At 53.3% G+C, this 57,671-nt stretch carries 48 protein-coding genes, 1 tRNA gene, 1 pseudogene and 1 riboswitch (1 of these 51 running past the window's edge); of the genes and pseudogenes, 30 read left to right on the top strand and 20 right to left on the bottom strand.

All coding sequences use genetic code 11. The annotated features are described in order from the left end of the window. On the bottom strand, positions 1-229 hold the 5' end (the start) of the coding sequence (gene lepB / locus ACIQ2T_RS01175; RefSeq protein WP_397589238.1) for a signal peptidase I. Its footprint begins 620 nt before the window's first position; the window shows 229 of its 849 coding nt (coding positions 1-229); its start codon is at positions 227-229; its stop codon lies beyond the left edge, outside the window. Between the two features lie 163 nt (positions 230-392). Here lepB and pgi point away from each other — a divergent pair, with 163 nt between their 5' ends. Then, the gene (gene pgi, locus ACIQ2T_RS01170; RefSeq protein ID WP_397589216.1) at positions 393-1,895 is read left to right on the top strand and encodes a glucose-6-phosphate isomerase; all 1,503 of its coding nucleotides are present in this window, start codon (positions 393-395) and stop codon (positions 1,893-1,895) included. Positions 1,896-1,991: 96 nt separating this feature from the next. Further along, complete coding sequence (gorA, locus tag ACIQ2T_RS01165; protein ID WP_397589215.1) at positions 1,992-3,338, top strand: glutathione-disulfide reductase; 1,347 nt, start codon at positions 1,992-1,994, stop codon at positions 3,336-3,338. On the opposite strand, the gene ACIQ2T_RS01160 is transcribed toward gorA, so the two are convergent. Together ACIQ2T_RS01160 and ACIQ2T_RS01155 are read right to left on the bottom strand one after the other, a co-directional pair. Further along, positions 3,339-3,968 carry a glutathione S-transferase gene (locus ACIQ2T_RS01160; RefSeq protein ID WP_397589214.1) on the bottom strand — a complete coding sequence of 210 codons (630 nt, stop codon included), beginning with the start codon at positions 3,966-3,968 and terminating at the stop codon, positions 3,339-3,341. It lies immediately after the preceding gene. Beyond that, positions 3,961-4,902, bottom strand: coding sequence for a rhodanese-related sulfurtransferase (locus ACIQ2T_RS01155; protein WP_397589213.1), 942 nt, complete (start codon positions 4,900-4,902; stop codon positions 3,961-3,963). The genes ACIQ2T_RS01160 and ACIQ2T_RS01155 overlap by 8 nt, the downstream gene beginning before the upstream one ends. A 145-nt stretch (positions 4,903-5,047) precedes the next feature. On the opposite strand from ACIQ2T_RS01155, the gene ACIQ2T_RS01150 reads away from it, so the two are divergent. From ACIQ2T_RS01150 to ACIQ2T_RS01125, 6 genes are all read left to right on the top strand, one after another. Next, a complete protein-coding gene (locus ACIQ2T_RS01150; RefSeq protein WP_397589212.1) occupies positions 5,048-6,574 on the top strand; it encodes an acyl-CoA carboxylase subunit beta in 1,527 nt (508 codons plus the stop codon). Between the two features lie 9 nt (positions 6,575-6,583). Further along, positions 6,584-7,024, top strand: a complete 441-nt coding sequence (gene mce, locus ACIQ2T_RS01145) for a methylmalonyl-CoA epimerase (protein WP_397589211.1) — start codon at positions 6,584-6,586, stop codon at positions 7,022-7,024. A gap of 151 nt (positions 7,025-7,175) precedes the next feature. After that, positions 7,176-9,299, top strand: a complete 2,124-nt coding sequence (scpA, locus tag ACIQ2T_RS01140) for a methylmalonyl-CoA mutase (RefSeq protein ID WP_397589210.1) — start codon at positions 7,176-7,178, stop codon at positions 9,297-9,299. Then, positions 9,296-10,303 (top strand): biotin synthase BioB, encoded by a 1,008-nt coding sequence (gene bioB, locus ACIQ2T_RS01135; RefSeq protein ID WP_300035817.1) that lies wholly within the window; start codon positions 9,296-9,298, stop codon positions 10,301-10,303. Before scpA ends, bioB begins: the two co-directional genes overlap by 4 nt. Further along, complete coding sequence (locus ACIQ2T_RS01130; protein ID WP_397589209.1) at positions 10,300-10,650, top strand: DUF1330 domain-containing protein; 351 nt, start codon at positions 10,300-10,302, stop codon at positions 10,648-10,650. Before bioB ends, ACIQ2T_RS01130 begins: the two co-directional genes overlap by 4 nt. Then, a complete protein-coding gene (locus ACIQ2T_RS01125; RefSeq protein ID WP_397589208.1) occupies positions 10,650-12,671 on the top strand; it encodes a biotin carboxylase N-terminal domain-containing protein in 2,022 nt (673 codons plus the stop codon). The genes ACIQ2T_RS01130 and ACIQ2T_RS01125 overlap by 1 nt, the downstream gene beginning before the upstream one ends. An 11-nt stretch (positions 12,672-12,682) precedes the next feature. Here ACIQ2T_RS01125 and ACIQ2T_RS01120 read toward each other — a convergent pair. Then, a pseudogene (locus ACIQ2T_RS01120) lies at positions 12,683-13,440 on the bottom strand (cyclase family protein). Positions 13,441-13,553: 113 nt separating this feature from the next. On the opposite strand from ACIQ2T_RS01120, the gene ACIQ2T_RS01115 reads away from it, so the two are divergent. Then, entirely contained in the window at positions 13,554-15,140 is a 1,587-nt protein-coding gene (locus ACIQ2T_RS01115) for an MFS transporter (RefSeq protein ID WP_397589207.1), read from the top strand. A 31-nt stretch (positions 15,141-15,171) separates the two neighbouring features. Next, the gene (alr, locus tag ACIQ2T_RS01110) at positions 15,172-16,215 is read left to right on the top strand and encodes an alanine racemase (RefSeq protein ID WP_397589206.1); all 1,044 of its coding nucleotides are present in this window, start codon (positions 15,172-15,174) and stop codon (positions 16,213-16,215) included. A 110-nt stretch (positions 16,216-16,325) separates the two neighbouring features. Here alr and ACIQ2T_RS01105 read toward each other — a convergent pair whose 3' ends face one another. Beyond that, a complete protein-coding gene (locus ACIQ2T_RS01105) occupies positions 16,326-19,544 on the bottom strand; it encodes a TonB-dependent receptor domain-containing protein (RefSeq protein WP_397589205.1) in 3,219 nt (1,072 codons plus the stop codon). 447 nt (positions 19,545-19,991) lie between these two features. Here ACIQ2T_RS01105 and phaR point away from each other — a divergent pair, with 447 nt between their 5' ends. From phaR to rnr, 3 genes are read left to right on the top strand one after another with little or no spacing between them, the layout of a single operon-like run. Further along, a complete protein-coding gene (phaR, locus tag ACIQ2T_RS01100) occupies positions 19,992-20,558 on the top strand; it encodes a polyhydroxyalkanoate synthesis repressor PhaR (protein WP_397589204.1) in 567 nt (188 codons plus the stop codon). A gap of 26 nt (positions 20,559-20,584) precedes the next feature. Then, positions 20,585-22,114 (top strand): proline--tRNA ligase, encoded by a 1,530-nt coding sequence (proS, locus tag ACIQ2T_RS01095; protein ID WP_397589203.1) that lies wholly within the window; start codon positions 20,585-20,587, stop codon positions 22,112-22,114. A 3-nt stretch (positions 22,115-22,117) separates the two neighbouring features. Further along, complete coding sequence (gene rnr, locus ACIQ2T_RS01090; RefSeq protein ID WP_397589202.1) at positions 22,118-24,388, top strand: ribonuclease R; 2,271 nt, start codon at positions 22,118-22,120, stop codon at positions 24,386-24,388. Between the two features lie 31 nt (positions 24,389-24,419). Here rnr and ACIQ2T_RS01085 read toward each other — a convergent pair whose 3' ends face one another. Then, positions 24,420-24,875: a universal stress protein gene (locus ACIQ2T_RS01085; protein WP_300035849.1), complete on the bottom strand. Its 456-nt coding sequence runs from the start codon at positions 24,873-24,875 to the stop codon at positions 24,420-24,422. Between the two features lie 152 nt (positions 24,876-25,027). Here ACIQ2T_RS01085 and ACIQ2T_RS01080 point away from each other — a divergent pair, with 152 nt between their 5' ends. From ACIQ2T_RS01080 to ACIQ2T_RS01060, 5 genes are all read left to right on the top strand, one after another. Next, positions 25,028-26,317 (top strand): pyruvate dehydrogenase complex dihydrolipoamide acetyltransferase, encoded by a 1,290-nt coding sequence (locus ACIQ2T_RS01080; RefSeq protein WP_397589201.1) that lies wholly within the window; start codon positions 25,028-25,030, stop codon positions 26,315-26,317. 1 nt (position 26,318) lies between these two features. Then, positions 26,319-27,710, top strand: coding sequence for a dihydrolipoyl dehydrogenase (lpdA, locus tag ACIQ2T_RS01075; RefSeq protein WP_397589200.1), 1,392 nt, complete (start codon positions 26,319-26,321; stop codon positions 27,708-27,710). After that, entirely contained in the window at positions 27,707-28,357 is a 651-nt protein-coding gene (locus ACIQ2T_RS01070; protein ID WP_397589199.1) for a phosphatase PAP2 family protein, read from the top strand. The genes lpdA and ACIQ2T_RS01070 overlap by 4 nt, the downstream gene beginning before the upstream one ends. A 113-nt stretch (positions 28,358-28,470) precedes the next feature. Further along, on the top strand, positions 28,471-29,745 hold the full coding sequence (locus tag ACIQ2T_RS01065) for an amidohydrolase family protein (RefSeq protein ID WP_397589198.1): 1,275 nt from the start codon (positions 28,471-28,473) through the stop codon (positions 29,743-29,745). A 113-nt stretch (positions 29,746-29,858) separates the two neighbouring features. Beyond that, entirely contained in the window at positions 29,859-30,203 is a 345-nt protein-coding gene (locus tag ACIQ2T_RS01060; protein ID WP_397589197.1) for a hypothetical protein, read from the top strand. Positions 30,204-30,406: 203 nt separating this feature from the next. Here the strand turns inward: ACIQ2T_RS01060 and ACIQ2T_RS01055 are convergent, their stop codons facing one another. Next, on the bottom strand, positions 30,407-32,371 hold the full coding sequence (locus tag ACIQ2T_RS01055) for a DUF2075 domain-containing protein (protein WP_397589196.1): 1,965 nt from the start codon (positions 32,369-32,371) through the stop codon (positions 30,407-30,409). A gap of 239 nt (positions 32,372-32,610) precedes the next feature. On the opposite strand from ACIQ2T_RS01055, the gene ACIQ2T_RS01050 reads away from it, so the two are divergent. Together ACIQ2T_RS01050 and ACIQ2T_RS01045 are read left to right on the top strand one after the other, a co-directional pair. Continuing rightward, the gene (locus tag ACIQ2T_RS01050; RefSeq protein WP_397589195.1) at positions 32,611-33,072 is read left to right on the top strand and encodes a hypothetical protein; all 462 of its coding nucleotides are present in this window, start codon (positions 32,611-32,613) and stop codon (positions 33,070-33,072) included. Between the two features lie 82 nt (positions 33,073-33,154). Continuing rightward, entirely contained in the window at positions 33,155-34,477 is a 1,323-nt protein-coding gene (locus tag ACIQ2T_RS01045; protein WP_397589194.1) for a DUF4041 domain-containing protein, read from the top strand. A 149-nt stretch (positions 34,478-34,626) separates the two neighbouring features. Here ACIQ2T_RS01045 and ACIQ2T_RS01040 read toward each other — a convergent pair whose 3' ends face one another. The 3 genes from ACIQ2T_RS01040 to ACIQ2T_RS01030 are packed head-to-tail and all read right to left on the bottom strand — an operon-like array spanning position 34,627 to position 35,510. Beyond that, positions 34,627-34,857 (bottom strand): hypothetical protein, encoded by a 231-nt coding sequence (locus tag ACIQ2T_RS01040; protein ID WP_397589193.1) that lies wholly within the window; start codon positions 34,855-34,857, stop codon positions 34,627-34,629. Further along, the gene (locus ACIQ2T_RS01035) at positions 34,858-35,085 is read right to left on the bottom strand and encodes a hypothetical protein (RefSeq protein ID WP_397589192.1); all 228 of its coding nucleotides are present in this window, start codon (positions 35,083-35,085) and stop codon (positions 34,858-34,860) included. It lies immediately after the preceding gene. A 20-nt stretch (positions 35,086-35,105) separates the two neighbouring features. Continuing rightward, positions 35,106-35,510 carry a hypothetical protein gene (locus tag ACIQ2T_RS01030; RefSeq protein WP_397589191.1) on the bottom strand — a complete coding sequence of 135 codons (405 nt, stop codon included), beginning with the start codon at positions 35,508-35,510 and terminating at the stop codon, positions 35,106-35,108. After that, a riboswitch (SAM-I-IV-variant riboswitch) is annotated at positions 35,511-35,608 on the bottom strand. Positions 35,609-35,872: 264 nt separating this feature from the next. Between ACIQ2T_RS01030 and ACIQ2T_RS01025 the strand changes: the two genes are divergently transcribed. The 3 genes from ACIQ2T_RS01025 (at position 35,873) to ACIQ2T_RS01015 (ending at position 39,320) form a co-directional block, all read left to right on the top strand. Then, entirely contained in the window at positions 35,873-36,355 is a 483-nt protein-coding gene (locus ACIQ2T_RS01025; RefSeq protein ID WP_397589190.1) for a hypothetical protein, read from the top strand. A gap of 6 nt (positions 36,356-36,361) precedes the next feature. Continuing rightward, a complete protein-coding gene (locus tag ACIQ2T_RS01020) occupies positions 36,362-37,102 on the top strand; it encodes a hypothetical protein (protein WP_397589189.1) in 741 nt (246 codons plus the stop codon). Between the two features lie 244 nt (positions 37,103-37,346). Then, positions 37,347-39,320 (top strand): hypothetical protein, encoded by a 1,974-nt coding sequence (locus ACIQ2T_RS01015; RefSeq protein WP_397589188.1) that lies wholly within the window; start codon positions 37,347-37,349, stop codon positions 39,318-39,320. A gap of 122 nt (positions 39,321-39,442) precedes the next feature. On the opposite strand, the gene ACIQ2T_RS01010 is transcribed toward ACIQ2T_RS01015, so the two are convergent. From ACIQ2T_RS01010 to ACIQ2T_RS00985, 6 genes are all read right to left on the bottom strand, one after another. Further along, on the bottom strand, positions 39,443-40,018 hold the full coding sequence (locus ACIQ2T_RS01010; protein ID WP_397589187.1) for a hypothetical protein: 576 nt from the start codon (positions 40,016-40,018) through the stop codon (positions 39,443-39,445). 263 nt (positions 40,019-40,281) lie between these two features. Continuing rightward, entirely contained in the window at positions 40,282-42,540 is a 2,259-nt protein-coding gene (locus tag ACIQ2T_RS01005; protein WP_397589186.1) for an AAA family ATPase, read from the bottom strand. Positions 42,541-42,591: 51 nt separating this feature from the next. Beyond that, entirely contained in the window at positions 42,592-42,804 is a 213-nt protein-coding gene (locus ACIQ2T_RS01000; RefSeq protein ID WP_397589185.1) for a helix-turn-helix transcriptional regulator, read from the bottom strand. Between the two features lie 69 nt (positions 42,805-42,873). Continuing rightward, entirely contained in the window at positions 42,874-43,653 is a 780-nt protein-coding gene (locus ACIQ2T_RS00995; RefSeq protein ID WP_397589184.1) for a hypothetical protein, read from the bottom strand. Continuing rightward, positions 43,650-44,831 carry a tyrosine-type recombinase/integrase gene (locus ACIQ2T_RS00990; protein WP_397589183.1) on the bottom strand — a complete coding sequence of 394 codons (1,182 nt, stop codon included), beginning with the start codon at positions 44,829-44,831 and terminating at the stop codon, positions 43,650-43,652. Before ACIQ2T_RS00990 ends, ACIQ2T_RS00995 begins: the two co-directional genes overlap by 4 nt. Before the next feature lie 155 nt (positions 44,832-44,986). Then, positions 44,987-45,076 (bottom strand) — tRNA-Ser (locus ACIQ2T_RS00985). A 217-nt stretch (positions 45,077-45,293) separates the two neighbouring features. Here ACIQ2T_RS00985 and ACIQ2T_RS00980 point away from each other — a divergent pair. From ACIQ2T_RS00980 to mazG, 7 genes are all read left to right on the top strand, one after another. Continuing rightward, positions 45,294-46,334, top strand: coding sequence for a lytic transglycosylase domain-containing protein (locus ACIQ2T_RS00980; protein ID WP_397589237.1), 1,041 nt, complete (start codon positions 45,294-45,296; stop codon positions 46,332-46,334). A 163-nt stretch (positions 46,335-46,497) separates the two neighbouring features. Then, entirely contained in the window at positions 46,498-47,133 is a 636-nt protein-coding gene (gene tmk, locus ACIQ2T_RS00975; protein ID WP_397589182.1) for a dTMP kinase, read from the top strand. Next, entirely contained in the window at positions 47,130-48,095 is a 966-nt protein-coding gene (locus tag ACIQ2T_RS00970; RefSeq protein ID WP_397589181.1) for a DNA polymerase III subunit delta', read from the top strand. The genes tmk and ACIQ2T_RS00970 overlap by 4 nt, the downstream gene beginning before the upstream one ends. Positions 48,096-48,113: 18 nt before the next feature. Next, a complete protein-coding gene (gene metG / locus ACIQ2T_RS00965) occupies positions 48,114-49,682 on the top strand; it encodes a methionine--tRNA ligase (protein WP_397589180.1) in 1,569 nt (522 codons plus the stop codon). Further along, positions 49,682-50,458, top strand: coding sequence for a TatD family hydrolase (locus tag ACIQ2T_RS00960; protein WP_397589179.1), 777 nt, complete (start codon positions 49,682-49,684; stop codon positions 50,456-50,458). Before metG ends, ACIQ2T_RS00960 begins: the two co-directional genes overlap by 1 nt. Beyond that, complete coding sequence (locus ACIQ2T_RS00955) at positions 50,455-51,057, top strand: TIGR02281 family clan AA aspartic protease (protein WP_397589178.1); 603 nt, start codon at positions 50,455-50,457, stop codon at positions 51,055-51,057. The genes ACIQ2T_RS00960 and ACIQ2T_RS00955 overlap by 4 nt, the downstream gene beginning before the upstream one ends. A 93-nt stretch (positions 51,058-51,150) precedes the next feature. After that, on the top strand, positions 51,151-51,915 hold the full coding sequence (mazG, locus tag ACIQ2T_RS00950) for a nucleoside triphosphate pyrophosphohydrolase (RefSeq protein WP_397589177.1): 765 nt from the start codon (positions 51,151-51,153) through the stop codon (positions 51,913-51,915). Between the two features lie 8 nt (positions 51,916-51,923). Here the strand turns inward: mazG and hflX are convergent, their stop codons facing one another. The 4 genes from hflX to ACIQ2T_RS00930 all read right to left on the bottom strand — a co-directional run bounded on the left by hflX (position 51,924) and on the right by ACIQ2T_RS00930 (position 57,523). After that, positions 51,924-53,249, bottom strand: a complete 1,326-nt coding sequence (gene hflX, locus ACIQ2T_RS00945; protein ID WP_397589176.1) for a GTPase HflX — start codon at positions 53,247-53,249, stop codon at positions 51,924-51,926. After that, complete coding sequence (hfq, locus tag ACIQ2T_RS00940) at positions 53,246-53,743, bottom strand: RNA chaperone Hfq (RefSeq protein ID WP_397589175.1); 498 nt, start codon at positions 53,741-53,743, stop codon at positions 53,246-53,248. The genes hflX and hfq overlap by 4 nt, the downstream gene beginning before the upstream one ends. A gap of 115 nt (positions 53,744-53,858) precedes the next feature. Then, positions 53,859-55,259, bottom strand: coding sequence for a sigma-54-dependent transcriptional regulator (locus ACIQ2T_RS00935; protein WP_397589174.1), 1,401 nt, complete (start codon positions 55,257-55,259; stop codon positions 53,859-53,861). Between the two features lie 2 nt (positions 55,260-55,261). Beyond that, positions 55,262-57,523, bottom strand: coding sequence for an ATP-binding protein (locus ACIQ2T_RS00930; RefSeq protein WP_397589173.1), 2,262 nt, complete (start codon positions 57,521-57,523; stop codon positions 55,262-55,264). Positions 57,524-57,671: the final 148 nt, after the last annotated feature.

The following is a 57,671-nucleotide window of genomic DNA, read 5'->3' as shown; positions in this document are numbered from 1 at the left end:
TGATTGGTAACGATAGCGGCAGGCTATATTTTGAATAGCCATAAGGCCATTTTGCTACCAGCAGATAATCCCCAATCAATAAGCGTGGTTGCATCGATTCAGACGGAATGTTGAATGGCGAAACGATGAAACTGCGCAACACGAACACGAACAAAGCGAGCTTTAAAAGGAAGCTTCCATATTCGCGCCATTCAGACGCTTGTGTTGGCGCAGCCTTTGTTTCGGACACTGCCGCAGCTACATCGTCCGGCTTTTCGGTGGTTGAAGTCACAAATTCTCGCAAAAAAAGGTCGGCTAGCGACAGATTGACTGGTCTTTTACAGCGTAGGCGCGTTATTTGCCAGTGCCGAGATTCACTGTCGGCCGCGATGCCATAATTTAAGGGACAAAAAATGACTGATACCCCCTGGACACAACTGGAAAAGCATCAGCCACAAGCGCTTATCGATCTCTTCAAGTCGGACAAGGATCGCGTCGAGAAAATGACTATCCAGTTGTCAGGCTTACGGTTCGATTTGTCGAAGACGCATGTCGACAGCATCGTGCTTGGTCAATTTAAAAAGCTTGCGGCGGACATGGAGCTTGACGGCTTAAAAGCAGCTTTGTTCTCTGGTTCCGCCATCAACGTTACAGAAGGCCGCGCAGCCGAGCATCCTGCAGAACGCGGTAATGGTGATGCGAATTCTGTTGCGCATGCACGTGCCCTTCAGGACAGAATGCGCGGGTTAGTAGAGGCAATTGATGCTGGCTTCATGGGAGATATTCAGCACATATTGCATATCGGCATTGGCGGATCAGCGCTTGGTCCAAAGTTACTCGTCGATGCGCTTGGGCGCGACGGCGCGCGGTATGATGTCAAGGTTGTGTCAAATGTTGATGGTGCAGCGCTCACCGAAGCGGTGAAAAACATGGATCCGCATAAGACCATTGTTGCTGTTGCATCCAAAACCTTCACTACGACCGAAACTTTGCTCAATGCCACAAGCGCCATGGAGTGGATGCGTGAGGGTGGTGTTGCGGACCCATATGCGCAGTTCGTGGCGCTTACCGCTTATCCAGATAAAGCCATACAGTGGGGCATCGACGAAAGCCGCATATTGCCTTTTAACGAAGCCGTTGGCGGACGGTATTCCTTATGGTGCTCGATCGGCTTTCCAGTTGCACTTGGCCTTGGCTGGTCGGTGTATGCCGAATTGCTAGAGGGCGCGGACGCGATGGATCGGCATTTCCGCGATGCCCCTATATTGGTAAACGCGCCAACAATGGCTGCATTTTCTGATCTTTATTATGCCCAGACTAAGTCGTGCCAGACGCGGGCAGTGTTTGCTTATGATGAGCGCTTGCGCTTGTTGCCCGACTATCTGCAGCAGCTTGAAATGGAATCGAACGGTAAATCAGTTACCGCCGATGGCGTTCCGCTGGGCCGGAACAGCGCGCCAGTCACTTGGGGTGGCGTGGGCACCGACGCGCAACACGCCGTGTTCCAACTCCTGCATCAGGGAACGCACCTTATCCCCGTTGAATTCATCGCCAGCAAAACGCCGGGGCATGATTTTGATACCGCCCATCATGAGACTTTGTTGGTCAACTGCTTTGCCCAAGGCGCGGCATTAATGGCAGGGCAGCAATCCGATGATTTGGCGCGCAATTATGTTGGCAATCGACCTTCAACAACGATCTTATTAGATGATGTCACACCGTCAACAGTCGGCGCATTGATTGCCTTTTACGAGCATCGTACGTTCGTCAACGCAGCTTTGTTGGGAATAAACCCCTTTGACCAATTCGGCGTTGAACTCGGTAAGCAAATTGCCAAAAGCATCACGGACAACGGACCAAGCGGCTTTGATCCATCCACTACAGCGCTAATAGAGGCGGCGCTTGGGGAGATCTAAGCAACGCGCATTTGTTCGATAAGACAGCGCGAGAATTCTCGTTGGTAAAAGCATGCATGAGTGACCATATCGCGGACACCTAAGAAAGAAATATATATGGCTCAGTTTGATTATGACCTTTTCGTCATTGGCGCGGGCTCCGGCGGCGTCCGCGCTTCTCGGATCGCCGCATCGCACGGCGCGCGTGTTGCTGTGGCCGAAGAGCATCGCGTTGGAGGCACTTGCGTAATCCGAGGCTGCGTACCCAAAAAGCTGTTGGTATATGGTTCCCACTTTGCTGAAGATTTGAAGGACGCGCAGCGTTTTGGCTGGACCACACAAGGCGCGACATTCGATTGGAACATATTGCGTGACAATGTGGCTGCTGAGGTAAACCGATTAGAAGGGCTTTATGGCCAGACGCTGGGTAGCAACAAGGTTGAGGTATTCCACAAGCGAGCTGTTTTGACGGGTGCAAACAGCGTTCAGCTCTCCAGCGGGCGCACAATTTCGGCAGCTAACATTCTGATTGCGACCGGTGCGTGGCCTTCTGTACCGGATATTCCTGGCGCCGGCCATGGTATCACCTCGAACGAAGTATTTAGCCTACCGGAATTACCCAAGCGCGCAGTGATTGCTGGCGGCGGGTATATTGCGAATGAATTTGCAGGTATTTTCAATGAACTGGGCGTCAAAGTTAATCTTGTAACGCATGGTGACCGCGTGTTGCGCAGCTATGATGATGAAATTGTCGACAGGCTTGTGCAGATTAGTCGGCATAAGGGTATAGATATCCGTTTCAACTTTCGTTTCAAATCCATCATCAAGCAGGACAACGGCAGCTTGTTGATTGAAAGCACCGATGGAAGCACGATTGAGACCGATCTGTTGTTATGGGCCATCGGGCGAACACCACACACCATCGGCCTTGGGCTTGCGGACATTGGCGTTGATCTGGGTAAGGACGGCGCCGTGATGGTCGGTGACGACAACCGGAGCAATGTGCCGAGCATTTATGCCGTTGGCGACGTTACCAACCGGGTGCAGCTAACGCCAATTGCCATTCGAGAAGGCCACGCCTTTGCCGATAGTGTATTTGGAAACAACCCGCGTACGGTGAATTATGAGTGCATTCCCACCGCCGTGTTCAGCAACCCGCCCATTGCTAGCGTTGGCCTGACTGAGGCAGAGGCGCGCGCGCGGTACGATGACGTCAAGGTGTATAAAAGCGATTTTCGGGCGATGAAAAATGTTCTCGCCGACCGGAACGAACGGGCATTGTACAAAATGGTGGTAGCTGGCCCCGACGAGCGCGTGGTTGGACTTCACCTCATTGGCCCTGACAGCGGCGAAATTCTTCAAGCCGCTGCGATTGCGGTTAAGGCAAAACTGACCAAGCAGGATTTCGACGACACGGTGGCATTGCACCCAAGCATGTCTGAAGAATTGGTGCTGATGAAATAGTCAGGGGAAGCAGATGGGCGCATCGCCCGCTTTCCATGGTTGATAGCGCGTCATGATGTGAGTGAACAGGTCGCTGCTCACAAGCGAAGAAAGCCAGTTTTGCACAGCGGGTAGGGGCTGTGCCAAAAACCAGCCTGCGTCGGTAGCAGCGAATTGACGGACGAACGGAAATATGGCGATGTCGGTAAATCCACATTTTGACCCTGCTAAGTAAGGCGCGGCTAACAACCTATTTTCAAGCATCTCCAGATGCGCACCTGCTGCATCGCGATGCACGATGCCATCGGCAAGCCCGAAACGGTGCGGATATTTATACCGGTCGAGAGCTTGCTTAAAAGGGCCGTCATTGACCGTAATCAAGTCTGATGCCTCATGACCTAGCCAGCACTCAGGATCGCTCTGTACGAGCGCCCAGCGCATGATGTCGATGCTTTCTTCAACTACTTGGCCGTCGGGAAGTACGAGCACGGGAACGGTTCCCTTTGGTGAAGCCTCCAGCATTTCGTTTGGCTTGTCGCGTAACACGATCTCGCGCAGCTCGACTGTTACGCCGCTGACATCGACAGCCATGCGGGCGCGCATGGCGTAAGGACACCGGCGGAAGGTGTAGAGGATTGGAAGGTCAGTCATCCGCTCGCGGGTTGACGCCGATATGTTGCTTGCCGCGCTTCTTGGCCAGAGCAATTTGTCTTTGCCGTTCCGCAAAGCGTGCGCGGTCCTCTTCAGTACGTTCGGCAAAGCACGCCGTGCACGACACGCCCTCCTCAAAATGTCCTGATAGCTTGTCGTTTTGCGATATTGGCCGGCGACATGCGTGGCATAGCTCCATTTCGCCGAGCTCTAGCCCATGCGTGACGGAGACACGCTCGTCGAATACGAAGCACTCGCCTTGCCATTTACTCTCCGCCTCGGGAATATTTTCGAGGTAGCGCAGTATGCCGCCTTCTAAATGATAGACTTCATCTATGCCCTCAGCCTTAAGGAAGGCTGTCGATTTTTCGCACCGGATGCCTCCTGTGCAGAACATCGCAAACTTTGTTTTGCCTGTTGCAAGCTCTTCGCGATGGGCGCGAAACCATTCGGGGAATTCACTAAATGATTTGGTGCGCGGGTCAATTGCGCCTTCAAACGTCCCAATCGCAACTTCATAATCGTTACGCGTATCGATCAACACGGTATCTGGATCAGAAATTAAGGCGTTCCAATCCTCAGCTTGCACATAAGTACCCACCTCGCGTTTGGGATCAATACCGTCGACGCCCAGCGTTACGATTTCTCTCTTGAGACGGACCTTCATGCGGTAGAAGGGTATTTCCTTGGCGTGCGAATATTTTACATCAAGTTCGGCACAGCCGGGAATTGACCGCAAAAATGCAATAAGGGCATCGATAGCATCGGGGTCGCCTGCGACTGTCCCGTTAATACCCTCCCGCGCGAGCAATATCGTGCCCGTGATGCCCCCCACGATGCATTTTTCGTGAATGCGTGGCTGCAATTCTTCCGGCGCTTCAAACGCGACAAAACGATACAAAGCCGCGACTTTAATGGGATGCAAGAATTCCATGATGTGGCCCTATAACGTGCTTTTTGAATTATTGCAGCTTTCAATCTCGGGCTTTGCTTGGCGATTTTTAATCGCACGATTAATTTGCAATTTATACGGCAGGATGCCAAAGCTTTGTGCAACTTAATTGCTTATGGGGAATGCCATGTCGGCCAATATTGCTGAACTGGAAGCACGTCGCGCGGCGTCGAAATTGGGTGGTGGGCAAAAGCGTATCGATGCGCAGCACGCCAAGGGACGCCTGACCGCTCGGGAACGGCTTGATATCCTGCTCGATGAAGGCAGCTTCGAAGAGCTTGACGCGTATGTCACGCATAATTGCGCGGATTTCGGCATGGCCGATCAAAAGATACCTGGCGACGGCGTTGTCACCGGTAGCGGCACGATCAATGGCCGTTTGGTTTATGTTTACAGTCAGGATTTTACTGTATTTGGTGGTTCGCTATCCGAAGCGCATGCAATGAAAATCTGCAAAGTCCTTGATAATGCCATGAAGGTCGGCGCCCCAGTCATCGGACTGAACGACAGCGGCGGTGCGCGTATTCAAGAGGGCGTTGCCTCGCTGGGCGGCTATGCCGAAGTGTTCCAACGCAACGTCTTGGCGAGCGGTGTTGTCCCGCAAATCAGCCTGATCATGGGTCCTTGCGCTGGTGGCGCGGTGTATAGCCCGGCAATAACCGACTTCATCTTCATGGTGAAGGACAGCTCCTATATGTTTGTCACTGGCCCTGATGTGGTCAAAACGGTGACCAACGAAGTGGTGACGCAGGAGGAACTTGGCGGCGCAATATCGCACACGACGAAGTCGGGCGTTGCCGACAATGCGTTCGAAAATGACATTGAGGCGCTTCTTTCGGTTCGCGACTTCTTTGATTATTTGCCCGAGAATAACCGTGCTGGTGTGCCAGAGCGCCCAACGGAAGACGTGTGGGACCGCATTGAGCCCAGCCTTGATACGCTTATCCCGCCAAGCGCCAACCAGCCTTATGATATGCACGAGCTGATCCGCAAAACGGTCGATGAGGCCGATTTCTTCGAGGTGCAGCCAACACACGCGGCAAATATTATCATTGGCTTTGGCCGTATTGAAGGCCGCACAGTTGGTATCGTGGCCAATCAGCCGATGGTGTTGGCGGGTGTACTTGATATCAACAGCTCAAAGAAAGCCGCACGTTTTGTGCGCTTCTGCGACGCGTTCGAAATTCCGATCATAAGCTTCGTCGACGTTCCCGGATTTTTGCCAGGCACCGCGCAGGAATATGGTGGCATCATCAAACATGGCGCCAAACTGCTGTTTGCTTATGCCGAAGCGACTGTGCCTAAAATCACCGTCATTACCCGTAAGGCCTATGGCGGCGCTTATGACGTCATGGCGTCAAAGCATCTGCGCGGTGACCTCAACTACGCATGGCCAACTGCTGAAATCGCAGTGATGGGCGCAAAGGGTGCGGTTGAAATTATCTTCCGTGGACTTGGACCCGAAGAAATCGCTGAGAAGACCAAGGAATATGAAGACCGCTTTGCCAACCCATTTGTCGCGGCGAGCAAGGGTTTCATCGACGAGGTGATCTCCCCGCACTCAACGCGCAAGCGGATTGCGCTGGGTTTACGGAAATTGCGAAACAAGGATTTGGAAAACCCTTGGAAGAAGCATGATAATATTCCGTTGTGAGGATGTAGTATGAAACTCGGTCGTCTCAACCATATCGGCGTTGCAACGCCTTCCATAGCTGACAGCATCGTCTTTTACCGCGACGTGATGGGCGCGGTGAAAATCCATGAACCGTTCGACTTGCCTGACCAAGGCGTTAAGGTGTGTTTTGTTGATACACCCAGCGCGGATGGCGCGATGAATGGAACACAGATAGAGCTTATCGAGCCTTTGCCGGGGAATGCCTCCATCGCGGCATTTCTTGAAAAGAACCCAGCAGGTGGGCAGCATCATATGTGTTACGAGGTGCCTGATATTCACGCCGCAAAGGCGGAGTTTGAAAAGATGGGCAAGCGGGTGCTAGGCGAACCACGAATTGGCGCGCATGGGACGCTCATATTCTTTGTGCATCCCAAGGATATGCAAGGTGTTTTGACCGAGATTATGGAGGTGGGTGTTAAAGCGCACTGACCGCGCATTAACCCCCATCGTCCTGCTGAACGTGTTTCACCTGTGGTCACTGATGTTTCAGCATCCATGATGCCACTCGGACCGATGAGGTGGGTGGTAAAATGGACCCTGAACCGAGTTCAGGGTGACGGAATAATGAATGGAAGTTTTTATGACCAATATCGACCAGTGGAAAAAAGCGGCTGAAAAAGAGGTCAAGGGCAAGGACCTGACGTGGCACACGCCAGAGGGCATTGCCGTAAAACCGCTATACACGGCTGAGGATTCAGCGGACCCTGGTCTTCCAGGCTTTGCGCCGTTCACACGCGGCGTGCGCGCATCCATGTATGCTGGCCGGCCATGGACGATCCGGCAATATGCGGGTTTTTCGACGGCTGAGGAATCGAACGCTTTCTATCGCCGTAATCTCGCCGCTGGGCAAAAGGGTCTGTCGGTAGCGTTCGATCTTGCAACGCACCGTGGCTATGACAGTGACCATCCCCGCGTTGTTGGCGATGTTGGCAAGGCCGGCGTCGCGATTGACTCGGTGGAGGATATGAAAATCCTCTTCGACGGCATTCCGCTCGACCAAATGTCGGTCTCGATGACGATGAACGGCGCGGTCATTCCGATTCTCGCTTTCTTCATTGTTGCCGGTGAAGAGCAGGGCGTTGCTCAAGAGCAACTCGACGGTACGATCCAGAACGATATCCTTAAAGAGTTCATGGTCCGCAATACCTATATTTATCCGCCTGAGCATTCGATGCGTATTGTGTCGGACATCATCGCCTACACCAGCGCGCATATGCCCAAGTTCAACAGCATCTCGATCTCGGGCTATCATATGCATGAGGCTGGCGCGACAGCAGTGCAGGAGCTTGCGTTCACCATCGCTGACGGCAAGGAATATGTGCAGCGCGCCATGGCCTCAGGGCTTGATATTGATGCCTTTGCGGGACGGCTGTCGTTCTTCTTTGGCATCGGCATGAATTTCTTCATGGAAGTGTCGAAACTGCGTGCCGCGCGAACATTGTGGCACCGTGTGATGGATGAGCTTGGCGCACAAGACGAGCGATCCAAAATGCTGCGCACGCATTGCCAGACTTCGGGGGTGTCGTTGCAGGAGCAAGATCCCTATAACAACGTGATCCGCACAACAATCGAGGCGCTGGCGGCTACCTTGGGCGGGACGCAGTCATTGCACACCAATGCCTTGGATGAGGCTATAGCCCTTCCAACGGAGTTCTCGGCGCGTATTGCACGCAACACGCAAATTGTGCTGACCGAAGAAACCGGCATTACAAAGGTCGTCGATCCTTTGGGCGGAAGCTATTATGTCGAAGCCCTAACTGCCGAGCTTGTGGATCAGGCGTGGAAGATTATCGGCGAGGTAGATGAACTGGGCGGCATGACCAAAGCTGTCGCCTCCGGCATGCCCAAGCGCCTCATTGAAGAAGCGGCTGCTGCGCGTCAGGCGCGGGTGGACAAGGGCGAGGATGTCATCGTTGGCGTCAATAAATATAAGCTGGCAACCGAAGAGCAACTCGACACGCTGGAAGTCGATAATGATTTCGTTCGTCAGGGGCAGATTGTGCGCCTTGCCGCGACCCGCGCCGCGCGTAATGAGGCCGCGTGTCAGGCGACGCTGAAAGCACTGACCGAAGGCGCAAAAGGTGGCGCAAACCTCTTGGCGCTTGCTGTCGATGCGGCCCGCGCACGCGCCACGCTTGGTGAAATTTCCGACGCGATGGAACTCGTGTTTGGGCGCTATGCGACCACCCCAGTGCCCGTTCAGGGCATCTACGGAAGTGCCCATGAGTTTGATAAACGCTGGGCGCAAGTCATTGATGGCGTTGCTTCGGTTGAACGCCGCTTGGGCCGTAAGCCGAAATTGCTTGTCGCAAAAATGGGGCAGGATGGCCACGACCGTGGGGCCAACGTTATCGCCTCGGCTTTCTCGGACATGGGTTTTGACGTTATAAGCGGTCCCTTGTTCCAAACCCCCGAAGAAACCGTTGTGCTTGCCCTGCAACATGACGTTGATGCTGTTGGCGCATCCAGCCTTGCCGCTGGGCACAAGACATTGATCCCCGAACTCGTCAAGGGCCTGCGCGAAGCAGGAAGGGGTGATATCAAGGTGATAGCTGGCGGCGTAATCCCGCCGCAAGATTATGATTTTCTGCGCGAAGCGGGCGTTCAGGGTATTTATGGCCCCGGAAGCAATGTGGTTGAATGCGCAGCTGATGTTTTGACGCTATTGGGTCATAATATGCCGCCTTTGGGAGATATCGCGTGACCGTTCGTACCGACTGGACCCGTCCAGAAATAGCCGCGTTATTTGACCTATCTTTCGACGAATTGGTTTACCAGGCCGCAACCGTTCACCGTGCAAACCATGCGGCGGGACAAATCCAGCTTTGCACATTGCTGTCTATCAAAACCGGCGGCTGCCCTGAAGATTGCGGCTATTGCAGCCAATCCGTAAAGGCCGATAGCGGCGTCGAAGCGACCAAGTTGATGGATGTTCAAGCGGTGTTGCAAAAGGCTGCTGAGGCGGCAGATGCTGGCTCACGCCGTTTCTGCATGGGCGCTGCGTGGCGGAACCCGAAAGACCGCGATATGCCAGCGATTGTTCAGATTGTTCAGGGCGTGCGTGCCATGGGCATGGAAACCTGCATGACTTTGGGGATGCTCACGCCGAGCCAAGCCGATATGTTGGCGGATGCAGGCTTGGATTATTACAACCATAACATCGACACCTCGCCAGAGCGCTATAACGAGATCATTACCACGCGGACGATGGAAGACAGACTCGACACGTTGGCCGAGGTCCGCCGTGCGGGCATAAACGTTTGCAGCGGCGGGATTGTCGGCATGGGCGAAACCCGCGCTGACCGGGTGGGCTTTATTCACACGCTGGCGACCCTGCCGCACCATCCCGAAAGCGTGCCGGTTAACGCTTTGGTGCCCGTGAAGGGCACTGTGCTGGGCGACATGCTTGCCGATACGCCGTTGGCGAAAATCGACGATATTGAATTCGTCCGCACAATTGCCGTGGCACGTATTACGATGCCAATGAGCATGGTGCGGTTAAGTGCTGGGCGCGAAAGCATGTCCGAAGCAACACAAGCCTTGTGCTTCATGGCAGGCGCGAACAGCATCTTCACGGGTGACAAGCTGCTGACTGCAGCCAATGCTGGCGACGATAAGGACGCGGCGATGCTGGCGAAACTGGGGCTGGTGCCAATGGAGGCCGAGGAGCCTCTTAGGGCGTGCAAGGCGTTGGAGCCGGCAGAGTGAGTATTGCTTCCGCATTGTTGCCGGAGATTTCGAGCGCCGATACGCAGCAACTTCCCAAAGCGTATGTGATGGCCGAAATTGAAGTTGTCGATGCTGGCACATATGAAGGCTATAAGTCAGCGGCGGCGCCTATCGCAGCGCAGTATGGCGGTCGATACATCGTCAGAGGTGGAGAGATACATCTTGCTGAGGGCGATGCCCCAAGCGGCAGGGTGGTGGTGCTAGAGTTCGCAAATTTGACAGCGACCCAATCATTTTTGAATTCCGATGAATATCGCTCGGTTGCCGAAATACGGCATAAGGCAGCAAAATCTAGAATTATGATTGTCGAAGGGATCATTCCTTAATGTTCAAAAAAATCCTAATCGCAAACCGTGGTGAAATTGCTTGCCGCATTATCAAGACTGCGCGCCGCATGGGTATTGCGACGGTCGCGGTCTATTCCGATGCGGATGCGCGCGCACCGTTTGTGCAAATGGCCGACGAGGCAGTGCATATTGGGCCGTCACCTGCTGCACAGTCCTATCTGATTGCTGATAAGATCATCGCTGCGTGCAAACAGACCGGCGCTGAGGCTGTCCATCCTGGCTATGGCTTCCTGTCGGAACGCACCAGCTTTGCCGAGGCACTTGCCAAGGAAAATATCGCTTTCATCGGACCACCTATAAACGCCATTGCCGCGATGGGTGATAAGATCGAGTCCAAGAAACTGGCCTTAAAAGCAGGCGTTAACGTTGTTCCCGGCTTTGTCGGCGAGATTGACGACACCGAACATGCGGTTAGGATTTCTGCTGAGATCGGCTATCCCGTCATGATGAAAGCTTCCGCCGGCGGCGGCGGCAAGGGAATGCGGCTTGCATATAATGAGCAAGATGTGCGCGAAGGTTTTGAGGCCACTAAACGGGAAGGGCTGAATTCATTCGGTGACGACCGCGTGTTTATAGAGAAGTTCATCCTCAACCCGCGCCATATTGAAATCCAGATTTTGGGTGATCAACACGGCAACATCTTGTATTTAAACGAGCGCGAATGTTCCATTCAGCGCCGGCATCAAAAGGTTGTGGAGGAGGCGCCTTCGCCTTTCGTCACGCCCAAGATGCGTAAAGCGATGGGTGAGCAATGCGTGGCGCTGTCACGCGCTGTGGGCTATTATTCCGCCGGCACGGTTGAGTTGATCGTCTCAGGTGCAGACCCAAGCGGTGAAAGCTTCTACTTTCTCGAAATGAACACGCGTTTGCAGGTTGAGCATCCTGTGACAGAATGCATCACTGGCATCGATCTTGTGGAACAAATGATCCGCGTCGCTGCTGGTGAGAAGCTTGCGATGACGCAGGAAGACATCAAAATCGACGGATGGGCCATCGAAAATCGTGTTTATGCGGAAGACCCCTATCGCGGGTTTTTACCAAGCACGGGCAGGCTCACCCGGTATAGGCCACCCGTTGAAGGTTGGACAGACGATGGAGCCGAGAATGGCCGCCGCGGCTTTGATGGCATCCGTGTAGACGACGGTGTCTATGACGGCGGCGAAGTTAGCATGTTCTACGACCCCATGATTGCCAAGCTCATCACCTGGGGACAAACCCGTGACGAAGCCGCCGACCTGCAAATAGCAGCGCTTGATCGTTTCGAGATTGAAGGGCTGGGCCACAATATTGATTTCGTTAGCGCCATTATGCAGCATCCGCGCTTCCGATCGGGGGAACTCACCACCGGTTTCATTGCGGAAGAATATCCCGATGGCTTCCAAGGTGCGGCATCCTCGGCTGAACTGGTTAAGTCATTGGCCGCTATTGCTGGGTTTGTGGCCACAGCAGAAGCAGATCGCGCGCGTTATGTTGATGGGCAATTGGGCGACACTTTGCCGCCGCCATCACGTTGGCAAGTTAAGATTGCCGATGCCGTGCATGATATCGAAATGATTGATGGCGAAATGCACGTTGACGGCGCGTTGTTTGAACTTTCGATGGAATATGACCCCGGCGACCGGATCATTGAAGCGGAAGTTGACGGCGATGAACTCGCTGTCAAAATTACCAAAACCCGCAATGGTTTTAATCTGAGCACCCGCGGCGCAAAGCATGTCGCCCGCGTGTTGCCAGGTCATATTGCGCATCTCGCTGCCCACATGATCGAAAAGATCCCTCCGGATTTGTCCAAGTTCCTCATTTGCCCGATGCCAGGCTTGCTTACGACGTTGCATGTCGGCGAAGGGGACATTGTCGAAGCCGGCCAACCGCTCGCCGTGGTCGAAGCAATGAAAATGGAAAACATTTTGCGTGCCGAGAAAACGGGAACGGTGAAGCTGGTGAATGCTAAGGCCGGAGATAGCCTGGCGGTAGACGCAGTAATTCTGGAGATGGAGTAAGGCGGAACTTCCTAACCCAAAATGGCAACCGCCCTTATCCATCCGGCACTTGCGCGCTCAATTTTTACGGGAAAGCATGAGAGCGTAAATCCAAATGGTGGCAGGGCCTCCAAATTTGTCAGTTTCTCAATCTGGTAATAAGGCTGGCCTTATGTCCTTCCCAGATGATCGATGGATCGCGCTTTTCGGCCCAACGCTTTGCGGTGTGACTAAAGGGTGCATCCCAACTCCATGCGTCTGCGCCTACAACCTGAACCCCGCGTTCCGTGAGGTACAATGTCGCTTCAGCGCCCATGCCGACGCCTTGGTCCGTGAAATAATCAGTCCCGTATAAAGCGCCGGACTGTACCAATACGATATCACGCGGTTGAAGGGTGTAGCTGATCCGCTTTAACTCTGCCTCAACCTCCGCCGCGCCTATGACGTGGCCAGCGGGCATTTTAGAAAAATCCAACTTCACAGCAGGCGCGAAAAATAGATCTAGCGGTGCTTCGTCAATCGACGGGGCAGGGGTCGCCTCCCTGTTAGTGGTTGAATGAAAATGCCACGGCGCATCCATGTGCGTCCCATTGTGCGTGGACAGGGTTAGGCTCTCCACCGCCAAGCCTTCGCCATCTGGAAGGTCCTCTTTGGTCAGCCCTGGGAAGAACATCGCGATTTGCTCCCACGTGTTTTCATGGGTCATGTAAGTGATTTGCGGCCGCATCACGGGCGGATCGGACACCACGTCGTTGGTAATAGGGATTGAGAGGTCTATAAATTGCGGCATGAAGGGTCTCCTCCCGACATAGGCTAATGCCGCTTGTGGATAAGCGCAACAAGCCGCTTGAACGCTTTAACATTGGCATTAAGACACACATAGAGCGTTTATAGGGGAATATCATGGCCATTGCCGCCGATACCGAAGTCACACTTGATCCGCAGCGCGATCGCCTTGTTATCACGGCATCATCGCTTGGTACTGTGTTCGAATGGTATGATTTCTTCGTATACGGTATATTGGCAGCGTTGATCGGGAAGCTGTTTTTTCCCGCCGATAACCCTACCGCTGCGACATTGGCGTCGCTTGCAATTTTTGGTGCAGGTTTCGGCGTGCGGCCGTTCGGCGCGATACTGTTTGGATATTTCGGCGACAAGATTGGCAGGAAATATACGTTTCTTGTCACAATCACCCTGATGGGCGTTGCCACCGCAGCAATCGGTTTGCTTCCAACCTTTGAAACTGCTGGTGTCTGGGCGGCAGGGTTGCTCTTGCTCATGCGCTGCCTTCAGGGACTGGCGCTTGGTGGGGAATATGGCGGTGCTGCAATCTATGTCGCCGAACATGCGCCTGATGGCAAACGGGGGCAGTATACTAGCTGGATTCAGGCATCGGTTGCGGGCGGTTTTCTACTCGCAGTTATTGTCGTGCTGATCACGCGGCAGTCTATGAGTACGGAGGCGTTTGAAGCTTGGGGTTGGCGTGTGCCGTTTCTGACATCGATTGGCCTGCTGGCGGTTTCTCTCTACATGCGGCTCAAGCTATCGGAGAGCCCGGTTTTCAAGGCCATGAAGGCCGCTGGAACCACTTCCAAAAACCCGTTTTTGGAAAGCTTCCAATATCCAGGCAATATTGGTCGCCTCTTCGTCGCTTTGTTTGGTGTAGCTGCTGGTTTGACCGTCATTTATTACACCTCACAATTCGGCACCTTATACTTCCTCACGGGGACCGCCCGGGTTCCGGAAACGGATGCGCTGCTGTATATGGCTGTGGGCGCTGCCTTGGCTGCGCCAACCTATGTGGCTTGTGGCTGGCTGTCAGATAAATGGGGCAGGAAACGTCTCCTTCTCCTCGGTTATGGCCTATCGATTGTGGGTGTATTTCCGATTTTCTGGATGATGGCGGATGCAGCCAACCCAGCGCTTGCGCGGGCCACAGCGAGCAACCCTGTTACCTTGTCGATGCCCGAATGTGATTTCAATGTCCTCAATCGTGTGCATGAAAGTGAATGCGGGCAGGCGCTAAACTTTCTAACGAAGCGCGGCATTGCTTACAGCAAGCAGGCCGGAGCGACTGTATCCCTGAATGTCGGAAACACTCAGTTGCAAGGTTTTGACGAAAAGGCGTATGTCGCGGCATTAGAAAAGGCGGGCTATCCCGATAAGCCCGACCCTGCGCAACGTCAGCCATGGAAAATCATACTGGCGGTGTTCCTGATGGTAGCCTTGTCGGGGATGACCTATGGCCAGGTCGCCGCGATCCTTGTGGAAATGTTTCCGGCGAAAATCAGATACACCTCCATGTCGATACCCTATCATATTGGCGCAGGCTATTTTGGCGGGTTCTTGCCCTATATCTCTCAGTATATCGTGGCGCAGACGGGGCAACCATTCTCTGGGCTTTGGTATACCGTAGGGGTTACCGCTTTGGCGTTTGTTGTTGCGTTGATCTGGCTGCCGGAAACTTCGGGAAAGACCAAGCTGGATTGACAGGCAAAGGGGCAGGGGCGAGAGGCGGTTAATGACGGATTTTGATTCTCCCTTGCGCCTAACCCTTGACGGATCTGCGTTGGTTTCCAACTGGCGGGCGCTCGATCAACGCAGCGGCGCTGCTCGTGCCGGAGCTGCTGTTAAGGCGGACGCTTATGGCCTTGGTGCGCGTGAAGTCATTGCGCGGTTGCGTGATGCAGGGTGCCGCGACTTTTTCGTTGCCCATTGGGGCGAAGCAGAAGCGATTGCAGATCTCATTCCACCCGAATGGATAGCAGTCCTGAACGGCATATCATCACCGGATGTCCGAGGCGCGCGCGCTTTGGGCGCTATCCCAGTTTTGAACACAGTTGAACAAGTGGCGTTGTGGCGCACATCAGGCGGGGGGCGATGCCATGTCATGTGCGATAGCGGCATTAACCGCTTGGGACTGGAGCCAGAGCAACTCACGGCCGCAGTAGTTCAGGACGTTGAGGTTGATTTGCTGCTGTCGCATTTAGCTTCAGCCGATGCAGACGTGGCGCAGAACAGCGCACAGCTTTCGAGCTTTCAGTCTGTTATCACCACCGTCAACGCCAAACGGCGTAGCTTGGCTAACAGCGCTGGCATCATGCTGGGCGATGACTATCATTTTGACCTAACCCGCCCAGGGCTTAGCCTTTACGGCGGGATCGCACGCGCGGAAATGGCAGCCTTCATCAAACCGGTGGTCGCGCTTTCGGCAAGGCTGCTTCAGGTGCGTGATGTTCCAGCGGGAACACCGATTGGGTATAATGCGACACATATCTGCACGTCGAATACGCGTGTGGGCACGATTTCGATTGGCTATGCCGATGGCTATTTGCGGGATTTTTCCGGCAAGGGAAATGCCCGTGTCAGTGGACACAAAGTCCCTGTTATTGGCCGCGTGTCGATGGACTTGGTCACGTTGGACCTAACTGCGACTCCCGACATAGGCGAAGGCGATTGGGTAGAGTTAGATTATGATCTGATATCTACATCCGCCCTAACTGGGCTGTCGCAATATGAACTGCTGACCAATCTTGGTTCAAGGTTCGCGCGCGTATGGCTTTAAATAATCGGTTAGTTTTCAGTCAGCCTCCCACGATTGGTCAGCACGCATAAAGACTTAAAAAAAAAGGGCGCCACAATGGACGCCCTTTTCTATCTGTTGAACACTAATCCTTAGAAATCAGCATTGATCCCAACGAAGAAGTTACGGCCGAAGCTGTCGAATGGATCGCCACCGGCGGTGCCAAGCAGGCCGAGTGGTGGCTGGGTGTCGAGGAGGTTGTTTACGCCAGCATAGAAACGGAAATCAGTCCCTACGTCAAATCCAAAGCGGATGTCGTGATACAAGACATCTGGGTAGTAGATCTGTGGGAATGCGTCCACGTTGGCTGGAGCCAGCTTCACAATGTTACCAAGCACAGCGTCACAAGTTCCACCGCCGGGGCCAGTGAGGCCTTTGAACGTTCCCGTTAAAGGACACTGGCCAAAATAGCTGTTTTGTGTTTCATAAGAACCGATCGTCTGTTTGCCGATGTAACGCGCGGCGTACAGTAGGTCGAAATCGCCGAAATCATACCCAAGCGAGAAGCTCGCCGACAATGACGGGTCACCAAGTTCGCTTCTCTGACGGTTCGGCGCCACCGGATTGGTTGGGTCGGTGTAGTTGTCTAGTGTCAACACCCGAGTGGCAATCAAACGCGCTGTGATACGATCCCCATTGTCAAAAGTTTTGCGATAGGCGAGGTCGAAGTCGATACCCTTTGTTTTTTGAGCTGCAAAGTTAACCCCGCCAGAAATAACTGCAGGTTCAACAAAAAGACCAGTTGCCGGATCCCGCTGCACGGTGGCGCAGAACGGGTTGTTTATTCCAGATGCATTGCCGTAGCAAAGACTGATGATTGATTGCGCGCTGAGCGAGGCGATTAGGTCCTCAACTTTGATCTTGTAATAATCAACAGTCAAGCTGAGCCCAGGAATGAAGCTCGGCTCAATTACGAAACCAAGCGTCAGGCTCTTGCCCTTCTCTTCGATCAAAGTGGGGTTTCCACCCGATAAGAAGCCCGTAGAAGCCGTGCGCGCCGTGCAGTTAATGAATGAAGCTCCCAAAGCAACGGGAAATGCAGTCGAAGCGCAGGCAGCGACCAATGCCGCGTTTGCCGTGGTAGGCACGCCAGCTGCAAGGCAGTTCGCTGCTGTTGCGCTCCCCGGCGAGACCGAATCGCATGGATCACTAATGAACGCGAAGTTTTCAGATGCTGTCGAGAACAAATCGCCCTGCCCTGGCGCACGTACCGAAGTGGCGTACGCGGCGCGGAAGCGGATGTCCTCGATTGGCGCATAAACACCCTGAATATTGTACGCATAAACCGTACCAGTTGCTGTGTTGTAATCTGAAACGCGTCCGGCAAAGTTTACCGACAGTTCCTTAGCGAAGCGAACATCCTTCAACAACGGAACCTGAACTTCGCCATAAGCTTCTTTTACGGTGAATGCTGGTGGACGGAAGTCCTGAAGTGCGTTTAGGAAGGTCGCGCCGCTTGATGTCAATTCATCATAATCGATGCTTGCTTTTTCCTCACGGTATTCAGCACCGAAAGCAAAGGCAATTGGACCGCCTGGCATTTCAAACACCTGCGAAAGATCACCACCGACAAATGCCGATGCAACGAACTGACTTGCAAACTCGTCTGTACGGCCCTCAGTATTGATGAAGTCAAGCGCACGCGGATCGGCGCGCCCCTGACCAAATACGTTGATTGGAATACAGGCCGCGTTGACGTTGGTGACGGCATTGACGCGACAAATAACCCGCTGGCCAGCAGCGTTTGTTACAAAGTTTGTACCCGTGAAGCCGGCAGGAGCAACAACCGCGTCAACCGCAAGGTTGAACCCGTCATAATTTTCGCCATCCTGCGTAAAAATAACGAGGTTGTTTGTATTGAAGCCTACAGCCTTGAACCGGCCGTAGTTAGCGGCAAGTTCGTAGTTCCAGTCATCATTAAACGTGCCTTCAATACCTGCAACTGCACGGTAAGTTTCGCGCGTACCTTCAAAACGACGACCGCCGAGGTCGATGTTAAAGCGTGCCAGTGGGAATGTACCCGTCGCCAAAGTAGCACAGCGACCATTTGCCTGAAGAAGCGCGATGTTCTGTGCAGTCAAGAAACCGTTGCTGCAACTAAATGCAGGACCGCCAAGTGTGCCAGGTACGCTTGTAAAAAAGCTAGGCTGCCCTTCACCTGAAACTTCAGTGCGAACATATTTTGCTTCAATGAACGGCTTGAAAGCGTCAGACACGTCATAATGCGCCAAAAGGTTGACCGCATAACGGTCAACAGCAGCCAAAAGGCTTCCAGTGTTACGCAGGGTAGAGCCGAAACCACCTTGAGTGTTACCGGACCCAACGCCAGCAAAGTTTTGCGTTGGAGTATCAATAAATAGATCACCGAAGTCATTGAAACGGAGGAATTTTCCAGCGTTTACGCCTGTTGTAAAACCGGAGACCGTGCCTCCGTCCGAGAGCGAACCATTTTTGATGCCGCATAGGAAAGAGTTATCGGGAATACCGTCAGTAGCGCTGTAGCCAACTTCGCCACCAGCTGTGCCCTGAAGGTCAGTCTGCTGGAACTGGCAGCGGCCGGATGCCGCTCCAGTCAATCGATCGCGTTGATTGAAATAAAGCGGCTGCTGACGCGAATATTCCGCCGCTACCGCAACATTACCACGGCCATCTGCAAAATTCTGCCCAGCAACACCGCTGACAAAATATGATCCGCGGTCACCACGCGAAGAAATGCCGCCTTGTGAGCGCACCGTAATGCCGTCATAGTCACGCTTCATTATGAAGTTAACAACACCTGCAACAGCATCCGAGCCGTAAATAGCCGAATTACCGCCGGTGACGATATCAATGCGCTCAACCAGGTCGGTTGGTATCGTGTTGACGTCAAAACCATTATCACCTGGTGTCGATGTGACGTGACGGCGGCCGTTGACGAGAACCAGCGTCCGGTCTGTACCAAGCCCACGAAGGTCGAGAAGGCTGAGACCGGCGGTGCCGATAAAGCGGCTAGAGTTGCCGGAGCTAAAGGTCGAACGCAGCGACGGAAGATCGTTCAAAGCGTCACCAAGCGAAAGTTCACCGGTGCCGGTCAGATCTTCAATGGTTACCGAAGTCAATGGAACGGCGGACTGCAATGTTGGACGTGCAATACGTGAACCAGTTACCAGAATGGGTTGGGCAGTGCCTTCCTCTTCGGCTTCCACATCATCGGCTTCGTCTTCATTGGCTTTCGCCTCATCAGCCTGCGCGACCTGTGCATATGACGGCACGGCACTGAACAATGCGAGACTGATGGCAGACCCAGCAATCAAAAAACCTGACTTCTTCATGAAACGCTCCCGACCTATGAATGTTAATATTCTATTAATATTTGCTTAAAGCGTATAGCTTCGCAATGCGCAATAGTTTGAATTTAAAAATGTCCAATTCCTGTCACAATGTTGCAGTGAAGCAACACCGGTACATGGACTGTATGTTCTGAATGATATCAATATAATCCATATCCTTACGCAGAGGAATAATGATAATGTACCCAAAAACAGCCTTTGAAAATTGAGGCACAAAAAATATGGCCGAGGCAGCGCTTTGAACCTTTTGTCGCTTAGAAAGCTTGATGCAAGACCGCTGTGTCGTTCATTTTATAAGAAATGCGTTTCTTTAAATAGGATTACGAACAGCGCTTGAACCTTACCCTCATGCGCGCCTTCACGCGCCAATGTTGCAGTGCACTATAACTTGGTGCTAGTAGTGACAGAGTATTCGGGGAAGGATCAACTATGGCACGTGCAGCCAGCAGAAACGGTGATGGCCCAATCATCATTAAAAAGTACGCAAATCGGCGGCTTTATAATACCCATACGTCCAAATATATCACGCTCGATTTCCTCGCAGAACTGACGCGCAAGGATATTGATTTTAAGGTCGTTGATGCAAAATCCAACGAAGATATAACCCACGGCGTCCTTACGCAGATCATTATGGATGAGGAAAATAACGGACAGCAGATGCTTCCAGTAGGTTTTCTTAAGCAGCTTATCGCGATGTATGGGGATTCCATGCAGGGAATGGTGCCGCAATTTCTCGAAACCTCGATGGATAATTTCCGCAAAAACCAAAGACAGGTCCAGGACGTTATTGAAACCGCCATCACGTCAGGTCCTTTTGGCCATCTGGCAAAACAGAACATCGAATTCCTGCGGACAGCGCGCGAGGCGCTTATGCCTAATTTGGGCAATTTAACCGGCAAGAAAAGCGAGCACGAGGACAGCATTGCGGACCTTAAGCAACAAATCGCTGCACTGCAGGCCAAGATCGACAAAATGGCGACTGACAAAGCTTTATAACCTCACATATATTTACAGGTAAGATTTTGATAAAACATGCATTAAGTGTTACGCGCGCCCAAAACTTCGCGGGCTGGTATCAAGAAGTCATCTCTGAAGCCGATTTGGCCGAAGAGTCAGGCGTGCGCGGCTGTATGGTCATTCGGCCCTGGGGCTATGGCATGTGGGAACGCATCCAGAAGCTGATGGATGCGGAAATCAAAGCCGCTGGCGTTGAAAACTGCTACTTCCCATTGTTCATCCCATTGTCCTTCTTCGAAAAAGAAGCCGACCATGTAGAGGGCTTTGCCAAAGAAATGGCAGTGGTCACGCACCATCGCCTTATAAGCGACGGCAATGGCAAGCTTATCCCCGACCCAGGATCAAAACTGGAAGAGCCACTTGTTGTTCGTCCAACATCGGAAACGGTGATTGGCGCAGCGATGAGCCGATGGGTGCAAAGCTGGCGTGATTTGCCTTTGATGGTGAACCAATGGGCCAATGTTGTCCGCTGGGAAATGCGCACGCGTATGTTCCTGCGCACCAGCGAGTTTTTGTGGCAGGAAGGTCATACGGCGCATGCCGACCGCGCGGACGCCATGCAGGAAACCCTGCGCGCGCTCGAAATGTACCGTGCCTTTGCTGAAGGTCCGCTGGCGATGCCAGTCGTGGCCGGCGAGAAGCCTGAGAATGAGCGTTTTCCTGGTGCAGTAGCAACCTACAGCATCGAAGCGATGATGCAGGATGGCAAAGCGTTGCAGGCCGGAACCTCCCATTATCTCGGTACGGGCTTTGCCGAAGCTTCGGGGATCAAATATCAGGACAAAGAGGGCAATCAGCAGTTTGCCCATACAACCAGCTGGGGTGTTTCCACGCGCATGATCGGCGGCGTCATTATGACGCATGGCGATGATGATGGCTTGCGTTGCCCGCCGCAAATTGCACCGCACCAAATTGTGATCATTCCCATGCTGCGCGACAATGACGAAGACGATGCGGTTTTGGAATATTGCCGCAGTCTGCGGACCGAATTGTTGGCACACCATGCATTTGGCGAACCCCTGCGGGTGCTGCTCGATACCAAGGCTGCAAAGGCATCAAACAAACGCTGGGCTTGGGTAAAGAAAGGCCCCCCTATCATTGTCGAAGTCGGCCCACGGGACATGAGCGAGGGCAAAGCCGCCGTCATTCGCCGCGACCAACTTTACAAGCAAGATGGCAAGCTTGCGACGGCATTTACCCCCCGCGATGCATTTGTGGCCTCAGCAGCCGCGATGCTGGAAGACATCCAAGGCACCTTATATGCACAGGCGAAGGAACGTCTCGAAGCCAATATTCGTCGCGACGTAACTGACCTTGCACAGCATTTTGCCGGCGATGAAGCGAAATTTGCTGGCTGGATTGAAGTGCAATGGGCACGGCCAAGCGGCGTTGCGCTCGACGAGATTGTCGCGCAACTCAAAGCGCTAAAGCTGACCATGCGCAACAGTCCAGTAGACGCATTACCTTCGGACGGCGCTTGCTTCTTTACAGGCGCGCCCGCGGTGGAGCGGATGTTGATAGGGCGGACCTATTAGGTCATGACCAAATACGCGCAATTTGAGGGGCTCCCCACCCGCGATCAGATATTGGAATTTATCAAGACGTCGAAGGAGCCTGCGGGCAAGCGCGAGATTGCACGTGAGTTTGGTTTGCGCGGTAATGAAAAAATTACGCTTAAGGCGTTGTTGAAGGACATGACCGATGAAGGGCTAATCGATATGGCCCCGGGCCGCGCGTTTCACAAAATGGGCGGCGTGCCGAAGGTTACAGTGCTGAAAATTGTGGCGATTGACGGTGACCAAGCAGTTGCCGTTCCCGAACATTGGGAAGCCGAAGGCATTCCATTGCCTAAAATTCGGGTGATTGAGGCCAAAGGTAAGCGCGGGGCCCTGGGTATTGGCGAGCGGATATTGGCACGCACGGAAGAGCGCGGCAGTGGCTGGGTTGCCCATATCATGAAGAAGCTTGCGAAGGGCAGCGAGCAAATATTGGGCGTCGTCGAAGGCGGAGAAAATGGCCGCTACTGGTTAAAGTCGGTCGACAAAAAGGCGCGCTTTGATACCCAAATCGGGGATGTTGGCGACGCGAAGGCCGGCGAGCTTGTGTTGGCCGAACTGACGGGCAACGCACACAAAAAATCTGCGCGGGTCACGCAAGTACTTGGCGACCCATTTGCGCCCAAAAGTTTCAGCCTTATCGCCATTCACAAATATGGCATTCCGTTTGAAATGCCGGAGGCGACTGAACGCGAGGCAGAACGCGTGCGGGAATTGCCCGTTACCAATGACAATCGCGAAGACCTGCGCCATTTGCCCATAATCGCTATCGATCCACGCGATGCACGCGACTTTGACGATGCAATTTGGGCTACCGCCAATGCCGAAACCGGCGGTTTTGACGCGATCGTGGCGATTGCGGATGTTAGTTACTATGTTCGTCCTGGAAGCGCCTTGGACCACGAGGCGTCTAAGCGCGGGAATAGCGTATATTTCCCCGACTTGGTCGTGCCCATGCTTCCGCATGCTTTGTCATCAGACAAATGTTCTTTGCGGGCAGGGGAGGACCGAGCGGTACTTGCCTGTCACCTGTCCATTGGCAAGACAGGCCAAGTTACGTCATGGCGCTTCACCCGAGCGGTCGCGCGAATTGCTGCCAATATCCCATATCCCGACGCGCAGGCCGCAATTGATGGGCAGATGGAAAACCCGTTGCTCGAAACCGCTCTCAAGCCGCTTTGGGCCTGCTGGCGGCTTCTCGCAAAGGCGCGGCATAAACGCGGGCCATTGGAGCTTAACTTACCCGAGAAGCGAATTACGCTCGACGAACAGGGCCGTGTGATTGGAGTTGCTGTGCGCGAGCAGCTTGAAGCCCATCGCTTGGTAGAAGATTTCATGATCGCTGCAAATGTTGCGGCTGCCAAGGCATTGGAAGTCAAGAAATCATCCTTAATTTACCGCGCCCATGAGCCGCCAAGCCGCGAAAAGCTTGTTGCGCTGAAGGAATATCTCAAGACCTTTGAAATCGACTTCGCGTTGGGTCAAGTGGTGAAACCAGAGACATTAAACGCGATCCTTGAGAAAGTCATTGACGAGGAGGTCCGCCCGCAGATCATGGAGGCGGTGCTTCGCAGCCAGACGCAGGCTTATTATGGCCCCAATAATGTCGGCCATTTTGGCCTTTCACTGGGTAGCTACGCCCATTTCACGTCGCCAATCCGCCGTTATGCCGACCTGATCGTACACCGGGCGCTGGTGAGTTCTTACGGGCTTGAGATGCCCAAACCCAAGTTGAAGGATGTTGAGCCGACGACTGGCATCACCGAGGCAGCCATTACGAAGCTGGCGGCAACTGCCGAAGCCATTAGCCGCACCGAACGCCGCGCGATGGAAGCCGAGCGTGAGACGACTGACCGCTATATCGCGGCGTATCTTTCCGCGCAGGTCGGACAAATCATTCAAGCGCGCATCACGGGCGTACAGAATTTTGGATTTTTCGCGACAGTTGAGGGGGTTGGAGGGGATGGCTTGGTTCCAGTCTCAACCTTGGGCAAAGACTATTTCCATTATGACGAGGCAAGCCAAACACTAATCGGTGAAAAAACGCGGCAGGAATATCGCCCGGGAATGCGACTGGAACTGCGTCTGGCCGAGGCAAACCCCATTTCAGGGTCTCTGCGGTTCGAGTTACCAGAAGGCGGCAGCTTTTCGCCTGACCGGTTCAAGCATAAAGGCAAGCCCAGGTCTGGAAAATATGACGCCGGAAAGCGCGGGCGCCCCGGGAATATAAGGCATCAAGGGAAAAAGCGCTAATCTCGGACCCCGCGTTGCCCCATATTAGCAATTAACTCAAATCATCTAGCTGCGCATCGCTGAGTGATCCCGGAATCACCATGACCGGGCAGGGCAGTGTCCCGGCATTGACGCCGGTAAAGTGCGCTATCAGCGGTCCCGGTGCGCCTTGGGCAGCGGCGCCAAGCACAAGCGCCGCAATGCCCGGATGCTCCTCGAGCATGACCTTCACCACGTCGATTGCTTCGCCGGGTTTGACGGTGATGGCAGGGCGAACGCCCATTTCGTCGAAAATTGAACCCGCCGCAGCAGTCACAAGCTGCTCTGCCCGGTCGCGGGCATCTTCTTCCATGGTTGCCTGAACGCCGCCCCATGCGACAAAATCAGCCTGCTCAACGAGGGCTAAGATATGCACTTCACCTCCGGTTTTGGCAGCACGACGTGACGCAAAACGCAGAGCGAGGCGCGCTTCTTCGGTTTCGTCGATGACCACCAGATATGTCCGCATACATTCCCCCGGAACCGGCTTTGTCGCCAGCCGTTTGTGATTTAAGTTAGACTGCGCGAAAATTGCATGATTGGCAACCTAATCACGCTTGACGCTTGGGAAAGCTTGGCTATTCGGGTTTATCAACGAAGTCCAAAAAAGGCTATTACCCAATGCCCATCGAACTCAAAATGCCCGCGCTTTCCCCCACCATGGAAGAAGGCACATTGTCGCGGTGGCTTGTGAAGGAAGGCGACAGCGTTTCTTCAGGCGATTTATTGGCAGAGATTGAGACCGACAAGGCGACTATGGAGTTCGAGGCGATTGATGACGGGGTCGTCACAAAACTGCTCGTGGCCGCAGGAACCGACGGCGTGAAGGTTGGCACGGTAATCGCGATGATTCAGGGTCAGGATGAGGACGCGGCACCTGCGCCAAAATCAACCGCACCGGCAGCTGCGTTACCCGAAGCTTCAAAAACAGTGCAGGTCGTGTCAAAGTCGATTGAGACGCCGATAACAATATTAAAAGTTGATGCGCAGAAACAATCCTCCGATGACGAACGTATCATAGCCAGCCCATTGGCCAAGCGGATAGCGGCAGAAAAGGGCGTTGACCTAAGCCGCGTAACCGGCAGCGGCCCCAATGGCCGCATCGTCAAGGAAGATGTTGAGGCGGCAGCGAAAAACGCACCGAGGGTAACGGTTGGGCATTCGGCCCCTGCGGCGGCCGCAGCGCTGTCTCCGATCCCCACAGCAGGTATAAACACCGACATCCCGCACGAGGTCATCAAACTCAGCAATATGCGCAAAACTATTGCGCGCCGCCTGACCGAGTCCAAGCAACAGGTGCCGCATATCTATCTGACCGTCGATGTGCGCCTTGACGCACTGCTAAAACTGCGCGGAGAGCTCAATGCGTCTTTGGAGGCGCGCGGTATCAAGCTGTCGGTAAACGATATGCTGATCAAGGCACTGGCGTTGGCGCTGGTTCAGGTGCCGAAGTGCAATGTCAGCTTTGCGGGTGATAATATGCTGCAATATACGCGCGCCGACATCAGCGTTGCTGTCTCGGTGCCCACTGGCCTCATAACGCCAATCATTACGGACGCTGCGAACAAGTCGCTGTCCAAAATCTCGACCGAAGTCGGCGAACTTGCTGCCCGCGCCAAGGAAGGCAAATTGCAACTGCATGAATATCAGGGCGGCACCGCATCTATTTCCAATATGGGTATGATGGGTATCAAGCAATTCGACGCAGTGATCAACCCGCCACAAGGCATGATCCTAGCAGTCGGAGCAGGCGAAAAGCGGCCCTATATTGTCGATGACGCCCTCGCTATCGCGACAGTCATGTCGGCTACCGGCAGCTTCGACCACCGCGCCATCGACGGCGCAGACGGAGCGATGTTCATGAAGGTGTTCAAGGGACTTGTAGAGAAGCCCTTGGGCTTGGTGGCGTAAAATGGCTGATTATGATCTGGTCGTCCTCGGCTCGGGCCCCGGTGGCTATGTCGCAGCCATTCGTGCGGCGCAACTTGGGCTAAAAGTCGCGATTGTTGAGCGTGAAAATCTCGGCGGGATTTGCCTCAACTGGGGCTGCATTCCGACCAAGGCACTGCTGCGGTCTGCGGAGATATATCACTATATGCAGCATGCGGGCGATTATGGCCTGACGGCGGCCAATATAAGCGCGGATATCGACGCGGTGGTGAAGCGGTCGCGTGGCGTTGCCAAGCAGTTGAATCAAGGCGTCACGCATCTGATGAAAAAGAACAAGATCACCGTCCATATGGGCGATGGCAAGCTGACAGCGGCGAATACACTCTCGGTCACCAAGGATGGCAAGACCGAGGAACTAACCGCGAAGAACATCATCATCGCCACCGGCGCACGCGCCCGCGATTTGCCCTTTGCGCCCGCAGACGGAGAGCGCATCTGGACCTATCGCCACGCGATGGTGCCGCCCGAGATGCCAAAGAAATTGCTTGTTATTGGATCTGGCGCAATTGGTATAGAATTCGCGAGCTTTTACAATGACATGGGCGCAGATGTAACCGTGGTTGAAATACTCGATCGCATCGTTCCGGTCGAGGATGCTGATGTCTCGGCCTTCCTTGAAAAGGCGCTCACAAAGCAGGGCATGACCATCATGACCGGGGCGGGTGTCGAAAGCCTGAAGGCGACTGCCACTGCCGTGTCGGCATCCATTAAGGGCAAGGATGGCAAAGTCGTGGCATCTGAGTTCACGCATTGCATTGTCGCCATTGGCATTGTCCCCAATACCGAGAATATCGGGTTGGAAGCGCTTGGCGTTGAGATGGATCGCGGTTTTCTGAAAACCGAACCTAGCTGCCGCACCAACGTGCCGGGCCTTTGGGCGATTGGCGACATTACCGCCCCGCCTTGGTTGGCGCATAAGGCAAGCCATGAAGGCGTGATTGCTGCCGAAACCATTGCTGGCGGGCATCTGCATGTGATGGACCCGCTGAACATCCCCGGCTGCACCTATTGCCATCCACAGGTCGCAAGCGTCGGCCTCACCGAAGCCAAAGCCAAAGAGGCAGGCTATGACGTCAAGGTTGGCAATTTCCCGTTCATGGGTAATGGCAAGGCGATTGCACTGGGTGAGGCAGAAGGCTTCATCAAAACCGTGTTCGATGCCAAAACTGGTGAGTTGCTTGGCGCGCATATGGTTGGCGCGGAGGTGACTGAGCTTATTCAAGGCTACACAATCGGCAAAACTGCTGAACTGGTTGAAGCCGATTTCATGCACACAGTCTTCCCGCATCCGACCTTGAGCGAGATGATGCACGAAAGCGTCTTGGGCGCTTATGGCAAGATGTTGCACATGTGACTTTGTCCGCACGTCTGTTTGCATCTGGCTTGTTGCTCTTTGCGGCAACGATTGCTTTGGGCTTTGCCGTCACAGCACGGCGTTTTCATGATTTTGACATTGCCGTATCACACGCCCTAAACATGCAGCGCGGCGTTTCGCCTGATTGGCTCATCCTTGTCATGCAAGGCATTAGTTGGATTGGTGGCGGTATTCAGCGCTATGTCATCGTTGGCAGTCTTGCCCTTGCACTTTGGCGCTGGTCGGGTCGGGGGGCAGCATTGGCAATGGCGGTTGCGACCTTAGCCTCCGCAATGACGTCCGACATACTAAAAAACTTTTTCGCGCGTGTTCGTCCTGATCTGGTCCCGCAACTTGATCTGATCAGCAGCCCGGCATTTCCAAGCGGTCATGCAGCCAACGCAGCTGTGGTCTATTTGCTATTCATCATGCTCGTTCCGCAAGCGCGCCATCCTGCTTGGCAATTGGCTGCTGCGGCGATGATTTTGCTTACGGGTCTTTCCCGTATTTTGCTAAATGTCCATTGGCCAACAGATGTCATCGGCGGATGGATGCTTGGGACGTCTTTTGCGTTAATGGCTGCAGCGGTCATTTCCTTCCGCCGGGAGCAACGGCAGAACAAAGACCCAACTGTCCAAAAGTTTTAGAATACGGGGCGCTAATTTTTACTGTCCTACACGCCGGTAATTTGTCACCTTACGGTCCACTGATTATTTATGGGACGTGAAACATGCAGTTAATGGCTAATTTACGACGGAATATGCGAGTCGCGGTGTTAACGGGCGCAGCACTTTTGCCTGGCACAGCGCGGGCGCAAACAACGGTCATTACTGCTGACAAGATGATCGACGTTTTGACCGGTAAAACCATAGACTTTCCAGCAGTTTTTGTCGGGTCAGACGGCCGCATCACCAGCATGGCTGACGCGCGCACCGTCAAATGGGGCAGCGATGTCACGCATATCAACATGTCCGGAAAAACCCTTTTACCTGGCCTAATCGACATGCACGTCCATCTCGATGGTCCTGCTGACATAGGCGGTTACCGCGGGCTTGAATTCACCGACAGTTTCTGGGGCATGACGGCGGTTGGATCGGCGCAGGCGATGCTCAAGGCTGGGTTTACGACCGTCCGCAACGTCGGCTCAAGCAACCGCAACGATATTGGTTTAAAACAAGCCATACAAAACGGATATGCGACGGGCCCGCGCATTGTGCCCGCTGGCTATGCTTTAGGCGCAACAGGTGGTCATTGTGACTCGACCTTCCTACCACCAAGCCTCGAAAAATCCGGCAAGGAAGAAGGTATCGCCGACAGCGAAGACGAATTGCGGTACCAGGTGCGCCGTCAGCGTAAATATGGCGCTGAGGTCATTAAGGTGTGCGCAACAGGAGGGGTATTCTCTCGCAACACCGAGCCCGGCCAACAACAGCTTTCCGAGCGCGAGCTCCGCGTAATTGCGGATGAGGCGCATCAATGGGGCTTGCGCGTTGCGGCGCATGCGCATGGCGCAGAGGGAATCAAGGCGGCGATAAAGGGCGGTGTTGATACCATCGAACATGCCAGCCTTGTCGATGATGAGGGGATTAAACTTGCCGTGGCACGGCCGCGTCCGGTCTGGTTCTCCATGGATGTATACAACACGGATTATACGCAGGCCGAAGGCGCCAAAAATGGCGTGCTTGAGGATAATTTGCGTAAAGACCGCGAGGTCGCGCAAATACAGCGCGACAATTTCCGTAAGGCACACAAGGCCGGCGTTCGAATGGTCTTTGCTTCCGACGCCGGCGTGATGCCGCACGGCTTGGTTGGCGGTCAGTTCAAGATCATGGTGCAATATGGCATGACGGCTATGGAAGCCATTCAAGCAGCTACCCGCAATGCGGCGCAGGCGCTTGATCGTGAGAAAGATGTGGGCGCCATCGCGGTTGGCCGTTTTGCCGATATCATCGCCGTGGATGGAAATCCTTTGGCTGATGTGCGCGAACTGGAATCGGTCGATGCCGTGATTAAGGGCGGCAAGGTCGTGCAATAATTCAGTTTACATCAACCCGTCATGGCGCATTGATTGCACCATGACGATTGTGTAAACTGGATGCGCCAGCGGTTGTAGAACCGTCAGGTCAAGAACATCGGGGATTTTGGAACATGATAACTATCATCGCAACTGCACTGCTTAGCATGGCCGCTATGAAGGGTGACGCCATGGACAATGCGCGTAAATCGTTCAACAATTGTATGATCGAAGTGCACAACAACGCAGTTAGCGAAAAAGCGAGCCCGAGTGCTTTCATCCAAACCTCCGACGCGGCGTGCCCGACGGAGCGCGCGGCGTATAAGGAAATCCTTTTAAAGTCAGAGCGGTCTTATGGATCAAGCCAGACCGAAGCGGAGAAATTTGCATCGGAAGAAATCCAGATGATTGTGGATTCTATCGTCACCAGCTTTAACGAGAACATCGAAGGCGGCGCGAAATTGACGCCGGAGAAATAAGAGCGCGACAGGCAGCGATAATTGGCGGACAGGGTGTCCGCCAATTACAAGCTTTTTACTTAAATTTTTCTAAGTAATGGGATTTGTCCCACCACTTATCCCACCACTTCAGCTAAAGCAACAGGCCTGCTTGATGCAAGTAGAGCAGGGCGGGCAGCAATCACATAGCAAGCACCGGGCGACCGTTGCGTCCTGGGCTTACCTTATTTGAGTTCGGAAACGCCGCACGAAACCAAGAACGCATACGTCTCATCATAAAAGGCTGGCGGTCGAGTGGGGTCCTTTCCGTCGCCGTGAGGCACGAAAATGATCAGACCCTGCCTCGCGCGCGTGAGCAGGACACGATAAGCGTTCAGGAGGTACAGCTGGTTCGTCTCGTTGCGAACCTGCTGCCATTTGGTGCCCTTGAAGGCGTAATGCTGCCAAGCATCGTCAGCCCGACGCAAATCAGCATCCCAGCAGACGCCGGCCCAATCTAGTTCCAGACCCTGAATGTCAAACTGTGTAGCGACTTCTTCCAGATAGTAGGACGAGCGCACATCAAATCGGTCATTCAAAAAATACGATGTCGGATCGATCTTTGATTTTACGTGAACGCCTTCAGGACGCAGCCTGTAGCCTCCTGCCGATGCTACAAGGCCGTACCGTTCCGTTCCCCTTGCCTTGCCTCTGAGCCACTCACGGGCGCGTGAAAGGTCACGCGTCAACGTTATCGGGTAGCGGTCAGACAAGTCGTTGAAGACATCGCGCGCATTTGCGGCGTCTCCGTCCAACAAAAGACTGACGAATGATGACACTCGCTCCGCCCGAAATGATCGCATCGAGACCGACAAATGGAGGTCTGGATGTTTCTCAATATGGCCAGCATCGAGCAACTCGGTCGCCTTTGCATCGATCGTGTACTGATGATCATCGAGTAATGAAGATGCGTGCACGTCCCAGTCTGCAAAACGATGCTGCAAAGCGGCCAACCATTCGGACAGACCTGCTTCACCTGTGTTGATTTCCTGCCCACCACCAATCAAGCAGATGACGGTGCACCAGTCGTCATGACGGTCCATGACGCTGATCAAGAATTCTGGCTCGGACATGTTAAAGTCGTGATGACCGCGCTTCGTCTGCATGAATTTCGAAGCTTGATCGCTCGTCCACGCCCGCTGGGCTTCGTCAAACACGACAACCTTTTCAAAAGGCTGTTCGTTGTTCCCAACATAGTGGTCACGGAAATGATGTATGTTCTGAACAAACCCGCGGACCGACCGATACGCGTCGGTCTTTTTACTGCCTTCGCGAGCGACTTGGTCTCGGGCGAGTGCTTCGCGTAGCACGTCCACGAGAGGCCCATTGCCTGACAGGAAGACCGCATGTTCGTCTTCATGCTTCTCGGATCGCTTCGCCGCGATGTTCAATCCAGCCAGCGTTTTACCGGCACCGGGTACACCTGTAATAAAGCATATCGACTTTCGACCTTCCGACTTCGATCGGTCGATGATCGCCGCAATCATATCAGACGTCGTTTGCAGGTTTTTCGCGCCTGCGTCTGATCGCGATATTTCTTCAACCGCGTGGTTACGATACAGGGCTTCCGCCGCTTCGATGATTGTTGGCGTCGGACGGTAACCAGATGTTCTCCATGCAGCTACGTCGATATGCGGCGTTGCGGGCTTAACTTGAACGCACATGGCAAGTACGTCGGCCAAACCGGTCTGCCCAACGAGGATAGGCTTGGCGACACCGTCTACCGCCCATTCGGGCTGCCTAATTACGCCGCTTGAGGCTTTGGTCGCAATAAGGACCGGAACGATCGGATGTGCGTGACTGCCCAGATGGAAGTTCTTCACGTCCAATGCGTAGTCGTGCACCTGATCGATCGCATAGCTGTCAAAGCTCGCCGAATTAACTTTGAACTCGACAACGAATATTACACCTCCAAGCACGATCAATACGTCTGCCCGCTTCCCCATCCGCGGGATCGAAAACTCAAGAAAAACGTATGCATCGTCGATACTGGACAATGCCGAACGGAGATACCGAACTTCATCCCGCCATGCGTCCCGCTGCTGATGTTCAAGCGCATGGTTATGGGCTTGGGTCAGTTCACCCAAGATTGCCTCATCGGAGGTGGCGAGGAAGTCTTTAAGCGTTGCCGCGAAATACGCATCATTCATAAGCACTGCATAATCGTTGAGTTATGTTTTGCCAGCGTCGATTATTAGGCGGGGTTAACCTAAGTCTAAATGAGCCGGTCACAATGCAATTGTATTTGCCTCGTGCCAGCGCTCTGTGTTCACTTAGCATACTAGATTGCAATCCGTTTATCTGCTCGACTTGCATTATGATATCGAAGTAGAACGGTGGCATCAGACGATTGGAGGGGCAATCGCTTTGCTAGGGATGATGAACACAAATGGCAGATAACTCTGATAGCGGTGGCGGAATTGTACTCGCCATTTTGGCCGTGTTAGCAATTTACAATTGCTCAGGGTCCCCTTCAGAAGATGAACAGCAGGTCGCGTCCGAACTGGGGATAAGCGACGATGAAGCGGCAGATCTAATTGCTGAGTATGGCACTGCCGAAAGCGTCATTGAAGACCACGAAGATGACACACGCGAGCCATTTGATGAGGATGCAGCAAAAGAAGCGGCAGAAGATGATCTTGCGTCAGAAAATTATGATTACAGTTATGGGTGCACAAGCGACTGCTCAGGTCACGAAGCAGGATGGAGATGGCGGGCGGACAACGGGTATACAACTCCCGGTAACAGTAATTCCTTCTACGAAGGTGGACAGGCTTTTGATGACGCAGTTGACGACAAGGTCGACGAAATGAGGAATGCATACGAGGCTGGTGAAGACCCGGATCATTAGGAATTTGCATCTGGAAGATTTAATGGATCGCGCCAATTGTTATCATAACAAATTAGCGAGTTAGAAATAAAAAGGTTGAAAAATGAACGGTTTGATAATTGGCCTTGTGGTGTTGATTGGCATTGTCTCCATATTGCTAGTTTTTTGGCTGAAAGAAAAAAAGCAGCGCGAGTTGCTGACAATCAAATACGCGGGAATAACTTCTCTTGAAGAGGAAGCTGAGAAGCTCTCACAAAGTCTAGCATCCATATTACAAGATACTCAGGAAGCAAGATCAACATATGAAGAGAAAAGATCGATACTGACGCGTCTCGAAGAGCAAATTGCAATTTACGACGACACTCTCTCTTTCGCAGAATTTGGCGTGTATGAGCCACAATTCGCCTTTAATGATGGTGAGCTTTTCAAGGAAAGAATTGCTTTAATTCGCAATGAACAAAAAGCCCTGATTTCGATGGGCCTTGCTACTATTTGCGATGCTAATTGGACCATGAATGGTAGCCTGTCTCAGGGACGAACGGCAGTTAAACGGCAGGAAAAACTATCCCTACGCGCATTCAACAGTGAATGTGAGGCAGCAATAGCAAACACCAAATGGAACAATGCTAACGCAATGGAAAAGCGTATAATAAACGCCGCAGAACAAATTAACAAAGCCAATAAAAGCATGATGCTGTCAATAACAGAACGTTATGTACAGCTAAAAATCGATGAACTTCAGGTCACCCACGAACATCGAGAACATAAGAAACAGGAGCGGGATAGGCTTGCCGAGCTAAGAAGCAATGAACGCCAGGAAGCGAGGCTTCGGCAAGATATATATGATGCCGAGCTGGAAGAGAAACGATGGCAATCGAAACTAAACGAAGTTCGCGCATCAGCTGGTGCTGATACAGATACGAAGCTACGCCAACGCATCGAAGAATTAGAGCAATTACTTGCCGAGGCTCATGAAAGAACTGAACGAGCAAAGTCGATGGCCGAACTAACATCAACTGGTTTTGTCTACGTAATTTCAAACGTGGGTTCTTTTGGGGAAGGTATCGTCAAAATCGGCGTTACTCGTCGCCTTGACCCCGATGATCGCATTCGAGAGCTGGGTGATGCCAGTGTCCCATTTACCTTCGATACACATGCTATGATTTATTCAGGCGAAGCTCTCAAACTGGAGGCTAGTTTGCATTCCGAATTCCATGCCCACCGCGTAAACTTATCAAATATGAGGAAAGAGTTTTTTCGTGTCAGCCTCGATAGCGTTGAGGAGGCCGTTAAGCGCCTTGCCCCAGATGCGGCGTTCATAAAGGATCGTGAAGCACAGCAATGGCAAGAAACAATTTTTAAGAGAAATCAGATTTTAGATGCTGAACAAACGAAACGTGAAGCTGAGTTCCCACTCTCCATTTAATTGCTCTGAATGAGGAAGCATCTGAGAAGCTGAGGAAACGGCTTGCGGGCTTACTTTGATAGCTCCCAGTGGCGATTAGCGTTTCGTGCTCAATGGCCTGAGCGCTTACTAACGCAGATAGCTGAAGGGCGATCTTGCTTTCGCTGCGTTTAGTCGCCGTCCATCGGTGGATCTGGATCGTAATACCCGGTTCGTGCCGCGTGCATCGCGCACTCGAACCAGTAAACAAGGTCCATCTCCGACACAGGCTCGCGTTGGTTGTAGGCCCGTGCCCAAACGACTGGGTCCGTGCTATAAGGGTCGTCTTTCGGTCGAAAGCGCTCCCATTCCGAGGATGCATCGTCAACGCGGGCGGCTATGTGCTTTGTTCGTTCGACCATTTACCCCTCCTTCTCAAGGCTTCCAACGACAGCCTTAGCCGAAGGTGGAGACTGACCGTAAGGCTTGAAGCTCTTCTTCGACGATAGGTGTTTTGGGCGAGGAGGATGACGGTGCTGGTGGCTTTTATAAGCCACCGCGCCCGTCGTACGCCGCGCAATCTCCAACTGTTCTTCTTCCGTGTAAGGCGGCTTGTGAAAGCCACCCCATTTAGTCTTTACAAAAACCATCTTCAGTCCTTCCGTTCATTTCACTCACAGCCATGCCACACAAGTCCAACACGCACCCATTTCCGAAACGGTCCGTTGTGCGTGCACACCAGCCGAACCCTGTTTCCCGCGAACTGGTTGAGGAAGCCCCTCTTGCCTTGCGGTACGTCGTATTGAAACGATTGGCCAACGCGGGTCAGTTGGTAGTCCCGATAGTCGAGCAGGGCGCCTTCGTAGCCGTGCATGCATGTAAGACGCTCGAGGTGCTGCCGCATGCTCTCTTTCGTCGGCGACCAGCCGCCGGGCGTATTGAGAAGCTTCGCAGCAAGGCACCCAATGAGGTCGTCCCTAGTGTCGGCAATCATTGCATGGGGCAGGATTACACTTGAGCAGCGTCCACGACCGTAGGAGAGGCGGAACCCCTCAAGTGTAGCATCGTTAGCCATATTTACCTCCTTGTTTGCTCTTGCGAGCCTCGTTGTTTTGCCACCGGTGCCGGAGTTGGTCGGTTGGCAGGGCGCTAAAGCCCTTCTGAACGATGATGCTGTTATCAGCCGATCGGTTGGATAGTTCAAGCGGAATTTTCTGGATGAAGGTAAATGTAGATTGACCAAAAATCGATTGCGTACCAACTAGGACTATAAAAACTCCGACTGAAAATTAAAAAGGAAGCGGCAGTGCGCATCAAAGAAACTGGCTATTTAACAGGCAACGATCGGCGGTTGCTTGCTAGGATCGAGGAACTTGAGAACGAAGTTTCATCGCTAAAAAGAGATATAGCCTATATTGATTAAATGGGGTTTTTGACATGAAGCGAAGCATCTACGTGATTACATTAGCCATGGCGCTAGCGATTGTGCCATTTTTGTCTGTGCCCGCGTTCGCGCAAGCAAAAATTGACTTTGCGATCTATGAGGGGCCTCCAAAAGTTGCGACAGGCGAAGGCGGCACTAAGATCACAAAAAATGGGATTGATTATTGGACTACGGGCACACCGCCACGAAGATATCAGATAATCGGCTTTGTTCAGGACAGGCGCGATGAGCTAATGGATGGAGGCCATGCCATAGGCAGTCCCAGCATCGCCTCTAAGGTTAAGCGCGCCGGAGGTAATGCAGTCATAGTCGAAAGCCAAGATGAAGTCGGAAAGACGGGTGGCTTTGGGAGTGCAAGTCCGTTCTTCGGATTTCTTGCTATGGGGGGCAGCAAAACTGTTACGCGAATGATAGTAGTTAAATACCTACCGGATGAGGTGCAGCCGGTGTCGCCTGCTGAAGCTGCAAAGGAATAGCAGTAAGTGGCTCTAAACTGGTTCGAAGGCGGTCGCCGCATAACAAAGCTTTTCATGGCGATTGCGGCACTTATTGGCGCCTATAACGCATACTTTGAGTTCTCGCCCCCAGCGTTAGAATTTTCGACCGGATCTCCACGCGATGAGTGGCGGGCTAACCTTCCGCCTGAAAATCCAGACGACCGGTACCCGGGCACTTTGATATGCTCTCAAACCGAGATGATCTATGATTTCGAAATAAGGCCAGGCTTATTGAGAAGTATATCACTATGTTTCCAGCCAGATGAACAGGGGAACATTGTCTACTATTCTGCTGCTGAAGAGGGAAAATACCTTAACAAAGTCGAAGGAGCAGTCGCCAAAGCGACCGCGGCAGGTGACGTCAAAGCTGCTCGCCTTTTAGCGTTAGAGGCCGCTCGAACTCGCCGTAGTATCCAAGAGGCGCAGCTGAGGGACAATCAAGACTTAACTGGTGAAGAAGTTGAGGCAGATGTATCAAGCTATGTCGCACGCCGCGTTGCAGAGTTCGAGATTGACGCAGACACGGCAGAAAAAATTGAAAAAGAACTTCCCCGCATCGAGAGGGAGGCGTTCTTCAAACATTCAAAAGAAGTTCTATTGATAGCTGCTTATTTCATCGGGGGCTTCTGGATCTTCAGCTTTATCATGGGATGGATCGTTCGTGGGTTTGCGGGCATACCAAGAGGGCAGGATTTTAGACCAAAGCCTTTAAAACAAGCAGACTAAAATCATTCGTTCAAAACACCATCTTTACCAGTTTGTCGATCCGTCGGTCCACTACCCGCGCCCGCGTTCGCGTACGTGTGTCCTTAGACTGCGTCTAACTTGGACGTTTTCTTAAGATGGACTTCAAGGGGGGTTCTCAACAAATCGATCGTTGGTATATCACCGTCTTTGCTACCCGTCAGAAGCGAGCGCGACAAGACCTGGCGGCACAGCAGGATTGCTTTTCATTTCGGAGGCGGAAACAGTGAAGAAATTAAGGTTGCTTGCTACTGCATCGCTTTTGCTGGTTGCGTTTCCCCAAACAGCCTTGTCGAAGCCCTCGGTGCTCAAAATTCAACCCGAAGGCTCGCAATTGGCAACAATGGAGAGTGGCGCGCAGGTCGTGACTAGCCAAATGGCCGGATCAACTGTCGTTATGCGGACGCCGGAACCTTTTGACGGTAAGCGAACAAGGATATTCTTTACGTTCGTCAACAACAGTCAATTCCCGGTCAACGTGGGACCGGAAAACATAACGTCCACGCAAGTAGCTGTTATCAGCTACGACCAGTTGATGGCCGAGCAAAAAAGAAGCGAGGGGGCAGACAAATTCTTTGCCGCTATGGGCGCAGTGGGCAAAGCACTTTCGGCTACTGATGCCGGTAATCAAAGCACCTCGACCTCATATAGCGGTTACGTTGACTGCGGAATTGGGTGCGGTGGCACTTACAGAGGATCAGCAGTAAGTAGTACCTATAGTCCGTATGCTGCCCAGCAAGCGCGGGCGCAGGTAGCGGCTGAAAATGCTGCGGCTGCATCAGAAATGCATTCAAGCCATGCTTCCGAGCGGAACGCCATCGCAAGAAACCTTCGGACCACGACTGTTAATTCTGGACATTATATAACCGGAATGCTGACGTTTGAGCTGCCTTCGGCAGTTAGGCGTAGCAAGAAGGCCACGCCAATTACGCTTGCCATTAGAATAGGTTCTGACGTTCACATGCTTAGGGGCTTTGCAGGTCCCTTAGGAGTACCGCCGCCTGCGATAAGTTCCGTAGCCAATAGCCAGACTGCTCAGCCTTTGGTAGCCAATGCTTTACCGCAGCCTATGCCGGCAAAGAACGAAGTACGCATTCTGAATGCTGCCGACCTTGTTGGGTCGAAGCCTGCCCCGGCAAAAAACACAGATCAAAGCTATGCTCAGGCTCAGTACACCCTCGGCGTATCCTACGCAACTGGCCGAGGTGTCGCGCAGGATCACGCCACAGCGGTTAACTATTTCCGCAAAGCCGCAGACCTAGGAATAGCTCAAGCGCAGTATAATCTAGGTTTGATGTACGAAAAAGGCCAAGGGATTGCGCAAGATGAGCCTGCAGCGGTAGGCTGGTACCGCAAAGCCGCAGATCAGGGTGTTGCCCAAGCGCAATTAAATCTAGGTATCATGTACGCAACCGGCAAAGGCGTCACGAAGGATAACGCCACAGCAGTTGGCTATTTCCGCAAAGCCGCGGATCAAGGTATAGCTCAAGCGCAGTACTATCTGGCGAGAGTGTACCATTACGGTCTAGGGGTCGCGAAGGATGAACTTACGGCTGTAGACTGGTACCGCAAAGCAGCGGATCAGGGCTTCAGTCAAGCGCAGTCCAGTCTAGAAGTCATGAACGCAAACCGTGTGGTGGCGCAAAGGCAAACTAAATCAAACCTGGCCCGTAGCGCAGCAGTTGCCGCAGTCGAACGTCCTGTAACTGGCAACGCCTTTGAAGATGGCTACAACTATGGGTTTCGCTTGTGGGACGCCAAACTCTATAAGGAAGCACAATCAACGCTTGAAGAAACCTTAGCCAGATTTCCCAAGCATGAAAGGTCTGGCTATGCACGCAATTTGCTTGGTCGGGCATTTTTGGATGACAAAAAACCAGCAACTGCGGTGAAGGTTTTGTACGAGAGTTATAAAGCAGACCCGCATGGCGCACGCGCACCCGATAGTTTGTTATTCTTGGGATTGGCTTTGACTGACCTGGGAAAGGCAGCTGAGGCATGCGAAACTTTTGATGAATTGGCCAGAGCCTATCCTGATGTGGCGACAGGCCGCTTGGCCGAACGCCTCACATCCGGCAAAAAAAACGCGAAGTGTAAGCCAAAACCGCAACCAGCCCCCGCAACAGCTTATGTCCCCGCCACGCCTGCGCCGTTTTCTGCAACAGAGTTTCTCAAGAATTTACCAAAGCCAAAAAATTGAAAGAAGTTCTAGGTATTAAAGGGTATAGAGGCCACTGTTGCTGCAGGTTGCATTTGTCGACCGTTTTTCAAAAATGTTCCTGAACCAGGAAACAGTTTATCAAAAATTCGCAAGCAACCGATCTAAAACACCATCTGCGCCAGCTTGTCGATCTCCTCCTCAACAAACACCTGACGCTCGATCAGCCGATCCACCAACCGTTCCCGCGTCGGCGTGCGGGTGTACTTGGAGAGCGCCTTGAGGCGCTCCTGAGCCTTGTATATGGCGCGGTGACCTCGGTGTATCGGACACTCTCGCTGCGAGCCGTAGGCCACGTTCCAGCCGGTTACAGAGGCGAACTGGACATGACCCGGCGGTAGCACCAACACGGTGATCCTGCGGCCTGTACGCGGGCACAGGGCATACCAACGCTCCCCACAGTATGGCAGGGGCTGCTCCTCGAGATACACCACGCAATCGACGGTATTGCCGAACGCGCGTCCCGTAACCCTCAGACATGGCGAAGGTTCAAGGCAGTGAACGTCGGTTACCAGCGTTAGCTCGGCGATGGTCTGGCCGTATTGGCTCCACACTTGCTCGCGGCGGGTCATGCAGTGTCGCTTCAACATGTCGAGTTGCTTCAGGTTCGCCAGATTGATGCGCAGGCAGTCATCAGTGGTCCAGCGGTTGCTGCGTCGCCCAGATCCGTAGCCGCCCATGTTCGTCCTCACATATTATTCGAAATATCCTTTTTAAGTACATCAAGTTGCATATTTTTGCGAGTAGTATCGGACTATAAAAATCAACTCGTAAAAAATTTCATGTTCACAAAATCACCCCTCAATCAGTGACACCACCACCACCACTCACCCTATATAGATAATAGGGTGGTGGTAGAGGCGGCATACTTGTCACTTAAGCCACCTTCTGCACCACCTCAAAAACCAGGTGGTGCAGTGGCAGCAATGGCTCGTAGCTCTACTCAAAGAAGATCTGAGCCATCGTCGGGTCGTTTACCGCATACGACATATGGGCGAAGCTGCCTGTCTGAACCGTGCCTCTTCTCAATACGTAGATAGCCCGATTTCTTTAGTTCGACTTGGATCGTTTTGACGCGGTATTTGTCACCGTTTTGGTGGATGTTCAAACCCATCGCTCTCCCGATGGCTATGCCTACCCAGTCGTTTGCCTGAACGTTGTCACGATATTCACCGTCATCAACCTCACGTTGTATCGCAATGATGTCCCCTTCAGAAACGTCATCGGTAACTGCAGGCGGCGACCATGGCTCAAGCGCCGCAACGCTGTCTCCGAGATGTTCGAATGTGCCATTGCCAAGTTCCACAGAGTTACGACGGAACCAAGACCCTTTTTCTGCGGGCGCGCGGTTGTGTTTGTCGTCGCTAACAACGACGTATCTCCAACGCTCGTCTTCTTCGATCCCGTACTTTTTTGCATCATCTGCTGTCAGACGGTTTATCGTCAAGAGAGACCGCGCAGCGTTGGACAATGCGGAGGCTCCTCGTGCCGAGTTGGTTTTTACGTCAGCGGATCCCTCCTTCGACGTGTGATGAACTAACACGATGACACAATCGGTGGCCTTGGCGACACGCGCCCAAGCCTTCACTATCTTATCAATCTTCGTGTTCGAATTTTCATCCACTTCATGGCTTGAGACGAATGGGTCAATGATGAGAACCTTAATACCCCGCCGCAAAAGTTCCTCTTTAATCGCGTCGTATACCGGTTCGAGCAGCTGCACGCCGTTGCGGTCCTCTGTGGCGGTGCAAAGCGGCGCGCCGTCCATCGCGCTGTCGACAAACAAGTTGTCGGAAATGTCTGCCGGTTCAAGCCCATGCAGCTTTGCCGTCGCCTGAAGGGACCGTGACAGTTCGTCGAGGTCATCTTCTTGGTTCCACACCCACACCCGCTTTGGGCCGCCCCAGACGGTCTTTCCAAGGTATTCCCGCCCCGACGCCAGCGAAAGCGCCATTCCGGATATCAGCGTTGACTTTCCCATGCCGCCCGGCGCCACAACGACGGCGACAGTTCCGCTTAGAAGCCAAAACCCCAATACCCATTCTCGCCGCGGGATCTTTGTCGGGTCGCGCCAGTTATAAGGCGTAGCCTTTATCTTGTTTGCTTGCTCAAACGCGGCTTTGGCGGCAGCCTCGGCCTCAACATGCTTGAGCGCAGCGTTGAAGTCGCCGTTATGCTCGAAATGCACGTGTAGGTCGAATGCGTCACCAAAGCGGCACCCACTGGCCGCTTTCGCGCCAATTTCAGCATCGTCATCGCTGCCAGAAAGGGAAACAAAGAATTGAGACCCGTCATCCGCCTCCATCACCTGTGTCGCGAAGCTTTCACTCATTTGGTTGGGTGAGCGCCAGTCCTTCTCGTTCCGAGGAGACTGCTCGTACCCATATTCGAACAGCAGGGCCTCGATGTCGTGGCTGATGTTAAATTCTTCGATTACATTCCGCGACCCCGAGGCATTACGCCCTTTACGACGGTTAGCGGCCTTCTTCGCAGCGGCGAGGCGCAGTTCTTGTTCTTTTGTACGCCGCCGCCGCAGGGCGGCGATGAGGCGACTTACTTCTGGCGCGTTCAAATCCGCCGCTGGGCCGTCTTTGACAACGTGTTCGTAGAAGATCGGAGACCCGTCGTCTTTACGTCTCTCTGGCGGCACGTTTGGCAAGTAAACGGGCTGACCGGGGCCAAGAAGTTTAGGATCAGCTGCAATACCGTTCGTTTTAAGATGGTCGAAAAGCGCTTCTCCCGCCTCCGACCATTCGTTGTAGGGCAACTCTCGGTTGAGCGGGATTGCCAGTCGCCACTTCCGGTCGTCTGGTTTGGCAGAAGCGGTGCTGTAAATGCCATAACGCGCGTCGCCAAAGAGAGACGACACAGCCTCCGTTAGGTCCGACATGGAATGATTGCCTTTGTCGATATCAACCATCAGCAAAGGGAACCGGCCATGCTCGCGCTGGACGTGGTGACTGCGTGCATCCTCGGCACCGTTAGCTGTTGTGTACGTTGATGGAATGATAAAATCCGCAGCGTCTTTTGCCACCGATGTTGGGTTTGTGACGCGTTCAAAGATCTCGTTAACGCCGATCGTGTCGTAGGGTGTGTTAGTGCGCTTACGAGTGTCGTTTATGCCGTGTCCAAGGAGGACAGAACTCACATTAGTTGTCATGTTCTGCTGGCAACCAGCAGATTTATAGTCTATAAAATTCATACAGAATGCCTCATGGTCAGCGTCGCCCTCATGGGAGGCGCTGGCTTTTTTCTAAATTGTAAGGTTGATGATGTCGGCTGCTCGCCATACGGTGATGCGGGGTCCAAGCTTCGTTGGCTTGGGGTAGCGGCCCGACGCTACGCCAGCCCAAAAGGTGCTGGCTCCCATTGGCAGGATGCCGGGCACCCCGTTCCTTTTATCGCCGATGATGGTCTTAAGACGCAGATACGCGTCTGGGTGATACTCTTTGGACATTTGCTGCATACTCCTTGTTGATGCAGCGACGTCTTAATCACATGGTTTTGCCCCGTTTGAAGCGGGGCATTCGGGGCATTAAGGGCGCTTTGGTGGGCGAGCCTCCATCGCAAGCTTGATTTGACGAGCAGCCTTCTTGCCAGCTATTCTGTTGTTTATATCGTTTTCAATAAGCCCTTGCGACCGCATGAACGGAACTATTTGCATCGGCTTGGGTGCTGCCTTGAGCCCCGCAATCTCGCGAAAATCTGCAACCATGTCGATATAACTTCGAAGTTCGGCATACGTGTCTGTTATACCCCAAAGGCCTGTAGCATTGAGTGCATGAAGGCCTCTTAGCCTGTCATTTAGACTTGCATTGTCAATAAGTTCAACGACCAGCTCCGAGGCCACATGCTCGACCCAAGTAAGCTTGGTGTAATCATGTGCTTCACCGTTTGCGATTGCCCGCCAAATTTTTTCAGCAGTCAGACGTTCGGACTTGTGGCCTATAGCCTTCATGAGATCGTAAGCGAGCCCGTCAGGGTCACCATGATCATGATCGTCACCGTGATCGGTAGGGCCGTCGAGGGCTGGCTCTGTCCACCCTGCAACCGCAAGTGCGGCGTGGATGCGCGCCACGCGAGAGATAGGGCCACTTGGCTGGGTTGTTAAAGCTTGAGAAAAAGGCTCATCGCTAAGCCCCTGCGATCGGTCGTTGGCCGAGCCAATCCACTCACTCACAGTCTTCGCCCACGCGATTGTTTCTGCATCGGACATTTCGCCGTTTGCGATCTCGCGCCATATGTCGGCGACAGCCTCGCCATTACCATCGTAGTGCGCCTCGCGGAGAGCCTCTCTGAAACGAGGATCAATCATGCTCCGCACCAGTTGGCCCATTCAGCCATCAGTTTCATTCGCTTTGGCAGCATGTCGCCGCGGCGGTATGCCGCTTCTGTCTTGCTACCTATGGTGTGGGCGAGTGCCATCTCGACCGCATCGCGGTCATGGTCAGTGTTTTCTGCCGCCCAATCGCGGAAAGTGGAGCGGAACCCGTGAACCGTGAACGAGCCGAGATCCATGCGCTTTAGCACGGCACTTAGCGACATGTCGGAAAGGGGAGAGATGCGCGTGCTTGGGAAAATCAAAGGGCAGCCATCGATACGTGGCATCTTCTCAAGCAGGGTTAGAGCGGCTGGAGAGAGCGGAACGCGGTGCTCGCGCCGCGCCTTCATTCGCTCGGCAGGCACTACCCATATGTCATCCTTGATTTCGGACCACTGCGCGTGCCGCACTTCGCCCGAGCGCGCGGCTGTCAAAACGGTGAACTCCAACGCCCTTGCGCCCATTCCGCTCCGGGCACGTAAGTCCGCCATGAATACCGCAATTTGTTGCCAGGGCAGGGCTGCGTGATGCCTGACGGCCTTTACCCGCGACTTAGGCGGCAATGCGGCCTCAAGGCCGCCACGCCAGACCGCAGGGTTCTCACCATTGCGCCAGCCCAATAGCTTGGCACTGTTCAAAACCGCTTCAACCCGCATCCGAACGCGGCTGGCAGTTTCGGGCTTAACCGGCCATATCGGAAGCAGGACGTCGAGGACGTGTGCCGACGTAATGTCTTCTACAGGCATGTCGCCGATGGTCGGGTAAGCGTAGGTCTCAAGCGTGTTCGCCCACTGCTGGCGATGCTTAGGATTGGACCAGCCGGTCTCCTTCATCGCTATGTGTCGTTCCGCGGCGTCGCGAAATGTATGTGATGCCTTCGGCGCTTCAACCAAAGCCGCGGCTTCTCGCTCGGAGGCCTGCTTTGCCCGTCGAGCGTCAAGTGGATCCTGCCCACTTGCGACCATAGCCTTCAACGAGGCGGCCTTGGCGCGAGCGTCGGGGGCAGTGAGAGCCGCGAGTGAGCCGATGCCCATCTCGCGCCGCCTTTTATTTAATTGGTAGCGGAATATCCAACTGATCCCGCCTGTAGGACCTACGTTAAGGTAAAGGCCGCCGCCGTCGGAGTGAAGGCCCGGTTTGGCGTTCTTTATTTCTAGCGCTGTAAGTGTCACTTGCCCGTCATCCCACCATATATCCCACCATAATTTACACAGATGCGGTGGGATGGCAATAGATGGCGCTGGACAATAAGTTGCAGCTAATCTAAAAAATACCTATGTTTTATGAGGGCATCTTGGATGTTGGCAGATGATGCTGGAGGCGTAATTGGCGGACAGGGTGGGATTCGAACCCACGGTGAGCTTCCACCCACGACGGTTTTCAAGACCGTTGCCTTAAACCACTCGGCCACCTGTCCGCTTACGAAGCGTCCCCTAGCCAGTGCGGTTTGCGATGGCAAGCGTAGATGATGCGCTGTTGCCCCGCAGCACACGTTGAAATGGGCGTTCGACGGGATCAAAGCAATTCACAGGCTTTGTTCGTTGTGCCAATATGCAACGATGCAGAATACAGGTAACCGCATGCGCGCATATCGTAAGACAGTGATAACTCTGGTCATAAGCGCCTGCGCCTTGATGCTTGGCCCAAATGTGGCAGCGCAAGATGCGGCAATACCGCCCACACCGCCGCCAGTGTCCGCACCCATTGCCAGCACAAATGCGCATGATTCCGGTTTCCGGGCGTATCTGTTGCAGGTGCGGCGGCGGGCTTTGGCTGAAGGCGTTTCCACTGCAACGCTTGACCGCGTGCTGCCATCGCTGAGCTTCAACCGAACCGTGGTCCGCCTGGACAAGCAGCAACCAGAAGGCGCATCCAACGCGCCGGTCCCAAACTTTGCACCCTATAAAGCAACCCATGTGGATGCGTCGCGCATTGGAAGAGGCCGCTTTAAATCTTCAGAGCTTCGGCCGTTGCTGGAGCGGATTGAGAAAAAAACCGGCGTGCCGGAAGAAATCATGATCGCCATTTATGGCCATGAGACCAGTTATGGAGCGGTTACCGGCAATTTTAACGCGCCCGAGGCTTTGGCGTCACTTGCCTATGAGGGCCGCAGACGCCCGTTGTTTGAGGCGGAGTTGATTGCGGTTCTTAAGATGATTGACCGTGGTGTGCCGCAATATGCGATTACAGGAAGTTGGGCAGGGGCACTGGGCAAGCCGCAGTTTCTACCTTCGGTGTATTTGCGGCTCGCCCGCGATGGCGATGGTGACGGCTATGCCGACATCTGGCGCAGCGAAGTCGACGCCATGACGTCTATCGCCAATTATTTCGTCAATGCTGGCTGGCGGCGCGGAGAGGAATGGGGCTTTGCCGTTAATGTTCCAGCAGCTTTAAACCGTGACAAATTGGGGTCACGCATGTCGCCGCCGCGATGCCCCCGCGTTTTTGGCCGACACAGTCAGTGGCGCACCATTGCTGAATGGCGTCAGCTGGGGATCTCGTCCCAGAGCGGGACGTGGCCAAAGGACAGCATGATGGCCACGTTACTTGAACCCGATGGCGTCGGCAAAGCTGGCTATCTTCTGGGCGGAAATTACCGCGTTATATTGGACTATAACTGTTCGAATTTTTACGCGCTTTCGGTCGGGTTGTTGGCTGACCAGCTGCGTAATTAGTGTTCCGACCAATGCCAGCAGACCGCTATACGCGGCGGTTAAAATCGCCTATCGGATTGCGAAGGCAAGCGGTTCTGTCGTTTGACCCATTTCATGACGGAACAGAAGAATTTATGCACCATTTTGCGGACACATTAAACGGCCAGCAACAAAGGGTAAGCCTGTGACTGCGCGTGGCCGGTTTATATCTATCGAGGGCGGTGAAGGGGTTGGTAAATCGACCCAGATCGCCGCGCTGGCCGCATTCATTGAACAAAAGGGCTTTGAGGTTGTATTGACCCGCGAGCCGGGCGGCACGGAGGGCGCGGAGACCATCCGGCAATTGGTGCTTGGCGGCAGTGCAGAACGGTGGTTGCCACGCGCAGAGGCATTATTATTCGCTGCGGCCAGAAGTGACCATGTCGAACGGTTGATCGAACCTGCACTGGCCAGCGGAAAATGGGTTATATCGGACCGCTTTATCGACAGCAGCCGTGCCTATCAGGGTGCGGGCTCTGGCCTGTCGGATGCTGATATTATGGCGCTGCACCACATCGGCAGCCGGGGTATGTTGCCCGACCGGACTTTAGTGTTGCGGCTTGATACCAAGGAAGCCGCCAACCGTGCCGCCGCGCGCGACCAGAACCGACCTGACCGCATTCAGGGCCGCGTCGAAACCTTCCACGCCGACGTTGACATAGCTTTTGTGAGCTTTGCCGAGAGTGAGCAACGCGTTCGGCTTGTCGATGCATCGGGCGGCCCACACGAAGTTACTGTTCGGTTGCTAGCTGAGATCAGCGATCTGATGGAACCTGCATGAACGACTATTTAGGGCATGATAAGGCGTGGCGGCAGTTTGCAACCGCTTACGAAAGTGGCAAGACCCATCATGGCTGGATTTTGGCTGGACCAAGAGGGCTTGGAAAATCCGCGTTTGCACTGCGGGCATCGGCGCTGTTGGTTGATCCGGAAAATGCCTATAGCAACATGATCGCGCGGGGATCACATCCCGATATTTTGTCGGTGAAACGCCTTCCGAAAGAGGCCTTGAAAGATGATGAGGACATCAGTGATGCAACCGAGTTCAAACGCAGCATAACCGTAGATCAGATCCGCAGCCTGCAGCAATCGCTCACCACGCGGCCAGGACTTAGTGACCGGCGCGCAATCATTATAGACGCGGCCGACGACCTAGAGCGCGGCGGGGCCAATGCGTTGCTGAAGTCGCTTGAGGAGCCGCCTGTTGGCACGTTCTTTTTTCTAATCAGCCATGCGAGCGATAGGCTTTTGCCAACCATCCGCTCGCGTTGCCAGATTTTGCGGTTTGAGGCCCTGTCTGACAGCGATATGACCCATGCTTTGCAACGGGCCGCTCCAGAGGTCAGCGCGACAGAGATTGATGCGCTTATCCGTTTGGGAAATGGGACGCCGGGCCAAGCGCTGGATTTTCTCGGGCTTGATCTCAAAGAGATTGAAGACGCCATGACGTCAATCTTACGCACGGGTGACCGTGACAACGCGCTTCGGAGTGGCTTGTCAGACAAGCTGGCGCTGAAGGCAGCGCAGCCACGGTATGAGGCGTTCTTGCGCCGTGCGCCTGCTTTAATCGCGGAATACACCCGCACACTTGATGCCGCACAGGTGCGCAACGGCGTTGCCGCGTGGGAAGCCGCGAGCAGCCTTGCTGCGCGGGCGATAGCCCTAAGCCTCGATAAGCAAAGCGTCGTGTTCCAAATGGGAAGCTTGCTGGCATCGATACAAGCGCATAAAGCGCGAAATTAGTAATAATTAAGAGTATTCATGTCCCAACCTTTCTACATCACCACTGCCATCGCTTATCCCAATGGAAAGCCGCATATCGGCCACGCCTATGAGGCTATTGCAACTGACGCGATTGCGCGCTTTCAGCGTTTGAATGGCCGTGAAGTCTGCTTCGTTACGGGTACCGACGAACACGGCTTAAAAATGGATCAGACCGCACGCGCCGCAGGGAAGGCCACGCGCGACCTTGCAGATGAAATGTCTCTATATTTCAAACAAATGTGCGAAACTCTTGATATTTCATACGATCATTTTTGCCGTACAACGGCCGAAAATCATCACACAGCAAGTCAAGCCATCTGGAAACGCCTGGAAGCGAGTGGCGATCTGTATTTAGACAGGTATGATGGCTGGTACTCTGTCCGTGACGAGGCTTATTATGACGAAAGCGAGCTGACCGACGGGGAAGGGGGGCAGAAGCTCTCACCCCAAGGAACGCCGGTCGAATGGACCGTTGAGGAAAGCTGGTTTTTTCGGCTGTCCAAATATGAGCGGCCATTGCTGGAATATTACGCTACGAACCCCGATTTTATCCGCCCGGACAGCCGCAAAAATGAAACCGTCAAATTTGTTGAAGGCGGATTGAAGGACTTATCCGTATCGCGCACCAGCTTTGATTGGGGCGTCAAGGTCCCAGGCAGCGAGAACCATGTCATGTATGTCTGGCTCGATGCGCTAACGACCTATATTTCGGCGATTGGTTTTCCCAACCAGACCGAAGAGTGGCGCAAATTCTGGCCCGCCAGCGTCCATATCATCGGAAAAGATATTATGCGCTTCCACACCGTCTATTGGCCAGCGTTCCTGATGTCTGCGGGCTTGCCCTTACCAAAAATGGTATTCGGTCATGGTTTCTTGCTCTCTCGCGGTGAAAAAATGTCTAAGTCATTGGGCAATGTCGTCGACCCTATGGAGCTTGCCCAACTTTTCGGTGTCGACGCGTTGCGGTACTTCCTGTTGCGCGAAGTCAGCTTTGGCCAAGACGGCAGCTATAGCCCCGAAGCCATTGTCACCCGCGTAAATGCAGACCTTGCCAACAGCTTTGGCAATCTTGCGCAACGGACGTTGTCCCTGATATTCAAAAACTGCGAGGGTCGCCTTCCGGCTATTGGCGGGCATCATGACGACGATAACGCCTTGCTAGAATTGGTCGGGAACGCGGTTTCAAAGCAAATTCCAGCGCATTTCGAAGACTTGGCGATGTCACAGGCTTTAGAGGCGTGGATGCAGGCGGTGTTTGCCTGTAACGCTTATGTGGACGTGCAAGCGCCCTGGGCTCTGAAAAAGACCGATCCCGAGCGGATGGAAACCGTATTGGCAACGTTGTTCATATGTATCGCGCAGCTTGCCATTGCCGCGCTGCCGATTATTCCAGGGTCCGCAGCCAAGTTGCTTGATCAAATGGGCGTGCCCAATGAAGTACGCAATTTTGCAGACGCTGGGACGCATTGGTATGCGCAACTAGCCGGAAGCGGCTTCCAGATTGCCCAGCCTGTAGGCATTTTCCCGCGGCTAGAAATGCCGGCGGAGCAAGGGGCTACCGCCTGATGTTCGTCGATTCCCACTGCCACCTCAATTATAAGGGCTTGGTTGAACAGCAAGTCGATGTTCTTGCGCGGGCGCGGGAAAGTGGTGTGGCTGCGATGCTCAACATTTCCACGAGGGAGTGTGAGTGGGATGACGTCATCGGATTAGCCGAGCAGGAAAGCGATGTATGGGCTTCCGTTGGCATTCATCCACATGAGGCCGACCAACATGTTGGTATGGATTGTGCAAAGCTAGTCGAAAAGTCAGCGCATCCGCGTGTTGTTGCCATAGGCGAGACCGGCCTGGATTATTATTACGACAAAAGCGACCGCGCCCAGCAGTGCACTGGCTTTCGCGAACATATCAAGGCGTCGCGCGAAACGGGCCTGCCGATCATTATTCACACACGCGATGCAGAGGCAGACACAGCCGCGATATTGACCGAAGAAATGCGGGAAGGGGCTTTCACTGGCGTCATTCATTGTTTCACCGCCAGTGCCGAATTTGCCCGAATTGCCTTGGATCTTGGCATGTACATATCGCTATCCGGCATTGTAACGTTCAAAAACGCACAGGACCTTCAGGACGTGGCCAAATGGCTTCCAGAAGACCGTTTGCTGGTTGAAACCGACGCGCCATTTTTGGCGCCAATTCCACATCGCGGAAGGACCGGCGAACCGGCCTTTGTGGCTGACACCGCGCGCTTTGTCGCCCAGTTACGCGGCGTGACACCCGAAATCCTTGCGCAGCAAACTTCAGACAATTTCTACAATCTGTTTTCTAAGGCGATACGATGAACTTCATCGAGGACAGCCCATCGTTTATTTGGGGCGTCGTGTGCATATTGCTGTTGATCAGCTCACTCGCGGCCCGGCGTTTACCGCTGGGTTATGTCGCCAAGGCTGGGCTGGCTTGGATAGCGATTTTTGCGGCTTTGTTTGCTGTTTTCAGCTTTCGGTATGAATTCATCGGTATTTGGGAACGTGTCAAAGCCGATATTTCTGGCGCAGCAGGACAAAGCATCACCAGTGAAGCCATTGCATTGCGGCGACAGGACGATGGCCATTATTGGCTTCAGGTCGAGGTAAATGGTACGCCAGTGCGTTTTATGATCGATAGCGGCGCAACATTTACTGCCATGAACGCGAACACTGCCAAAGACGCACGAGTTGATGTTGAAACCGGCGGCTATCCAGTCATGCTGGGCACAGCTAACGGCCGTGTAGCGGCCGAGCGTGGCATGATAAGATCGCTAAAAATAGGACCGCATGTGATAACAAATCATCGGGCGGTGGTATCCGAGAATTTTGGAGACACAAATGTGCTTGGTATGAACTTCCTCGATGTTATGCAGAGTTGGAAGGTTGAAGGCAATGTGATGGTCCTGCAACCGTGATGCTCAGGACTATATTCGACTTCAACTCAAACTTAATAATATATATTATTTAACATAATATATATTATCGAACTTAAAGATGCAGGCTCACAGATGCGCACCAATATAACCCCTCTCACAAAAATCATGGCCCAATTGCGTGACCCTAACGACGGCTGTCCTTGGGACCTTGAGCAGGATTTTTCTACCATTGCGCCTTATACCATTGAGGAAGCATATGAAGTTGCCGACGCGATCGAACGCAATGACCTTCACGGATTAAAAGACGAATTAGGCGACCTACTGCTTCAAGTCGTGTTCCATAGCCAGATGGCGTCAGAACTTGGAGCCTTTGGTTTGCAAGACGTAATCAGCGGTATCTGCGATAAAATGATCCGGCGGCACCCGCATGTCTTTGGCGACAAAGTTATCGGGAATGAAGCTGTCCCAGAAGCATGGGAGAGTATTAAGGCTGCTGAACGTAGCGGTAATGAAGACACCAGCGCCCTAGCCGGTGTTGCCCTCGCCCTTCCCGCATTGTTACGCGCACAAAAAATACAGAAGCGCGCTGCGCGTACTGGCTTTGACTGGCCAGATAAGTCTGGCGCACGTGATAAAATAATTGAAGAATTACAAGAAGTTGAAAGCGCAACTTCGGCAGAGCATGTCACTGAGGAAATCGGAGACCTGCTTTTTGCGGTGGTCAATTTTGCGCGCTTTCACAAAGTTGACGCCGAGCACGCTCTAAAATCGGCAACTGCCAAATTTGATCGACGTTTTCGGGAGATGGAAGCGTCTGCCGGTGAAGCGTTTGCTGGGCTCTCGCTGGATGCCAAAGAGGAATTCTGGCGACAAGCAAAAGCGAAGGAAGCTAAATAGCGCCCCTTCTACGCTACTACTTGCGTGAACTGCTTTTCAAACTGTCCCCACAGCTGCCGACTTAACGATACGTCCACGGACACGGTTTCACCGTTAACTATCTGGTGTGTCACGGTCCCTCGCCCATGTAACCACGCCAATGCAGCACCATCGTCAGCCCGAAGCTTCACCGTCCTAACGTCATTGCCCTTGGCAATTAGCGCCGATAAATGCGCTTTGAACGCGCCTACACCCTCTCCTGTCTCGGCAGAAATCAAAAGCACGGTATCATCGCGCCCGGATATGCCGGACAATTCGTCACGACGATCGCCTTCCAAAAGATCCATCTTATTCCATAGCTCAACCATGCGCGGTTGATTCCCAGCATCAGCATCATCAATCACACCAAGATCGCGAAGGATCTGCAGCACATCGTCACGCTGCGCATCCGTTTCGGGATGCGAAATATCGCGAACATGGACGACGATGTCTGCCGAGATCACTTCTTCCAGTGTCGCACGGAAGGCCGCGATCAATTGCGTTGGTAGGTCCGAGACAAAGCCAACAGTGTCTGATAGAATCGCCTTTTCGACGCCAGGCAGTGAAATTTGCCGCATGGTCGGGTCCAATGTCGCAAACAACATATCTTCTGCCAACACGGTTGCGCGCGTCAGTTTATTAAACAAGGTCGATTTACCCGCGTTGGTATATCCGACCAACGCAATGACTGGCCAAGGCGCGCGTTTGCGCCGAGCGCGATGAAGCGAACGCGTTCTCTTGACCTCTTCCAACTCACGCCGCAACCGTGCCATGCGGTCGCGGATCATGCGACGGTCAGCTTCAATCTGCGTTTCACCAGGACCGCCAAGAAAGCCAAAGCCCCCACGCTGACGTTCCAAATGGGTCCAACTGCGCACCAAACGCCCGGCTTGATAATCAAGATGTGCCAACTCCACCTGCAACCGCCCTTCGGCAGTGGCAGCGCGCTCGCCGAAAATCTCAAGAATTAGCCCAGTCCGGTCAATCGTCTTGAGGCCCGTCCGTTCTTCAAGATTTCGTTGCTGAATTGCGGTTAAAGATGCGTCTACAATCAGAAGGTCTGCTTCCAACTCGCGGCCCATTTCTGCGATCTCTTCAACCTGCCCGCCGCCAAGCAAGGTTACCGCGCGCGGCGAACGCACGCGATAATGTTTCTTGCGCACGACATTCAAACCAATCGCAAGTGCAAGCCCCTCAGCCTCGGCAAGACGCGACTCAGGCCCTACAGAGGCTCTTCCAGGCAGCTCTGGGTAAACGACCAAAGCACGCGCGCCACGCGCGAACTCGTCCGTTTCGCTGCGTTCAAACCCGCTCAAATATCGCTCTCGTCGACGCCTTGATTATATTCTGCAAGGTTAACCGGGTGCGCTGGCTGGATAGTGGATATAGCATGCTTGTATACAAGCTGCGTCGTCCCATCTCGTTCCAGCATGACCGAAAAAAGATCATAGGCAGCAATGGCACCTTGGAGCATCACGCCATTCACCAGAAAGGTGGTGACTGACTCGCTCTTGTCGCACATGGCGTGGAGAAAGACGTCCTGCAAAGCGCCAGGTCGGTGGCTTGTACGGGACATCATTTCATCAAACAGCGCCCTGTCAGGAGACGTAGATGGCATAATTGTAGAAATGGAATGCTTATAAACGAGCTGCGACATGCCGTCGCGGCGCAATAGCACCGAAAAATTATCAAACCACGTCACAACGCCTTGAAGTTTGACTCCTTTGACCAAAAACATGGCCACGGGTGTTTTCGATTTTCTGAGGGAGTTCAAAAAGAGGTCTTGAAGTCCGTTATTTTTTTCAGTCATTATGAGTGTCCGATTATATTTATTGTTAAGCCTTATCAGACTGAAGGTCCGTCAAACAGCCGGATGAAAAAGCGGCCTTATCGATACACGAATGACATCGGTTCCGCAATTGTGCTCAAACGTCTCCCTCATCGTTAAAATCCAAGGCGTTCTTACGCACCGAAATACCAAGCAGCTTAAGCTTCCGGTGCAGAGCCGAGCGCTCCATACCAACAAATGTAGCCGTCCTCGAGATGTTCCCAGAGAAACGCTTGATCTGCACGCGAAGATATTCCCGTTCAAACGCTTCGCGTGCTTCCCGTAATGGCGCGCCCATCAAAGACGTTACATTATGCTCTGCGCCTTCATAGCTGTTGATAATTTCCGACGGAAGCATGTCGGCTTCTATCGTTACAATGCCGTCAGCTGGCGCCATTATGATCGTACGTTCTATTATATTTCGCAATTGGCGAACATTGCCTGGCCATTCGCATGCTTGTAGCGCTGCCAAGGCATCGTCGGAAAAAATGGGCGGAGAAATGCGGTGCTCGGATGCAAAACGCGCAGCATAATGGTGGACAAGGTCGGGAATATCTTCACGCCGCCCAGATAATGGCGGTATTTCGACAGGAACGACGTTTAGTCTGTAAAAAAGGTCTTCACGAAACCGACCCTCCGATATTTCAACCGCCAGATCGCGCGCCGTTGCGGATACAAAGCGCACGTCGACCCTTATTTGACGATCACCGCCTACACGCACAAAGCTTTGGTCCGTAAGGACGCGCAGGATTTTGCCTTGTGTTGTAAGTGGCATATCCGCCACTTCGTCGAGGAACAAAGTCCCGCCATGCGCCTTTTCTAGCATGCCTGCCTGAAAAAGGTGTCCATCTCGTTCAATACCGAATAGTTCTTCGTCAAACCGTTCCGGCGAAAGACGGGCGGCGCTAACCGATATAAAGGCAGAACCAGCCCGCGGGCTCCAGCTATGCAGCAAACGCGCCGCGACTTCTTTTCCAACGCCTGCAGGTCCGGTAATAAGCATCCGGCTACCCGTGCCCGCAACTTTTTTCAGCGTCGCACGCACCGCATTGATTGACGCTGAAGACCCTGTCAGTTCTTCCGAATGCCCAACCCGCGCCTTCAGCACAGCATTTTCGGCACGAAGCCGTTCGGTTTCAGTTGCCTTCCCTACCAAGTGTAACAACTTGCTAGCTTCAAAAGGTTTCTCAATGAAGTCAACGGCGCCCTGACCAATCGCTGCAACAGCAGTATCGATGTTACCATGGCCAGAGAACACAATAACCGGAATTTGGGGGTCACGAACCTTTATAACGCGCAACAGTTCGATGCCGTCCATTGATGAACCGCGCAACCAAACGTCGAGCAGTATTAAGGATGGCAAACGGTCATCCAGCGCAGCTAGTGCTTCATGCGCCGAAGATGCAGTTCTGGTGCCGTAGCCCTCGTCTTCCAAAACACCGGAGACCAGATCTCTAATGTCTTGCTCATCGTCTACAATCAGTATGTCGAGTGCCATAATTAGCCCATAACCTCATCTGAATTGGAAGGAGGTAAGGAGGATTTCGCTTTCCCCACCTTGGATGCAACGTTTTCGGGGTGAAACTTTAGCGTGACAACCGCCCCTGCCGGCTCGTTGTCCGAAAGCGAAATTTCGCCAAAATGCTCTTCAATAATCTTCTTTACAATCGCCAGACCAAGACCAGATCCGGTCGTACGATTGGTAATGTAAGGCTCCATGATCCGCTGCCTGTCCGACGGCAAACCAATGCCATTATCTGCTATTCGAATGATTAACGCCGTGTCCTCCATCAAGAGATCAACGGATATCGCGCCATCAAACGATATATTTTTTTGTTTTTCTTCAATAGATTCAGCCGCATTTTTAAGAATGTTGGTAACTGCTTGCCCCAACTGCCGGCGGTCGGAAATCAATGGCGAAATTTGCCCTTCTTGGCGGTAGTCAAAAACAATATCGGGATGCGCCACCTCAAAGAGAAATACCGCATGGCCGACGATATCGTGAACATTCTCCGCACGAAACAGAGGCTTTGGCATACGTGCAAAGGACGAAAACTCATCAACAATGTTACGCAAATCTCCCACCTGACGGACAATTGTGCTGGTCAATTGTTCAAATATAGCTTGATCTTGCGGGATGTTCTTACCGAACCTGCGTTGCAATCGTTCCGCGGCCAATTGAATGGGTGTCAGTGGATTTTTGATTTCATGTGCAACACGGCGTGCGACATCCGACCAAGCAGCACGGCGTTGGTCAGCCAATTGCTGGCTAATGTCTTCGAATGTCACCACATTGCCCTGCTCCCGCGGCGAAACCGTGACTGCGACTGTAACCGGCTCTGGCCCATCGCCTAGTTGTACAACGCCACGCGCGCTTTCGCTTGCCAAAGCGGCGAGCGCGGGCGCGACCAAGGTGAATTTCTGCCCCACGATAGTTGTCGATGCGTTCTTCAAAAGCTTTTCAGCGGTCGAATTGGCCAATTCGACAACACCATTGCCATCAACTGATATAACGCCAGCGGAAACGGACTCTAGGACAGCCTCAATGAACAACCGTCGCTCGCCAAGTTGATGGTTTGTCGCAAGTAACACGCCGGTTTGGGCCTGCAAGCGCTCAGTCATGCGGTTGAACGATTGCGATAGAAACCCAACCTCGTCCTCGCGAAACTCGTCTATACTGACCCGGGCAGACAAGTCACCGTCCGCAATCTGCTGGGCCGCATCCACGAGATTGTTCACAGGACGCACCAGACGATCAGCGACCCGCAGGGCAACCCACAACGTAATTCCAATAATCATCAACGACACAAAATAGAGCGCGAGATTGAACTGGATTTGAAGCGCGCGTGAACGCGCAACCATCTTGTCGTAATCTTCAAGCACGGATTGCGCGCGCGCACCCAAGGCAAATGAAGGGACAGTTTCCGCTCGCCTGACGTATAAATAGGTTCTTGGACTGTCAAACAGAACGACAACTGCATCGATATTGTTAGGGCTGACGGTAACAACGAAATTTTCGCCGGACTTAAGTTTTCGCAACGCTTCGCTACTGATCCAGTTACCACGCGGTTTTTCGGCCAACACAGCCTCTGTATTTTGCTGCCCATTTGGACCGATTGTCACAATCGCGGATTCACTTAGCTTTCGGTTCAAGACCTGCTGGGGATATGCAATTTCGAGAAATTCTGAACTGTCGATTTTGACTTGCGACAGAATGTACCGGATGTCGCCCGCCATCGTAACAGTCTCGGCCCCAACATCGCGCACTTTCTCGTCATAATATCCCTTCGCTAGTTCGCCTGCATTTTGTAGCATCCCACGTGCGGACCCGGAAAACCAGAACTGAACCCCGCTTTGAAAAAGCAGCGACGCAAAGATAACAAGCAAGACAGTTGGCACGGCAGTAATTGCCGAAAATATAGCGACCAGACGCACATGCAGTAATTGTTTACTGCCTATGTTGCTATTCTCCGCCCGCTTGAGTGCAACACGCCGACCAAACAACACCAGAAGTAATGTTGCTGGTAATAAATTGCCCACCAACATCGTTGCGGATGCGGCTGGCGCAAGGGGTTCTGACTGCTGCCCCTGCCCGATCAAAAGCGACGCGGTTACAACGCCAGCGACAACAATCATCACTGCGCTTGCGATTTCGAGAAATTTTATCGACTGGCCGTTACCCAACAGGTCAGCAAGCCATTCAAAAAGGCGACGGACGGCGGAAGGTATTGACGTATCCTTCGTTAGTCCATTTGTTGCCATAAAGTCACTGTGGCATTCCTCGCGTTGCCTGAAAAGCACAAAATTATGGTCCAAATGCCACGTGTCGCGTTAAGTGCTCATTCTAACGCCCACCGGAGGGACCAATCCCATAATCGGTGAGCTTCTTGCGCAATGTGTTGCGATTAAT

Origin of the sequence: Sphingorhabdus sp., assembly GCF_044357595.1 — a bacterium.
Taxonomy (GTDB): domain Bacteria; phylum Pseudomonadota; class Alphaproteobacteria; order Sphingomonadales; family Sphingomonadaceae; genus Sphingorhabdus_B.
This window is presented reverse-complemented; position numbering and strand designations above follow the sequence as displayed.

Bases quoted from the DNA above. Each gene is read 5' to 3' on its own strand.
- pgi (WP_397589216.1), top strand. From the start codon at position 393: ATGACTGATACCCCCTGGACACAACTGGAAAAGCATCAGCCACAAGCG.
- gorA (WP_397589215.1), top strand. From the start codon at position 1,992: ATGGCTCAGTTTGATTATGACCTTTTCGTCATTGGCGCGGGCTCCGGC.
- ACIQ2T_RS01160 (WP_397589214.1), bottom strand. From the start codon at position 3,968: ATGACTGACCTTCCAATCCTCTACACCTTCCGCCGGTGTCCTTACGCC.
- ACIQ2T_RS01155 (WP_397589213.1), bottom strand. From the start codon at position 4,902: ATGGAATTCTTGCATCCCATTAAAGTCGCGGCTTTGTATCGTTTTGTC.
- ACIQ2T_RS01150 (WP_397589212.1), top strand. From the start codon at position 5,048: ATGTCGGCCAATATTGCTGAACTGGAAGCACGTCGCGCGGCGTCGAAA.
- mce (WP_397589211.1), top strand. From the start codon at position 6,584: ATGAAACTCGGTCGTCTCAACCATATCGGCGTTGCAACGCCTTCCATA.
- scpA (WP_397589210.1), top strand. From the start codon at position 7,176: ATGACCAATATCGACCAGTGGAAAAAAGCGGCTGAAAAAGAGGTCAAG.
- ACIQ2T_RS01125 (WP_397589208.1), top strand. From the start codon at position 10,650: ATGTTCAAAAAAATCCTAATCGCAAACCGTGGTGAAATTGCTTGCCGC.
- ACIQ2T_RS01115 (WP_397589207.1), top strand. From the start codon at position 13,554: ATGGCCATTGCCGCCGATACCGAAGTCACACTTGATCCGCAGCGCGAT.
- alr (WP_397589206.1), top strand. From the start codon at position 15,172: ATGACGGATTTTGATTCTCCCTTGCGCCTAACCCTTGACGGATCTGCG.
- ACIQ2T_RS01105 (WP_397589205.1), bottom strand. From the start codon at position 19,544: ATGAAGAAGTCAGGTTTTTTGATTGCTGGGTCTGCCATCAGTCTCGCA.
- phaR (WP_397589204.1), top strand. From the start codon at position 19,992: ATGGCACGTGCAGCCAGCAGAAACGGTGATGGCCCAATCATCATTAAA.
- rnr (WP_397589202.1), top strand. From the start codon at position 22,118: ATGACCAAATACGCGCAATTTGAGGGGCTCCCCACCCGCGATCAGATA.
- ACIQ2T_RS01085 (WP_300035849.1), bottom strand. From the start codon at position 24,875: ATGCGGACATATCTGGTGGTCATCGACGAAACCGAAGAAGCGCGCCTC.
- ACIQ2T_RS01080 (WP_397589201.1), top strand. From the start codon at position 25,028: ATGCCCATCGAACTCAAAATGCCCGCGCTTTCCCCCACCATGGAAGAA.
- lpdA (WP_397589200.1), top strand. From the start codon at position 26,319: ATGGCTGATTATGATCTGGTCGTCCTCGGCTCGGGCCCCGGTGGCTAT.
- ACIQ2T_RS01065 (WP_397589198.1), top strand. From the start codon at position 28,471: ATGCGAGTCGCGGTGTTAACGGGCGCAGCACTTTTGCCTGGCACAGCG.
- ACIQ2T_RS01060 (WP_397589197.1), top strand. From the start codon at position 29,859: ATGATAACTATCATCGCAACTGCACTGCTTAGCATGGCCGCTATGAAG.
- ACIQ2T_RS01055 (WP_397589196.1), bottom strand. From the start codon at position 32,371: ATGAATGATGCGTATTTCGCGGCAACGCTTAAAGACTTCCTCGCCACC.
- ACIQ2T_RS01050 (WP_397589195.1), top strand. From the start codon at position 32,611: ATGGCAGATAACTCTGATAGCGGTGGCGGAATTGTACTCGCCATTTTG.
- ACIQ2T_RS01045 (WP_397589194.1), top strand. From the start codon at position 33,155: ATGAACGGTTTGATAATTGGCCTTGTGGTGTTGATTGGCATTGTCTCC.
- ACIQ2T_RS01040 (WP_397589193.1), bottom strand. From the start codon at position 34,857: ATGGTCGAACGAACAAAGCACATAGCCGCCCGCGTTGACGATGCATCC.
- ACIQ2T_RS01035 (WP_397589192.1), bottom strand. From the start codon at position 35,085: ATGGTTTTTGTAAAGACTAAATGGGGTGGCTTTCACAAGCCGCCTTAC.
- ACIQ2T_RS01030 (WP_397589191.1), bottom strand. From the start codon at position 35,510: ATGGCTAACGATGCTACACTTGAGGGGTTCCGCCTCTCCTACGGTCGT.
- ACIQ2T_RS01025 (WP_397589190.1), top strand. From the start codon at position 35,873: ATGAAGCGAAGCATCTACGTGATTACATTAGCCATGGCGCTAGCGATT.
- ACIQ2T_RS01010 (WP_397589187.1), bottom strand. From the start codon at position 40,018: ATGGGCGGCTACGGATCTGGGCGACGCAGCAACCGCTGGACCACTGAT.
- ACIQ2T_RS01005 (WP_397589186.1), bottom strand. From the start codon at position 42,540: ATGAATTTTATAGACTATAAATCTGCTGGTTGCCAGCAGAACATGACA.
- ACIQ2T_RS01000 (WP_397589185.1), bottom strand. From the start codon at position 42,804: ATGCAGCAAATGTCCAAAGAGTATCACCCAGACGCGTATCTGCGTCTT.
- ACIQ2T_RS00995 (WP_397589184.1), bottom strand. From the start codon at position 43,653: ATGATTGATCCTCGTTTCAGAGAGGCTCTCCGCGAGGCGCACTACGAT.
- ACIQ2T_RS00980 (WP_397589237.1), top strand. From the start codon at position 45,294: ATGCTTGGCCCAAATGTGGCAGCGCAAGATGCGGCAATACCGCCCACA.
- ACIQ2T_RS00970 (WP_397589181.1), top strand. From the start codon at position 47,130: ATGAACGACTATTTAGGGCATGATAAGGCGTGGCGGCAGTTTGCAACC.
- metG (WP_397589180.1), top strand. From the start codon at position 48,114: ATGTCCCAACCTTTCTACATCACCACTGCCATCGCTTATCCCAATGGA.
- ACIQ2T_RS00960 (WP_397589179.1), top strand. From the start codon at position 49,682: ATGTTCGTCGATTCCCACTGCCACCTCAATTATAAGGGCTTGGTTGAA.
- ACIQ2T_RS00955 (WP_397589178.1), top strand. From the start codon at position 50,455: ATGAACTTCATCGAGGACAGCCCATCGTTTATTTGGGGCGTCGTGTGC.
- mazG (WP_397589177.1), top strand. From the start codon at position 51,151: ATGCGCACCAATATAACCCCTCTCACAAAAATCATGGCCCAATTGCGT.
- hfq (WP_397589175.1), bottom strand. From the start codon at position 53,743: ATGACTGAAAAAAATAACGGACTTCAAGACCTCTTTTTGAACTCCCTC.
- ACIQ2T_RS00935 (WP_397589174.1), bottom strand. From the start codon at position 55,259: ATGGCACTCGACATACTGATTGTAGACGATGAGCAAGACATTAGAGAT.
- ACIQ2T_RS00930 (WP_397589173.1), bottom strand. From the start codon at position 57,523: ATGGCAACAAATGGACTAACGAAGGATACGTCAATACCTTCCGCCGTC.